At 74.4% G+C, this 56109-nt stretch carries 53 protein-coding genes, 1 tRNA gene and 2 pseudogenes (2 of these 56 only partly in view); 24 read left to right on the top strand and 32 right to left on the bottom strand.

All coding sequences use genetic code 11. The features are described from left to right. The 3 genes from BM414_RS00805 to BM414_RS00795 all read left to right on the top strand — a co-directional run. A protein-coding gene (locus tag BM414_RS00805) for a glucosyl-3-phosphoglycerate synthase (protein WP_093577557.1) crosses the window boundary here: on the top strand, positions 1 to 819 show its 3' portion. Its footprint begins 150 nt before the window's first position; only the last 819 of its 969 coding nucleotides appear in the window; its start codon lies off the left edge, out of view; it ends in the stop codon at positions 817 to 819. A 188-nt stretch (positions 820 to 1007) separates the two neighbouring features. Beyond that, the gene (locus BM414_RS00800; RefSeq protein WP_093577556.1) at positions 1008 to 1961 is read left to right on the top strand and encodes a glucosyl-3-phosphoglycerate synthase; all 954 of its coding nucleotides are present in this window, start codon (positions 1008 to 1010) and stop codon (positions 1959 to 1961) included. Next, on the top strand, positions 1961 to 3148 hold the full coding sequence (locus BM414_RS00795; RefSeq protein WP_093577555.1) for a glycosyltransferase: 1188 nt from the start codon (positions 1961 to 1963) through the stop codon (positions 3146 to 3148). The genes BM414_RS00800 and BM414_RS00795 overlap by 1 nt, the downstream gene beginning before the upstream one ends. A 7-nt stretch (positions 3149 to 3155) precedes the next feature. Here BM414_RS00795 and BM414_RS00790 read toward each other — a convergent pair whose 3' ends face one another. Both BM414_RS00790 and BM414_RS00785 read right to left on the bottom strand, forming a co-directional pair. After that, positions 3156 to 4106, bottom strand: a complete 951-nt coding sequence (locus BM414_RS00790; protein WP_093577554.1) for a Gfo/Idh/MocA family protein — start codon at positions 4104 to 4106, stop codon at positions 3156 to 3158. Between the two features lie 87 nt (positions 4107 to 4193). After that, positions 4194 to 5306, bottom strand: a complete 1113-nt coding sequence (locus BM414_RS00785) for an NDMA-dependent alcohol dehydrogenase (RefSeq protein ID WP_093577553.1) — start codon at positions 5304 to 5306, stop codon at positions 4194 to 4196. Between the two features lie 242 nt (positions 5307 to 5548). On the opposite strand from BM414_RS00785, the gene BM414_RS00780 reads away from it, so the two are divergent. After that, positions 5549 to 6235, top strand: a complete 687-nt coding sequence (locus BM414_RS00780; protein ID WP_093577552.1) for a TetR/AcrR family transcriptional regulator — start codon at positions 5549 to 5551, stop codon at positions 6233 to 6235. 53 nt (positions 6236 to 6288) lie between these two features. On the opposite strand, the gene BM414_RS00775 is transcribed toward BM414_RS00780, so the two are convergent. The 4 genes from BM414_RS00775 to BM414_RS28175 all read right to left on the bottom strand — a co-directional run bounded on the left by BM414_RS00775 (position 6289) and on the right by BM414_RS28175 (position 8852). Further along, a complete protein-coding gene (locus BM414_RS00775; RefSeq protein WP_093577551.1) occupies positions 6289 to 6885 on the bottom strand; it encodes a TetR-like C-terminal domain-containing protein in 597 nt (198 codons plus the stop codon). Positions 6886 to 7004: 119 nt separating this feature from the next. Then, a complete protein-coding gene (locus tag BM414_RS00770) occupies positions 7005 to 7337 on the bottom strand; it encodes a hypothetical protein (protein WP_093577550.1) in 333 nt (110 codons plus the stop codon). A gap of 71 nt (positions 7338 to 7408) precedes the next feature. Next, positions 7409 to 8299 carry a 1,4-dihydroxy-2-naphthoyl-CoA synthase gene (locus BM414_RS00765; RefSeq protein WP_093577549.1) on the bottom strand — a complete coding sequence of 297 codons (891 nt, stop codon included), beginning with the start codon at positions 8297 to 8299 and terminating at the stop codon, positions 7409 to 7411. Between the two features lie 43 nt (positions 8300 to 8342). Next, a complete protein-coding gene (locus BM414_RS28175; RefSeq protein ID WP_139245669.1) occupies positions 8343 to 8852 on the bottom strand; it encodes a hypothetical protein in 510 nt (169 codons plus the stop codon). A gap of 139 nt (positions 8853 to 8991) precedes the next feature. Between BM414_RS28175 and BM414_RS00755 the strand changes: the two genes are divergently transcribed. Continuing rightward, positions 8992 to 9798, top strand: a complete 807-nt coding sequence (locus tag BM414_RS00755; protein WP_281246699.1) for an endonuclease/exonuclease/phosphatase family protein — start codon at positions 8992 to 8994, stop codon at positions 9796 to 9798. On the opposite strand, the gene BM414_RS00750 is transcribed toward BM414_RS00755, so the two are convergent. After that, a complete protein-coding gene (locus BM414_RS00750) occupies positions 9795 to 10283 on the bottom strand; it encodes an NUDIX domain-containing protein (protein WP_245784365.1) in 489 nt (162 codons plus the stop codon). The genes BM414_RS00755 and BM414_RS00750 overlap by 4 nt on opposite strands. Positions 10284 to 10358: 75 nt before the next feature. On the opposite strand from BM414_RS00750, the gene BM414_RS00745 reads away from it, so the two are divergent. Continuing rightward, the gene (locus BM414_RS00745; protein ID WP_093577547.1) at positions 10359 to 10817 is read left to right on the top strand and encodes a MaoC family dehydratase; all 459 of its coding nucleotides are present in this window, start codon (positions 10359 to 10361) and stop codon (positions 10815 to 10817) included. A gap of 7 nt (positions 10818 to 10824) precedes the next feature. After that, on the top strand, positions 10825 to 11394 hold the full coding sequence (locus tag BM414_RS00740) for an LOG family protein (RefSeq protein WP_093577546.1): 570 nt from the start codon (positions 10825 to 10827) through the stop codon (positions 11392 to 11394). Positions 11395 to 11406: 12 nt separating this feature from the next. On the opposite strand, the gene BM414_RS00735 is transcribed toward BM414_RS00740, so the two are convergent. Continuing rightward, positions 11407 to 11949, bottom strand: coding sequence for a mycothiol transferase (locus BM414_RS00735; protein ID WP_217644447.1), 543 nt, complete (start codon positions 11947 to 11949; stop codon positions 11407 to 11409). Between the two features lie 68 nt (positions 11950 to 12017). Here BM414_RS00735 and BM414_RS00730 point away from each other — a divergent pair, with 68 nt between their 5' ends. From BM414_RS00730 to BM414_RS00720, 3 genes are all read left to right on the top strand, one after another. Beyond that, the gene (locus tag BM414_RS00730) at positions 12018 to 12422 is read left to right on the top strand and encodes an alpha/beta fold hydrolase (protein ID WP_093577544.1); all 405 of its coding nucleotides are present in this window, start codon (positions 12018 to 12020) and stop codon (positions 12420 to 12422) included. A gap of 10 nt (positions 12423 to 12432) precedes the next feature. Continuing rightward, the gene (locus BM414_RS00725) at positions 12433 to 13542 is read left to right on the top strand and encodes an NAD(P)/FAD-dependent oxidoreductase (RefSeq protein ID WP_093577543.1); all 1110 of its coding nucleotides are present in this window, start codon (positions 12433 to 12435) and stop codon (positions 13540 to 13542) included. A gap of 253 nt (positions 13543 to 13795) precedes the next feature. Continuing rightward, positions 13796 to 14692: an MBL fold metallo-hydrolase gene (locus BM414_RS00720; protein ID WP_093577542.1), complete on the top strand. Its 897-nt coding sequence runs from the start codon at positions 13796 to 13798 to the stop codon at positions 14690 to 14692. Positions 14693 to 14717: 25 nt separating this feature from the next. Here the strand turns inward: BM414_RS00720 and BM414_RS00715 are convergent, their stop codons facing one another. From BM414_RS00715 to BM414_RS00705, 3 genes are all read right to left on the bottom strand, one after another. After that, complete coding sequence (locus tag BM414_RS00715) at positions 14718 to 15758, bottom strand: GGDEF domain-containing protein (protein WP_245784364.1); 1041 nt, start codon at positions 15756 to 15758, stop codon at positions 14718 to 14720. Positions 15759 to 15952: 194 nt separating this feature from the next. Beyond that, positions 15953 to 16393, bottom strand: coding sequence for a heavy metal-responsive transcriptional regulator (locus BM414_RS00710; RefSeq protein ID WP_093577540.1), 441 nt, complete (start codon positions 16391 to 16393; stop codon positions 15953 to 15955). A 35-nt stretch (positions 16394 to 16428) separates the two neighbouring features. Continuing rightward, entirely contained in the window at positions 16429 to 16806 is a 378-nt protein-coding gene (locus tag BM414_RS00705) for an ArsR/SmtB family transcription factor (protein ID WP_093577539.1), read from the bottom strand. A gap of 93 nt (positions 16807 to 16899) precedes the next feature. Here BM414_RS00705 and BM414_RS00700 point away from each other — a divergent pair, with 93 nt between their 5' ends. From BM414_RS00700 to BM414_RS29975, 3 genes are all read left to right on the top strand, one after another. Then, positions 16900 to 18294 (top strand): FAD-dependent oxidoreductase, encoded by a 1395-nt coding sequence (locus tag BM414_RS00700; protein ID WP_217644446.1) that lies wholly within the window; start codon positions 16900 to 16902, stop codon positions 18292 to 18294. After that, positions 18284 to 18859 carry an MFS transporter gene (locus BM414_RS29980; RefSeq protein ID WP_245784363.1) on the top strand — a complete coding sequence of 192 codons (576 nt, stop codon included), beginning with the start codon at positions 18284 to 18286 and terminating at the stop codon, positions 18857 to 18859. The genes BM414_RS00700 and BM414_RS29980 overlap by 11 nt, the downstream gene beginning before the upstream one ends. 73 nt (positions 18860 to 18932) lie before the next feature. Then, on the top strand, positions 18933 to 19499 hold the full coding sequence (locus BM414_RS29975) for an MFS transporter (RefSeq protein ID WP_217644444.1): 567 nt from the start codon (positions 18933 to 18935) through the stop codon (positions 19497 to 19499). Here BM414_RS29975 and BM414_RS00690 read toward each other — a convergent pair. Then, a complete protein-coding gene (locus tag BM414_RS00690) occupies positions 19496 to 19921 on the bottom strand; it encodes an arsenate reductase ArsC (RefSeq protein WP_093577537.1) in 426 nt (141 codons plus the stop codon). The genes BM414_RS29975 and BM414_RS00690 overlap by 4 nt on opposite strands. A gap of 121 nt (positions 19922 to 20042) precedes the next feature. On the opposite strand from BM414_RS00690, the gene BM414_RS00685 reads away from it, so the two are divergent. Together BM414_RS00685 and BM414_RS29970 are read left to right on the top strand one after the other, a co-directional pair. Further along, a complete protein-coding gene (locus BM414_RS00685) occupies positions 20043 to 20399 on the top strand; it encodes an ArsR/SmtB family transcription factor (protein WP_245784362.1) in 357 nt (118 codons plus the stop codon). A 443-nt stretch (positions 20400 to 20842) separates the two neighbouring features. Continuing rightward, complete coding sequence (locus tag BM414_RS29970; RefSeq protein WP_217644443.1) at positions 20843 to 22648, top strand: 3-hydroxyacyl-CoA dehydrogenase NAD-binding domain-containing protein; 1806 nt, start codon at positions 20843 to 20845, stop codon at positions 22646 to 22648. A gap of 723 nt (positions 22649 to 23371) precedes the next feature. Here the strand turns inward: BM414_RS29970 and BM414_RS00670 are convergent. From BM414_RS00670 to BM414_RS00650, 6 genes and pseudogenes are all read right to left on the bottom strand, one after another. Next, entirely contained in the window at positions 23372 to 24580 is a 1209-nt protein-coding gene (locus BM414_RS00670) for a CaiB/BaiF CoA transferase family protein (protein WP_093577536.1), read from the bottom strand. Positions 24581 to 24623: 43 nt separating this feature from the next. Beyond that, a pseudogene (locus BM414_RS31690) lies at positions 24624 to 24839 on the bottom strand (hypothetical protein); the annotation flags it as partial. Between the two features lie 24 nt (positions 24840 to 24863). Then, positions 24864 to 25187 (bottom strand): annotated as a pseudogene (locus BM414_RS28975) (3-hydroxyacyl-CoA dehydrogenase NAD-binding domain-containing protein); the annotation flags it as partial. A 414-nt stretch (positions 25188 to 25601) separates the two neighbouring features. Beyond that, positions 25602 to 25934 carry a histone-like nucleoid-structuring protein Lsr2 gene (locus BM414_RS00660; protein WP_093577534.1) on the bottom strand — a complete coding sequence of 111 codons (333 nt, stop codon included), beginning with the start codon at positions 25932 to 25934 and terminating at the stop codon, positions 25602 to 25604. Between the two features lie 477 nt (positions 25935 to 26411). After that, the gene (locus BM414_RS00655) at positions 26412 to 27167 is read right to left on the bottom strand and encodes an FRG domain-containing protein (protein ID WP_093577533.1); all 756 of its coding nucleotides are present in this window, start codon (positions 27165 to 27167) and stop codon (positions 26412 to 26414) included. 10 nt (positions 27168 to 27177) lie between these two features. Then, the gene (locus BM414_RS00650; protein WP_093577532.1) at positions 27178 to 28767 is read right to left on the bottom strand and encodes a P-loop ATPase, Sll1717 family; all 1590 of its coding nucleotides are present in this window, start codon (positions 28765 to 28767) and stop codon (positions 27178 to 27180) included. Positions 28768 to 29652: 885 nt separating this feature from the next. Between BM414_RS00650 and BM414_RS00645 the strand changes: the two genes are divergently transcribed. The 6 genes from BM414_RS00645 to BM414_RS00620 all read left to right on the top strand — a co-directional run bounded on the left by BM414_RS00645 (position 29653) and on the right by BM414_RS00620 (position 37809). Continuing rightward, positions 29653 to 30174 (top strand): hypothetical protein, encoded by a 522-nt coding sequence (locus BM414_RS00645; RefSeq protein ID WP_093577531.1) that lies wholly within the window; start codon positions 29653 to 29655, stop codon positions 30172 to 30174. Positions 30175 to 30472: 298 nt separating this feature from the next. Beyond that, entirely contained in the window at positions 30473 to 31600 is a 1128-nt protein-coding gene (locus tag BM414_RS00640; RefSeq protein WP_093577530.1) for a glycosyltransferase, read from the top strand. Positions 31601 to 32188: 588 nt separating this feature from the next. Beyond that, positions 32189 to 35836, top strand: coding sequence for a MobF family relaxase (gene mobF, locus BM414_RS00635; protein ID WP_093577529.1), 3648 nt, complete (start codon positions 32189 to 32191; stop codon positions 35834 to 35836). A 163-nt stretch (positions 35837 to 35999) separates the two neighbouring features. Next, positions 36000 to 36224, top strand: a complete 225-nt coding sequence (locus BM414_RS00630; protein WP_093577528.1) for a helix-turn-helix domain-containing protein — start codon at positions 36000 to 36002, stop codon at positions 36222 to 36224. Between the two features lie 174 nt (positions 36225 to 36398). Next, complete coding sequence (locus BM414_RS00625; RefSeq protein WP_093577527.1) at positions 36399 to 36617, top strand: excisionase family DNA-binding protein; 219 nt, start codon at positions 36399 to 36401, stop codon at positions 36615 to 36617. A 97-nt stretch (positions 36618 to 36714) separates the two neighbouring features. Next, positions 36715 to 37809: a site-specific integrase gene (locus tag BM414_RS00620; RefSeq protein WP_175551355.1), complete on the top strand. Its 1095-nt coding sequence runs from the start codon at positions 36715 to 36717 to the stop codon at positions 37807 to 37809. Positions 37810 to 37887: 78 nt separating this feature from the next. Here the strand turns inward: BM414_RS00620 and BM414_RS00615 are convergent. Both BM414_RS00615 and BM414_RS00610 read right to left on the bottom strand, forming a co-directional pair. After that, positions 37888 to 37974: transfer RNA gene (locus tag BM414_RS00615), tRNA-Ser, on the bottom strand. Between the two features lie 52 nt (positions 37975 to 38026). Beyond that, a complete protein-coding gene (locus BM414_RS00610; RefSeq protein ID WP_139245665.1) occupies positions 38027 to 38629 on the bottom strand; it encodes a hypothetical protein in 603 nt (200 codons plus the stop codon). A gap of 450 nt (positions 38630 to 39079) precedes the next feature. Here BM414_RS00610 and BM414_RS00605 point away from each other — a divergent pair, with 450 nt between their 5' ends. Further along, complete coding sequence (locus BM414_RS00605) at positions 39080 to 40861, top strand: helicase-related protein (RefSeq protein ID WP_245784361.1); 1782 nt, start codon at positions 39080 to 39082, stop codon at positions 40859 to 40861. A 13-nt stretch (positions 40862 to 40874) separates the two neighbouring features. Here the strand turns inward: BM414_RS00605 and BM414_RS00600 are convergent, their stop codons facing one another. The 8 genes from BM414_RS00600 to BM414_RS00565 form a co-directional block, all read right to left on the bottom strand. Further along, positions 40875 to 41627: an MIP/aquaporin family protein gene (locus BM414_RS00600; protein ID WP_093577524.1), complete on the bottom strand. Its 753-nt coding sequence runs from the start codon at positions 41625 to 41627 to the stop codon at positions 40875 to 40877. Positions 41628 to 41720: 93 nt separating this feature from the next. After that, complete coding sequence (locus tag BM414_RS00595; RefSeq protein ID WP_175551354.1) at positions 41721 to 42818, bottom strand: ABC transporter ATP-binding protein; 1098 nt, start codon at positions 42816 to 42818, stop codon at positions 41721 to 41723. Then, on the bottom strand, positions 42815 to 43846 hold the full coding sequence (locus BM414_RS00590; protein WP_217644442.1) for an ABC transporter ATP-binding protein: 1032 nt from the start codon (positions 43844 to 43846) through the stop codon (positions 42815 to 42817). Before BM414_RS00590 ends, BM414_RS00595 begins: the two co-directional genes overlap by 4 nt. Next, positions 43843 to 44781, bottom strand: a complete 939-nt coding sequence (locus BM414_RS00585; protein ID WP_093577523.1) for an ABC transporter permease — start codon at positions 44779 to 44781, stop codon at positions 43843 to 43845. The genes BM414_RS00590 and BM414_RS00585 overlap by 4 nt, the downstream gene beginning before the upstream one ends. Then, the gene (locus tag BM414_RS00580) at positions 44778 to 45710 is read right to left on the bottom strand and encodes an ABC transporter permease (protein ID WP_281246705.1); all 933 of its coding nucleotides are present in this window, start codon (positions 45708 to 45710) and stop codon (positions 44778 to 44780) included. The genes BM414_RS00585 and BM414_RS00580 overlap by 4 nt, the downstream gene beginning before the upstream one ends. An 8-nt stretch (positions 45711 to 45718) precedes the next feature. Next, positions 45719 to 47248 carry an ABC transporter substrate-binding protein gene (locus BM414_RS00575; protein WP_093577522.1) on the bottom strand — a complete coding sequence of 510 codons (1530 nt, stop codon included), beginning with the start codon at positions 47246 to 47248 and terminating at the stop codon, positions 45719 to 45721. Between the two features lie 103 nt (positions 47249 to 47351). Beyond that, complete coding sequence (locus BM414_RS00570) at positions 47352 to 49133, bottom strand: glycoside hydrolase family 2 TIM barrel-domain containing protein (protein ID WP_093577521.1); 1782 nt, start codon at positions 49131 to 49133, stop codon at positions 47352 to 47354. Between the two features lie 141 nt (positions 49134 to 49274). After that, positions 49275 to 50351 (bottom strand): ABC transporter ATP-binding protein, encoded by a 1077-nt coding sequence (locus tag BM414_RS00565; RefSeq protein WP_093577520.1) that lies wholly within the window; start codon positions 50349 to 50351, stop codon positions 49275 to 49277. 237 nt (positions 50352 to 50588) lie between these two features. On the opposite strand from BM414_RS00565, the gene BM414_RS00560 reads away from it, so the two are divergent. Both BM414_RS00560 and nagA read left to right on the top strand, forming a co-directional pair. Further along, positions 50589 to 52049, top strand: coding sequence for a glycoside hydrolase family 3 protein (locus tag BM414_RS00560; RefSeq protein ID WP_093577519.1), 1461 nt, complete (start codon positions 50589 to 50591; stop codon positions 52047 to 52049). Next, the gene (gene nagA, locus BM414_RS00555; protein ID WP_093577518.1) at positions 52046 to 53176 is read left to right on the top strand and encodes an N-acetylglucosamine-6-phosphate deacetylase; all 1131 of its coding nucleotides are present in this window, start codon (positions 52046 to 52048) and stop codon (positions 53174 to 53176) included. Before BM414_RS00560 ends, nagA begins: the two co-directional genes overlap by 4 nt. On the opposite strand, the gene nagB is transcribed toward nagA, so the two are convergent. The 4 genes in view from nagB to BM414_RS00535 are tightly spaced (at most 35 nt apart) and all read right to left on the bottom strand, a layout consistent with a single transcriptional unit that may run on beyond the window. Then, a complete protein-coding gene (gene nagB / locus BM414_RS00550) occupies positions 53173 to 53955 on the bottom strand; it encodes a glucosamine-6-phosphate deaminase (protein WP_093577517.1) in 783 nt (260 codons plus the stop codon). The two genes, nagA and nagB, sit on opposite strands and share 4 nt — an antisense overlap. A gap of 35 nt (positions 53956 to 53990) precedes the next feature. Next, positions 53991 to 54941 carry an ROK family protein gene (locus tag BM414_RS00545; protein WP_093577516.1) on the bottom strand — a complete coding sequence of 317 codons (951 nt, stop codon included), beginning with the start codon at positions 54939 to 54941 and terminating at the stop codon, positions 53991 to 53993. Continuing rightward, complete coding sequence (locus BM414_RS00540) at positions 54938 to 55855, bottom strand: carbohydrate ABC transporter permease (protein ID WP_217644441.1); 918 nt, start codon at positions 55853 to 55855, stop codon at positions 54938 to 54940. The genes BM414_RS00545 and BM414_RS00540 overlap by 4 nt, the downstream gene beginning before the upstream one ends. Continuing rightward, a protein-coding gene (locus tag BM414_RS00535; RefSeq protein ID WP_093577515.1) for a carbohydrate ABC transporter permease crosses the window boundary here: on the bottom strand, positions 55852 to 56109 show its 3' portion. It continues 729 nt past the right edge of the window; the window shows 258 of its 987 coding nt (coding positions 730-987); its start codon lies off the right edge, out of view; its stop codon occupies positions 55852 to 55854. Before BM414_RS00535 ends, BM414_RS00540 begins: the two co-directional genes overlap by 4 nt.

The raw sequence follows: 56109 nt of genomic DNA, 5'->3' as shown, positions 1-56109 counted from the left end.
GTCGGCCGGCTGGCCCGCGAGCTGGTCGACCGGTGGGTGCGCCGGGTCCCGCTGGTCGACGAGGTGCTCGTCGTCGACTCCGACTCCGGCGACCGCACCGCCGAGGTGGCCCGCGCCGCCGGGGCCGACGTCGTCGCCGCGGCCGACGTGCTGCCCGCCCACGGCACCCGCCCCGGCAAGGGCGAGGCGCTCTGGAAGTCGCTGGCGGCCACCACCGGCGACCTGCTCGTCTTCCTCGACGCCGACCTGCTCGGCGACGTCAGGCACTACGTGCCCGGCCTGCTGGCGCCGCTGCTCACCGATCCGCAGGTCGGCTACGTCAAGGGCTGCTACACCCGGCCGCTGGAGGTCGACGGCCGCTCCGTGCCCGCCGGCGGCGGCCGGGTCACCGAGCTCACCGCCCGGCCGCTGCTCAACGCCCTGTGGCCGGAGCTGGCCGGTTTCGTCCAGCCGCTGGGTGGCGAGTACGCGGGACGTCGGGAGGCGCTCGAGCAGGTGCCCTTCGTCTCCGGCTACGGCGTGGAGGTGGGCCTGCTGGTCGACCTGCTCGGGCTGCTGGGCCTCGGCGGTCTGGCGCAGGTCGACCTCGGCGTGCGCCGGCACACCTCGCAGGACCAGGAGGCGCTCGGCCGCATGGCCGGGCAGGTGGTCTCCGCGGTGCTCGCCCGCAGCGGCTCCGCGGACGTCGGCGGGCTGCTCACCCAGTACCGCGCCGGGGACGGCGGCTTCGTCCCTGTCAGCACGCTGGTGGCGGTCGACGAGCGGCCGCCCATGGTCACCGTCCCCGAGTACCGGGCCTCCCGCGCCGGCGCGGTCTGAGCCCGGGACACCTCCGGCCGACGGTCGTGCTCTGCCCCGTACGGGGGGCAGAGCACGAGGGAGCGCGGGATCACTGCAGGTCACGACGTCGCGGCAGGCCCGGTGGAGCCCGCCGTACTGCATAGTGGCGCGACGGGGGTCCCGTGCCAGGCGGCCGAGCCGGCACCCGACCAAGGGGAGCAGAGACCATGCGCCCTGACGTCCACCGCTGGCTGCGCCGGCGCACCTACACCGCCACGTCCTGGACCGCCGCCGACCTGGCAGCGGCCAAGCGTGCGCAGGGGAGCACCGTCAGCGTCGTGCTCCCCGCGCTGGACGAGGAGGCCACCGTCGGCGCGATCGTCGGCGTCATCCGCGCCGGGCTCGTGGACCGCGACCCCCTGGTCGACGAGGTCGTCGTCGTGGACAGCGGCTCCGCCGACCGCACGGCCGCCGTCGCCGCGGCCGCCGGGGCTCGCGTCGTCGACACCGGCACCGTGCTGCCCTCCCACGGCCGCGTGCCGGGCAAGGGCGAGGCACTGTGGAAGTCGCTGGCGGCCACCAGCGGCGACCTCGTCGTCTTCGTCGACGCCGACCTGGTCGGCTTCGATCCGCAGTACGTCGTCGGCCTGCTCGGCCCGCTGCTCACCGACCCGGCCATCGGCTACGTCAAGGCGCTCTACGACCGGCCGCTCACCACGACCGAGGGCATCGTCCCCTCCGGCGGCGGGCGGGTCACCGAGCTGCTGGCCCGGCCGCTGCTCAACGCGTTCTGGCCGGAGCTGTCCGGGTTCGTCCAGCCGCTGTCGGGCGAGTACGCCGGCCGCCGCGAGCTGCTCGAGCGGGTCCCGTTCGTCTCCGGTTACGGCGTCGAGTTCGGGCTGCTGATCGACCTCGCGGGGCTGGCCGGTGTCGACGCGCTCGCCCAGGTCGACCTCGGTACCCGCCAGCACGCCCACCAGTCCGACGCCGCGCTCGGCCGCATGGCCGGGCAGATCCTGCAGACGGCGATGGCCCGCCGTCCCGGAGCCGGGGACCCCGCCTCGCAGCTGCTGCAGTTCCTCCGCACCACCGACGGCGTCGAGGCGGTGAGCTGGAACGTGGCGGTGAGCGAGCGACCACCGATGACCACGGTCCGGGCGGCGGCGTCCGGAGGCCGTTGATGCGGGTCCTCATGGACGCCGGCCCCTGGCTGCCGGTGCCGCCCGCGGGCTACGGCGGGCTGGAGAACGTCGTCGCCACGCTGACCGCCGAGCTGCGCAGGCGCGGCCACACCGTCGTCCTGGCCGCCTCCGGCGACTCCCCGCTGCCCGTCGACGGCCTCGTCAGCGCCTTCCCCACCGGCCACTTCGACGTCCTCGGCGCCCCGTACGCGCAGGTCGTCGGCATCGCGCACGCCCACGCGCAGGCCGTCGCCGTGGCCGCCACCACGGGGGCCTTCGACCTGGTGCACACCCACCTGGAGGTGGTCGGCCCGGCGGTGCTCGCCGCGCTCGGCCGGGCGGCGCCCCCGGTGCTGCACACCCTGCACTGGGACCTGCACCGCAACGCCCACTTCTACGAGTGCTTCGACGGCCGCGGCCGGGTGTTCTTCGCCGGGGTGTCCGACAACCAGGTGGCCCGCGGGCCCGAGCGGCTGCGGCGCCAGACGCTGGGCGCCGTCCCGCTGGCGGTGCCGGTCGACGGCCCTCCGCCCGTGCCGCGGGAGGACCGCGACGACGCCGTCCTCGTGCTCGCCCGGCTGTGCGAGCTCAAGGGCACCGACACCGCCGTCCGCGCCTGCCGCGCCGCCGGTGTGCCCGTGGTGCTCGCCGGCCCGGTCGGCCCGCTGACCGACCGCGCCGCGCTGGACACCGCCCTGGCCACCCCCGGGCACCCGGCGCTGTCCCACCCCGACGTCGCGTGGTTCCTCGACTGCGTCGAGCCCCTGCTCGACGGCGACCGGGCGCGCTGGGTGGGCACCGTGAGCGGCGCGGAGAAGGCCGACCTCCTGCGCCGGGCGCGGGCGCTGCTGACGCCGGTCCGCTGGGAGGAACCCGGCGGCACGGCGGCCTGCGAGGCGCTCGCGGCCGGGACGCCGGTGGTCGCCCTGGCCCGCGGCTGCCTGCCCTCGCTCGTCGACGACGGCCGCACCGGCCTGCTCGCCGACGACGAGGCGGGCCTGACCGCGGCGCTGGCGCGGATCGGGGAGATCGACCCGGAGGTGTGCGCGGCCGAGGCGCGGCGGCGGTTCGCGCCCCCGGTCATGGCCGCGGCCTACGAGCGGCTCTACGCCGAGGTGGTCCGCCGCGCGCGGGTGCGCACGACGACCGGCCCGCGCATCGTCGCGCCCCGCTCTCCCATGCCCTGAGGTCGGGCTATCCGTATCGGACGGCGGCGCCGCTGCGGGCGGACTCGGCGATCGCCACGGCCAGCCGGTGGGTCCGCAGCGCCTCGGCGTAGTCGACCAGCCCCTCGGCGCGGGTGCCGGTGGTCAGCAGCTCCACGAAGGCCCGGTCGACGGCGGTGCGCGCGTCGACGGCCGGCTCGGTGTGCGTGGTGCCCTCCGCCGTCGTCACCGCCAGCGCGGTCTCGGTGAGCTCGAGCGCGGCGCCGGCGCAGGAGACCTCCAGGCCGGCGCGGGTCTTCGCCGGCTGCGCGCAGCCCGCGGCGAGTGTGCCGACCGCGCCGGAGCCGAAGCGCAGCAGCGCCACGGTGGCGTCGTCGACGTCGCGCCCCTCGGCTGACGACGGCGCGGTCAGCGCCCGCACCTCGGTGACCTCGCCGGCCAGCACGCGGGCCAGGTCGAGCACGTGCGTGGCCTGCTCGACCACCTGACCGCCCGAGCGGTCCGCGCGCGACCACCACGCCGGCGGCGGGACCTTGTCCAACCAGGTGGCCGCGAGCAGCCGCGGCGGGGCGGCCGCGCACACCGCGCGGGCGGCGGCCACGGTGTCCAGGTGCCGCCAGTGGTAACCGGTCGCCGTCGGCACCCCGGCCGCGGCGACGGCGGCGGCGACCTCCTCGGCGACGGCGAGGTCGGTGCCCAGCGGCTTCTCCACGAACAGCGGCAGGCCGGCCCGGACCACCGCCAGCTCCAGCTCGCCGTGCGCGAACGGCGGCACGCACAGCCAGACGGCGTCGAGCCCGGAGCCCAGCAGCGCGTCGATGTCGAGGGCCGGCACGCGCAGCTCGCTGGCGAGGGCCGCGGCCGCCGGGGGGACGGCGTCGGCCACACCGACCAGCATGACGCCGTCCAGCGCGCTCAGCGTGCGGCCGTGCCGGGCGCCGACCCCGCCGGCCCCCACCAGGCCGACCCGGAGGGTCATGCCGGCGGGGTGCCGTCGACGTCGCGGACCGGGATCACGAGTGGGCTCACGCCCGGGCACTGCCCCGGTCCCGGCGCGGGCAACCGCTCAGCCGTGGACCAGCAGGCCCCGGATCGTCTCGCCGGCCGCCTGGTCGCGGTAGCCGGCGTTCACCTCGTCGAGCGAGTACCTGCGGGTGACCAGCCGGTCGAGCTCCAGCCGCCCCTCCTCGGCCATGCGCGCCAGCATCGGGATGTCGCGGAACGGGTTGCACGACCCGAACAGCGACCCCTGCACGCGGTGCTCGAACACCGTGGTCATCTGCCCGTTGAGGTCCACGTGCCCCTCGCGCGGGTGGTCGGCTAGCGCGGTGAGCACCAGCGTGCCGCCCTTGCCCAGGCACGCCGAGGCGCCGGCCATGACGCCGGCCGACATCTTGCCGACCGTCACGACCACGACGTCGGCGCCGGTGCCCCGCGACAGCTCCCGGGCCAGCTGCGCGGCCTCGCCGGCGTCGGCGACGGTGTGGGTGGCGCCCAGCGACCGGGCGAAGTCGCGCTTCATGGCCACCGGGTCGACGCCGATGACGTGCACCGCGCCGGCGTGCACCGCGCCCTGGACGGCGTTGACGCCCACGCCGCCCAGCCCCACCACGACGACGACGTCGCCCGGGCGGGTGCCGCCGGAGTAGACCGCCGACCCCCACCCGGTGGGGACGCTGCAGGCGAGCAGGGCGGCGGTGTCCAGCGGCAGGTGCGCGTCGACCTTCACGCAGGAGAACTCGCTGAGCACCGTGTGGCGGGCGAAGGCCCCGACGATGCAGAACCCGCCGAGTGGCTCCCCGTCGAGCCGGAAGGGATAGGTGCCGGTGGGCAGCTGCCCGATCGCGATCGTGGCGCCCTTGTCGCAGATGTTGGACCGGCCGCTCGCGCAGTACCGGCAGTGCCCGCACGCGGGCAGGAAGCTGGTGACGACGTGGTCGCCGGGCGCGACGGACGTGACGCCGGGGCCGCCCCCCAGGACGACGCCGGAGCCCTCGTGGCCGCCGACGATCGGGTAGCGCCCGCCGGGGTTGGAGTGCCGCAGGTGCTCGTCGGAGTGGCACAGGCCCGCGTAGGCCATCTCGACCAGGACCTCACCGGGCCCGGGGTCCACGACCTCCAGGTCGACGATCTCGTACTCGGTGCCCGCCTCGCGCAGCACCGCCCCCCTGGTCTCCACCCGTCCGGCCCTCCTCCTGGCCCGGCGCCACCCCGCGGACGCCGTCGTCTGGCGCCCAGCCAACCCCACGGCCGGGCGGCGTCCGACGCCGGGTAGCACCCGGTGCCAGACGTCTCGGCGGGTCCGTGTCGGGGACGACGGCGCTGGTCAGGGCCGGAGTGGCCGCGACCGGCATGCCCCGACCGGTTGACCTCGTTCCGTGACGAGGGCACCCGCCACGCAGCGTTGCTAGGGTTCGCACCGTGAGTGATCAGTACCGCCGGGCCGTCAAGAAGGCCCAGACCCGCGCGCACGTGCGGGACACGGCGCAGCGACTGTTCTCCGAGCGCGGCTTCGACGCCGTTCCCATCGCCGAGGTGGCGGCGGCCGCCGGCGTCGCGGTGCAGACGGTGTTCAACCACTTCGCGACCAAGGAGGAGCTCTACTGGGCCGACCGGACGCCGTGGGTGGACGGCCCGGCGGCCGCCGTGCGGGAGCGTCCCGCCGGCGTGCCCGCGCTGACCGCACTGCGCGAGCACCTGGTCGCGTCCGTGGGGCGGTTCGTCGAGCGGCTGGGCGACCCGACCGGACGCTGCACCATCGCCGACCTGGACCGCTCGCCGGCACTGCAGGCGTCCGAGCGGGAACTGCACCACACCGCGGAAGCCCGGCTGCGCGACGCGCTGGTCGAGGCCTGGACGGGTCCCGGCGCCGAGGACCGGGTGCCCGCCGACCCCCGGATTGCAGCCGCGGTCGTGGCCGCCACCTGGCTCGCGGTCAGCCGCACCCTGGTCACCCAGCCCCGCTGCCCGCTGCCCGCGCCGGGAAAGGCCGCCGGGGTCGCCGCGGCGACGCGCGCCCTCGCCGAGCGGCTGCTCACCCGCTACGAGGCCGAGCTCGTCGTCCCGGTCCTGGCGGACGACACCGTCCCGGCCCTGCGCGCCGTCTGACCGGTCGCGCGGCCGGGCACGCGGCGCCGGCTCGGTACCGGCTCGGTACCGGCTCAGCGCCGGGCGGGCTCCGCGGCCGGTGCCACGAGCGGCAGCAGGACGTCGTCGACCACCTGCTCGACGTGCTCGGCGACCATCCCGCCGTCGCCGGCAGCGGTGAGCCGCTGCCACCAGAACGCCTCGAGCACCGAGCGCAGCAGCGCCAGCCGTTCGGCCGGGACGTCGTCGCCCCGGTCGGCCCAGCGCCGCCCCAGTTCCTCGACGCTCTCGGTCAGCGGGTGCACCAGCGCGGCGTCGAGCCCGGCGCGCAGGTCCTCGTCGTGGCGGGCGGCGCCGACCAGGCTGGCCACCGCGCGCTCCTCGCGTGACAGCGGCCGGCGCCACGAGCCCACCAGCGCGACGAGGTCGGCGCGGACCGAGCCCTCGTCCTCCGGCGCGTGGACGAGCGTGAAGCGGCTGACCGCCGAGCGCGCCAGCGCGGCCATCGACGGCCACCGCCGGTAGATGCCGGCCTTGCCCGCGCGCGCCCGTGCGGCGACCCGGTCGCTGTTGAGCCGGCCCCAGCCCTCCTCGGCGAGGATGTCGACGGCGACGGCCACCAGCTGCTCGGACAGCTCCGCGCTCAGCGGCCGGCCGGGGGTCCCGCTCACGGGCGAACTCGTTCGTACGACATCAGGTTGCGCACCGCCACATACTGGCCTGTCGATGGAGTGACCACAACGACCAGCGCGGGCCGGTCACCCGACCGGACGCGCGCAACCCCCCTGTGTCAGGCCCCGGCCGCGCCCTCGACGTGGACCTGCAGGGTCGCGCCGTCCTCGCTGACCCAGCCGCGGCTGCGGGCCTCCTCCACCATGCGGTCCCAGCGCTCGGCCCAGTCGGCGACGTCGGCGTCGGGCTCGGCGGCGGCCCGTAGCGCCGCGGTGTCGAGCACACCGATGCCGTCGTCCTGCAGCCGGCCCAGACCCGCCTCGCGCAGGACCTCGTCGGCCTCCTCGTCGGTCACCTGGCCCAGGGCCAGGTGCAGCCGGGACAGGTCGTCGGTGTCGACGACCCGCACCTCGGGACGCTCCTCGGCGCCCCCCACCACCTCGACGATCACGGTTCCTCCTCGGGTAAGGACCTCCTGCCCCCACCGCTCGCGAGCTCGCGGCGGGACCCTGCAGGAGGCCGTCAGACGTGCCAGGGGAAGCGGGAGAAGTCGGGATCCCGCTTCTCCAGGAAGGCGTCGCGGCCCTCCACGGCCTCCTCGGCCATGTAGGCCAGCCGGGTCGTCTCCCCGGCGAAGAGCTGCTGACCGACGAGGCCGTCGTCGATCAAGTTGAACGAGTACTTGAGCATCCGCTGGGCGGTGGGGCTCTTGGCGACGATCCGCCGTCCCCAGTCCAGCGCGGTGCGCTCGAGCTCGGCGTGCGGGACGACCCGGTTCACCATGCCCATGCGGGAGGCGTCCTCGGCGGAGTACTCGTCGCCGAGGAAGAAGATCTCGCGGGCGTACTTCTGCCCCACCTGGCGGGCGAGGTAGGCCGAGCCGAAGCCGCCGTCGAAGCTGCCGACGTCGGCGTCGGTCTGCTTGAACCGCGCGTGCTCGGCGCTGGCCAGGGTGAGGTCGGAGACCACGTGCAGGCTGTGCCCGCCGCCGGCCGCCCACCCGGGGACGACGCAGACGACGACCTTCGGCATGAACCGGATCAGCCGCTGCGCCTCGAGCACGTGCAGCCGGCCGCTGCTGCGCCCTATGTCGTGCTCGTAGCCGTACTTCCCGCGCACCCGCTGGTCACCGCCGGAGCAGAACGCCCAGCCGCCGTCCTTCGGGCTGGGGCCGTTGCCGGTGAGGAGGACACAGCCGACGTCGGTGGACAGTCGGGCGTGCTCGAGCGCGGAGATGAGCTCGTCGACCGTCTGCGGGCGGAAGGCGTTGCGGACCTCGGGCCGGTCGAAGGCGATCCGCACGACGCCCGCGTCGACGGCGCGGTGGTAGGTGATGTCGCCGAAGTCGAACCCGTCGACGGGCTGCCACGCGGCGCTGTCGAAGATCTCCGAGACGTCGTCGCGGGCGCTCATGCCCCGAACCTATCCGTGCGCCCGCGACCGGGCAGTGGCTGCGTCAACCGCCGAGGAGTCCGCCTCCGCCGCCGGTGACGCCGCCGACCACACCGCCCACGGCGCCGCCCAGGGCGTCGGTGGTCCCGCCGACCACCTCACCGACGGCCTCGGTGGCACCGCCCACGACCCCGCTCACGGCGTCGGACAGGCCGGTCAGCCCGGTGGAGGGCGCGGAGCCGTCACCGGCGCGCTGCACCGAGGACGCGGTGGTACCCAAGCCGGGGAAGGGGAAGCCGTCGGGGGTGCCGGGGACGCCGAACGAGGGCGTCAGCCGGGCGTGGGTCGAGGGCTGCGCGACCGCGGAGTCGTCGGAGTAGACGCCCGAGCCGGGATCGGCGGCCGCGGCCTCCGGGGCGTCCGTCCGGGCCGTGGCCATGAGCAGTGCGACGACGAGGCCGGTGACGGCGAAGGACATCAGGACGCGCCAGCACAGGCGCTGCGCAGCGCTCTCCCCGGCGGGTGGCAGCTCCCCTGCCACGACGCCGTCCGTCGCACGGTGCCGCGCGACCATGGGTCAGCTCCTCCCCGTCCGACCGGTGAGACGGTGCTCAGAAGATCGGTACGACGACGTACCGGCGCAACGGATGCGCCCCGGACCAGCGCGTTCGGGCGACAGGCGGGGACCCCCGCGCCCGGCTAGCGTCAGCCGGGTGCCCGACGGCGCCGCCCTGCGCGTGGGCACCCTGAACCTGGCCTCCGGCCGCGGCCCCGACGGCCGGGTCCTGACACCGGCCGCACTGGCGGCAGCGGTCGCCGGGTTCGACGTCGACGTGCTCGCCGTCCAGGAGGTGGACGCCGGTCAGGGCCGCTCCGGCGGCACCGACCAGGCCGCGGTGCTCGCCCGGGCGCTGGGCGCCGCGGACTGGCGGCACGCGGCCACGCTCGACGGCACGCCGAGCCCGTTCCGCGAGACCTGGACGGCGGCGGAGCCGGCGCTGCGGGGACCGGACGGGGCCGTGCCCGGTCCCGCCTACGGCGTCGCGCTGCTGTCCTGCCGTCCCGTGCGCGCGTGGTCGGTGCTCGGACTGGGCTCGGGCCGCGCCCGGCTGCCGCTGCGGGCGCCGGACCCCGCCACCGGCCGGGCACGGCTGTGGTGGGTGCCCGACGAGCCGCGGGTCGCCGTCGCCGCCTGCCTGGACGGCCTGACCGTGGTGGCCACCCACCTGTCGTTCTCGCCGCCCACGGCGGTGCGCCAGCTGCGGCGGCTGCGCCGGTGGGCGGCGTCGCTGCCCGGGCCGGTGGTGGTCGCCGGCGACCTCAACCTGCCCGGGAGCGTGCCGGCGCGGCTGCTGGGCGCCACCACGCTGGTCCGGGCGGCGAGCTTCCCGGCGTCGGGACCGCGCCTGCAGCTCGACCACCTGCTGGCGCTGGGCCCGGTGACGGCCCGGGACGCCGGCGCGCGGGCACTGCCGGTGGGCGACCACCGGGCGCTGACCGTGACGGTCACCCCCGGCTAGGCCGCGGCCGCCCCCAGCAGCGGGCGCAGGCGGGCCATCGAGCCGGCCAGCCCCGGGTGCAGCGTCACCTGGTGCAGCCCGGCCAGCGGCACCCACGCCACGCCGGTGCTCTCGCCGTCGAGCCGCAGTCGGGCCGGGTCGAGGTCGCCGACCGGGCGGGCCAGCACGGTGGTGTAGGCCCAGCCGCCGTGGTCGTCGACCGAGCGGGCACCGAGCACCAGGTCGCGGGCGGGCAGCCCGAGCTCCTCCTCCACCTCGCGCAGCGCGCCCTGCTCCGGGGTCTCGTCCAGGTGCAGCGCGCCGCCGGGCGTCCCCCACGTGCCGCCGTGGTGCGACCAGAGCGCGCGGTGCTGCAGCAGCAGCTCCGGTCCGCCGTCGCCGTCGCGGTGGACCAGCAGGCCGGCGGCGCCGGCCCGGCCCCAGTGCCGGTGGCCGAGCGAGCAGGTGGTCCAGCCGTCGGTCACGGTCAGCCCGATGGTCGCCACGGGTCCAGTGAACCGCACTGGCAGGATCCGGCGGGACCACGGCGGCGAGGCCGACCCCGACGACGGGAGCACCCCATGACGACCACGACGACGATGGCCGAACTGCCCGGACTGGCCGGGCGCGAGCTCGGCAGCAGCGAGTGGTTCGAGGTGACGCAGCAGCACGTCGACACGTTCGCCGATGCCACCGGTGACCACCAGTGGATCCACGTCGACGTCGAGCGGGCCAAGGCCGAGAGCCCGTTCGGCGGGCCGATCGCCCACGGCTACCTGACCCTGTCCCTGCTGGCCTCGCTGTCCGGGCAGGTGCTGGCGGTGACCGACACCGCGATGGGCGTCAACTACGGCCTGAACAAGGTCCGGTTCCCCTCGCCGGTGCCGGTCGGCTCGCGCGTCCGGCTGACCGCCACGCTGAAGGACGTCCAGCAGGTCGCCGGCGGGCTGCAGCTGACCCTCGCCGCGGTCGTCGAGCGCGAGGGTGGCGACAAGCCCGTGTGCATCGCCGAGCCGGTCTTCCGCTACTACGGCGGCTAGGCCGAGGGTGCGCGTCGCGGTCTTCACCGGCAGCCGGCCGGGGCTGGGGTCGCACCGCCGGGCGGCGGCGGACCTGGCCACCCGGCTGGCGGAGGCCGGCGTCGGGGTCGTCTACGGCGGCGGGCACGTCGGGCTGATGGGCGTCGTCGCCGACGCCGCCCTGGCCGCCGGCGGCGAGGTGGTCGGGGTGATCCCGCAGCACCTCGTGGACGACGAGCTCGCCCATCCCCGGCTGCCACGGCTCGACGTCGTCGGCTCGATGCACGAGCGCAAGGCGCGGATGGCCGAGCTCGCCGACGCCTTCGTGGCGCTGCCGGGCGCCGCCGGCACCCTCGAGGAGCTCTTCGAGGCCTGGACCTGGGGGATGCTCGGCCTGCACGCCAAGCCGGTGGTGCTGCTCGACGTCGACGGGTTCCGGGAACCGCTGCTGGCCCAGCTGCAGCGCATGGCCGACGACGGCTACCTCGAGCAGCGCCGACTCGACGCGCTCGGCGTGGTCACCGACGCCGCCGGGCTGCTGGCCTTCGTCGAGGGCTACGAGCACCCGCCGCGCACGTGGGCCACGACTCCCCGCTGACTACCTCCGGCTTCAGGTCGGGGCGGCGATGCCCTGCGCCTCGGCCTCCAGCTGCCAGGCGCCCTTGCCGTCGATCGACTCGCGGATGACGTCGGCATGGCCGGCGTGCCGGGCCTGCTCCTCCACCTGGTGCAGCAGCAGCCACCGCACGGTGAACACGGTGCCGGGCGGCAGCCACTGCGCCACACCGTCGGGGACGTCGACCACGCGGTCGAGGTCGCGCTCGGCGCGGACGACCTCCTCGGTCTCGCGGGCCACCGCCGCCTGCCGGTCGAGCAGCACCTCGACGGTCTCGCCGGCGGCGACGGTGAACCCGGCCATCCACTCCGTCTGCGGATCGGACTCCAGCGCGTGCGGACGGCGGCCGATGCGCCCGGCGACGTTGGCCCGCTCGCCCTGGGTCACGTGCTGGACCAGCGCCGACAGCGACAGCTCGCTGGCACTCGGCGTGGCCCGCGCCTGTTCCTCGGTCAGGCCGAGCAGGGCGTTGCGCAGCGCGGTGCGCTGGCCGGCGAGCAGGCGCAGCAGCAGGTCGCGTTCGTCGGGTACGGACACGGGAGCCATCCTGCGCCCGTTCACCGGGACGGAACAGGCCCGGAACGGCGCGGTGGTGTGGTGGTGCGATGGCCACCCCCGTCGTCCGCGAGACCCGCGTGGTCCACGGGCAGCGCCGGTCGTTCCTCGTGGGCGGGGAGGGCCCGCCGCTGCTGCTGGTGCACGGCCTCGGCACCACCTCGTCCACCCGGGACGGTGTCCTGGAGCGGCCGGCCGCCGCCGGGCACACGGTCATCGCGCCGGACCTGCTCGGCCACCCCGACGCCGTCCGTGCGCGGGTGCCCGGCGCGCGGATCGAGGTCTTCGAGGGTGCCGGGCACCGGCCGCACCTCGACGACCCGGACCGGTTCGTCACGACCCTGCTGGACCTCCTCGCCACCACCGAGCCGTGGCGCACGACCGCGAGTCCTGGCGGGCCCTGCTCGCCCGGCCCGACCCGGCTCCGGCTGGCCGCTGACCGCGGCGCTGCCTAGCGTCGCTGCCGTGGAGCGCTGGGACGTCGTCGTGGTCGGGGGCGGCCCGGCGGGCGCGGCGGCGGCGGTGGCCGCGCGGCGCACCGGCGCCGCGGTGCTCGTGCTCGACCGTGCCGACTTCCCGCGGGACAAGGTCTGCGGCGACGGCATCGCCCCCGAGGCGCTCGACGTCCTGGCCGGGCTCGGCGTCGACGTCGCCGCGCTGACCGCCGGGTACGCCCCCGCCCCGCGGCTGTCGCTGCGCTCGCCCGGCGGCGCCACGGTGGAGCGGGCCACGCACCGGCCGTCGTCGGTGGTGCCCCGCGAGGTGTTCGACGCCCGCGTGCTGGCCGCGGCGCTGGACGCCGGGGCGGAGTTCCGCCGGCACGCCGTCCGGACGGTGGCGCCGGGTCCCGACGGGGTCGACGTCGACGGGGTCGCGCGGGCCGGGGTGCTCGTCGGCGCCGACGGCGCGGAGTCCGTCGTCCGGCGGGCCCTGGGCCTGGCGCGCAACCCCGACGACCGGATGGCTGTGGCGCTGCGCGGCTACGCCCCCGAGCTGCCCGGGCAGGCCGGCACCCAGGTGCTGGTCACCACCGAGCAGCGCTGGCCGGCCTACGCGTGGTCGTTCCCGCTCGGCGACGGGCGGGCCAACGTGGGCTACGGCGAGCTGGTCTCGGGCGGGGCGAACCGGGCCGCGCTGGTCGAGGGCCTGCACCGGCTGCTGCCCGGGATCGAGCCGGAGGGGCTGAAGGCGCACCGGCTGCCCCTGTCGACCGGCCGGCCGCGCCAGCCGGACGGCCGGGTGCTGCTCGCCGGCGATGCCGCGTCCCTGATCAACCCGATGACCGGCGAGGGCATCTTCTACGCGGTGCTGTCCGGGGCGCTCGCCGGGCACGCGGCGGCGGCCGGGACGGGGGCGGGCGCGGTGCACCGCCGGGCGCTGCGGCGGCGACTGGGCGGGCACCACCGGTCGGCGTCGGCGGCGTCGTGGATCAGCCGCTGGCCGGGAGTCATGGACGCGGCCTTCCGCGCGGCGGCGGCCGACCAGCGGGTGTTCGACGACGTCGTGGCGCTCGGCCTGGCCGACGGCCGGCTCACCGCCCGCGCCCTCGTGGCCGCGGCCCGCCACCTGCGCTGAGCGGCGCCCCGGCCGCGGGCCCGTCGTGTCGCGGCCGCCCGGTCAGATGAGCCGCGGGTCGCCCACCTCGGTCCGCAGCCGGTTGATCACCGCCTCGGTCCGCTTGGGGTCTCCAACGGCCCGAACAGGACGTCCCGGGTCAGGGTGGACAGCACGTCCCGCATCCCGCCTCCGTCCTCCGCCGCCGTGACGAGCGGGACCCCACGAGGAACACGCGGACGGCCCGGCCGGGCCGCGTGCCAGGGTCGTACCCGTGCCCGCGCGCTCCGACGACGTCCGCTACGGGGGCGTCACGCTCCTGTCCTCCCCCGAGAACGGCCGCTACCCGTGCGGCAACTCGCTGCTCGTCTCCGGCAGTGAGGCGACGGCCCTGGTCGACCCGTCGATCGAGGTGGGCCGGCGCGGCAGGGAGGTGGGACCGGTCGACCTCGCCGTCGTCAGCCACGCACACGAGGACCACGTCGCCGGCCTGCACGGCTTCCCCGAGGTGCCGGCGCACGTGCACCCGGCCGAGGCCGCGGCGGTCCGCGACCCGGAGGTCCTGGTGGCCGGCTTCGGGATGGACGAGGCCGCCGCCGGCGCCTTCGGCGTGGAGCTGCGCACCGCCTTCGGCGTCACCGGGCACGAGGCCGTGCGGCCGATGGAGGACGGCGACGTCCTGGACCTCGGCGGCAGGACGATGACCGTCGTCCACCTGCCCGGCCACACCGCCGGCCACTGTGGCCTGCTGGTCGAGCCCGACGGGTTCCTGTTCGTCGGCGACATCGACCTCACCGGCTTCGGCCCCTACTACGGCGACGTCGGCAGCGATCTCGACGCCCTCGAGGCCTCGTTCGGGCGGCTGCGGGACGTCGAGGCCCGCTGGTACGGCACCGCGCACCACCGCGGTGTGGTGGAGGGGCGCGCGGCGTTCCTGGCCGCCCTCGACACCTTCGCCGCCGTCGTCACCCGACGCGACGAGACGCTGCTGGGCCTCCTGGAGAGACCGCGCACGCTCGCCGAGATCGTCGACCACCGGCTGGTGTACCGGCCGCACGTCGCCCTGCCCTTCGTGGCGGCGGTCGAGCGCCGCACCGCCGAGCAGCACCTCGCCCGGCTGCAGCGCGCCGGCGCGGTCCGGGCGGAGGGGGACACCTGGTTGCGCGCGTGAGACGGGCAGGCCCGGGGGCGGCGCCTCAGGCGGGGGCGACCTCGACGCGGCCGCGACCGGCGCGCTTGGCGCGGTAGAGGGCACGGTCGGCCGCGGCGTAGAACTCGCGCATCCCGAGCGCGCCGGCGGTGCGGTGGGCCACGCCGACGCTGACCGACATCGCCAGCAGGCTGCCGTCGGGGAGCGACAGCGGCGTCGACAGCACGGTCTCGAGCACCGACTCGGCGCGGGCGACGGCGACGTCGGCGGTGCAGCCGGGCAGCAGCACGGCGAGCTCGTCGCCGCCGAGCCGGGACAGGACGGCGTCACCGGCGCGGATCTGCCGCCGGATGATGCCGGCGAGGTGGACGAGGGCGTCGTCGCCGACGGGGTGGCCGTGCTGGTCGTTGATCTGCTTGAACGAGTCGACGTCGAGCAGGAGCAGGGCGGTGCCGTCGTCGGCGGCCGGCCCGGCGAGCGCGACGGCGAGCGCGTCGTCGAAGACGCGGCGGTTGACCAGCCCGGTGAGGGTGTCCACGGTGGCCTGCTGCTCGAGCGCCTCGACCAGCCGCTCCTGGATGCCCCCGGCCCGCTCGAGCATCGCGGCGACGACGGTGAGCACGACCCCGGTCAGGAGGACGTCGCTGATGCCGACGTCGAGCGGCACCAGCATCGGCACCACGATCGCGTTGGCGACGACCGCCGTGGCGGTGACGACGACGACCGCGGTGCGGCGCAGGTGCGAGGCCGCCCACAGCACCGGGAAGGCGAGGAACGCCTGGGCGCCGGCCGAGGAGTCCTGGGTGACCAGGTTGAGCCCGCACGCGATCAGCGCCCCGAGCGCCCCCACCGCGACGTAGACGCCGGCCCGGTCGAGCCGGTCGGGGTCGGCGACGTGGATGACCAGCGCGAGGGAGGCGAGGAAGGCGACGACGATCCAGGTGGCCGTCACGGTGACCGTGGTCGCGGCATTGGTGCCGAAGAAGCTGACCCCGGCCAGGACGACGGCGGAGACGCCGATCATCAGGACGAGGGACCGCGCCGCGGCAGAGGGCTGCCGGGCTCTCAGTCCCCGGGGGATGGCCACGCCTCATCTTCGGCGGTCGGCGGCCTCCGGATGAGCCGACCCACCCGTCGGGGTGAGGCCGGTCCCGCGTGTCGGCGGGGACACGCGGCCGCGCGGACGACGCCCCCGGTCCCGGGCCCGGGGCGTCAGGTCAGCGGCGCGCCGCGGTCAGCAGCAGCCGCAGTCGCACGTCTCGTCGCACTCGCAGTCGCAGGTCAGCTCGCACACGTCGGATCACCTCCCCCCGTCGGTGGGCACCAGGTGCCGGGGCTCGGGGGCGGGCAGGCCGCCGCGGGCAGCGCGTCGGCCATGGCCGCCATCTCGGTGCGCAGCGCGACCAGCCGGGCGATCTCGGCGTCGACCTCCGTCAGCCGCCGGCGCAGCAGCTGCTCGGCGGGCTCGCACGGGCAGGTGCCGGTGTCGCGGACCGACAGGAGATCGCGGATGTCGGACAGCCGCAGGCCCAGCCGCTGGGCGCCCCGGATGAAGCGCAGGCGGTCGACCGCTCCGGCGTCGTAGCTGCGGTAGCCGCCCGCGGTGCGCGCGGGCGGCGGGAGCAGGCCGGCGCGCTCGTAGTACCGGACGGTGTCCGACGGCACGCCGACGGCGGCCGCCAGCTCCGCCACGCGCAGGCCGCGGGACGTCGTCGTGGTCACGCCGGAGATGCTGGACCCTGGACCCCGGTCCGGGGTCAAGACCCGATCGGCCGGTCGGAGCAGCAGGCGTCGGCGCCCTCGGGGGTGAGCGACGCGAGGGTGGCCAGCAGCCGCACCGGGCCGGCGAGGGCCTCGCAGCACAGCGCGTGGACGTTGCTGCGCCCCCGGGGCGTGACCGTGACCAGCCCCTGCTCGCGCAGCGGCGCGAGGTGGTGGCTGACGAGGGTCTGGCTCATGCCGCTGAGCTCGGTCAGCTCCCGCACCGACCGCGGCCCGTCGGCGAGGAGCAGCAGCAGGTGCAGGCGGTTGGGGTCGGACAGCGCCTTGAGCTGCGGTGCGAGCAGCTGCGCCTGCCCCGCGGCCGAGGCGAGCCCGTCGGGGTCGAGCAGCCGCACGCCGAGGTCCTGGCTCATGCTCCCAGTATGACAGGCGTCGGTTGTCATCAACAGCATTCACTGTTACGTTGCGGCATCGATGTCCGTCGATGGGATGAGGAGCTGGTCGGGGTGGACGGGACGACGTCACAGCTGCCGGTGGTGGTGATCGGGGCGGGGCCGGTCGGCCTGGCCGCGGCCGCGCAGCTGCTCGAGCGGGGTCTCGAGCCGCTGGTGCTGGAGGCCGGCGGGGAGGTCGGCACAGCGGTCCGCGCGTGGGGACACGTCAGGCTGTTCTCGCCGTGGGAGTACGACGTCGACGCCGCCGCCGTCCGCCTGCTCGACGCGCAGGGCTGGGAGTCACCCGACCGCGACGCGCTGCCCACGGGCGCCGACCTGGTCGACGCCTACCTCGCTCCCCTGGCGGCCACGCCGCAGCTGGCCGGACGCATCCGCACCGGCACGCGGGTGCAGGCCGTGAGCCGCCAGGGCGTCGACAAGACACGGACCGTCGGCCGGGAGGGACGTCCCTACCTCGTGCGGACGGTCCGGGAGGGACGCGTCGAGGACGTCCTCGCCCGCGCGGTGCTCGACGCCTCGGGTACGTGGGGCCGGCCCAACCCGCTCGGCGCGGCGGGACTCCCGGCGGTCGGCGAGGAGCAGGCCAGGGCGTGGCTGACGGGGCCACTGCCCGACGTCCTGGGCGGCGACCGCGCGCGCTTCGCCGGCCGGCACACCCTGGTGGTGGGCACGGGCCACTCGGCGGCCACCACGCTGCTCGCGCTCGTCCGGCTGCGCGAGGAGGAGCCGGGCACCGAGGTCACCTGGGTGATCCGCGGCCGCTCGCCGGCCCGCCTCTACGGCGCCGGGGACGCCGACGGCCTGCCGGCGCGTGGACTGCTCGGCTCGTCGCTGAGGGCGGCGGTGGCCGACGGAGCGGTCACCCTCCTCCGCGAGGTCACGATCAGCGCGCTGACCCCGGCGCCGGGCGGCCGGCTCGCGGTGGCCGGCACCGGCCGCGACAGCGCCGCCGTGCACCTCCTGGTCGACTCCGTCGTCGGCGCCACGGGCTTCCGTCCCGACCTGGACGTGCTGCGCGAGGTCCGCCTGGACCTCGACCCGGGCCTCGAGGCGCCCGCGGCGCTGGCGCCGCTGATCGACCCCGACTTCCACTTGTGCGGCACGGTCCCCCCGCACGGCGCGGACCTGCTGGCGCACCCCGACGAGGGCCTCTACGTCGTCGGCACGAAGTCCTACGGCCGCGCGCCGACCTTCCTGCTGGCCACCGGCTACGAGCAGGTCCGCTCCGTCGCCGCCGCGCTCGCCGGTGACACCGCGGCCGCGGCCCGCGTGGAGCTGGCCCTGCCCGGGACCGGCGTCTGCTCCACCGACCTCGGCGACCGCGAGGCGGCCGAGGTGGCCGGCTGCGGCACCGGCGTGGGCTTCGCGACCGGCTCGGAGCACGGCCGGTCGGCGGAGGGGCCCGCACCGGCTCTGGTCGCCTCCTCGTCATCCAGTGGCGGCTGACGAGGAGGCGACGACGACAGCGCCCGCCGGCACGGGGACCTCCCGGCACCACGCGCGGCGGGCGCTGGTCGGCCTGTGCGTCACCCAGGTCACCAGCTGGGGCGTCCTCTACTACGCCTTCCCCGTGGCCCTGGTGGCGATCACCGCCGACACCGGCTGGTCGGCTCCCGCGGCCACGGCGGCGTTCTCGGCGGGCCTGGTCGTCTCCGCCGTGGCCGGGATCCCGGTCGGGCGCTGGCTGGACCGCCACGGCCCACGGCGGGTCATGACGGCGGGCTCGGTGCTGGCGGTCCCCGCGACCGTGGCGATCGCGCTGGCACCCGACTACGCCGCCTTCCTGGCGGCCTGGCTGGTCGCGGGTGCAGCCATGTCCGCCGTCTTCTACCAGGCCGCCTTCGCGGCCCTCATCGGCTGGTACGGCGACCGCCGGGTCCGCGCGCTGACCACGCTGACCCTCGTGGCGGGGCTGGCCAGCACCCTCTTCGCACCGCTGACCAGCGTCCTCGTGACCGAGCTCGGCTGGCGCGGCCCTACCTCGTGCTCGCCGGGGTGCTGGCGGTGGTGACCGTCCCGCTGCACGCGCTCACGCTCACCGCCCCTGGCCGCGGACCGACCGGAAGGAGGTCCACCGCGGGCGGATGCCGCCGGAGGCGCGCAGCCGGGAGTTCCTGGCCCTGTCCGCGGCGCTCACCCTGACCGCGCTCGGCCTGTACGCCACGAGCCTGACGCTGATCCCGCTGCTCACCGGTCGCGGCTTCTCCCCCGCCCTCGCGGCGACCACCTTCGGCCTGCTCGGCGCCGGCCAGCTGCTCGGCCGTGTCGTCTACGGCCCGCTCAGCGCACACACCAGCCCGACCGGCCGGACCGTCGCGCTCATCGGCGCCTCGGCGCTGGCGCTCGGCGTCCTCGCCGTCCTGACCGGCCCGCCCGCGGCGCTCGTCGCAGCCGCCGTCGCCCTGGGCGCCGTCCGCGGCGCGTGCACCCTGCTGCAGGCGACCGCGGTCGCCGACCGGTGGGGCACGGCTCACTACGGGACGCTCTCCGGACTCTTCGCCGCGCCGATCACCGCGGCGACCGCGCTCGCCCCCTGGGCCGGCACGGCGCTGGCCGAGGCGGTCGGCAGCTACGCGGCCGCCGCGGCGGTGCTCGCCGCGCTCGTCCTCACCGCCGTGGGTCTCGCGTGGTCGGCACGCGGGAACGGCTAGGGACGGGCGAGGGGGTCGACCTGCAGCTCGGAGAGCAGCCCGCGGATCCGGCGCTCGATCTCGTCGCGGATCGGCCGCACGGACTCGACGCCCTTGCCGGCCGGGTCCTCGAGCGCCCAGTCCAGGTACCGCTTGCCGGGGAAGACCGGGCAGGCGTCGCCGCAGCCCATCGTGATGACGACGTCGGAGGCCTCGACCGCCTCGGTGGTCAGCACCTTCGGCCGCTGGTCGGTGATGTCGATGCCGACCTCGGCCATCGCCTCGACGGCGGCCGGGTTGACCCGGTCGCCGGGCAGGGAGCCCGCCGAGCGGACCTCGACGGCGTCCCCGGCGAGGGAACGCAGCCAGCCGGCGGCCATCTGGGACCGGCCGGCGTTGTGGACGCAGACGAACAGGACGCTGGGCGCGGACGTGCTGGTCATCGGGTGCTCTCGCTCATCGTCAGGCGGTCCTCGCGGTCAGGGGTCCCCGTCCATCGACCCGCGTCGATGCCAGCCTGCACAACGCATCGACGGGAGTCAATCTCTGCGCCATGCTGGCCCCGTGAGCGTCGACGTCGCGTCCTGCACCCCGCTGGTCCGGAAGGCGCTGACCGCCGAGCAGGCCGCCGACCTGTCCCGCGTCCTCAAGGCGGTCGCCGATCCCGCCCGCCTGCGCCTGCTGTCCCTGGTCGCCGCGCACGAGGGCGGGGAGGCGTGCGTCTGCGACCTGACCGAGCCCCTCGGGCTGTCCCAGCCGACGGTGTCGCACCACCTCAAGGTGCTCGTCGACGCCGGGCTGCTGACGCGCGACAAGCGTGGCGTCTGGGCCTGGTTCCGGCTCGTCCCCGGCGCGCTCGACGCGCTGGCGGCCGCGCTGAGCACCGCCGGTTCCCGGGACGCGGCGCCGTCGTCGGGCTGACCGCGAGCGGAGGGCGTGGGATTCGAACCCACGATGGGTTTGACCCCATAGCGGTTTTCAAGCTAGGTACCGAGGCTCCCCGAACCAACAGCGATCAATCGTTTTCGCAGGTCAAGGGCGGATTTGCTGAGACCACTGGCTACCGCCGATAGCCGCTGCATGCCCGTACTACGGGCACGCAGCGGGCACGGCCGTTGGTCTCCGGGCGCGAGGAGGCTGCTCGCTTCTGATCGAGGCAGGCCGGCACTACAGATCTGCTCATCTCGCAGGTGATGATGTACGGCGACCGCAGGCCCTACGGGGTCGCGCTCATCACTCTTGACGCCGAGCACGTCGTTCCTTGCGCCACGGCGCAAGGCCTCCCGACCGACATCCCGGTTCATCAGCGCCAAGTACGCCCAGTTGATCGAACCCATCTACGCCGGCTGACAAAGGAGGAACCGATGTTCAAGGCGCTCGTGGTGCTGGCGGTCCGGTCCCGCACCATCTACCGGATCAGCCTCCCGGACGGCCGGGTCGAGACCCTCCACGACGCAGCAGGCCCGGCACCGGACGGTGTCGCCGTCGACGAAGCCGGCGGCCGCGTCTACTGGACGACGATGGGCGCCGGGCGCCGGATGCCCACCGCCGACGACGGGTTCGACTTCTCCAGCCGCAACGGCGGAGTGCACTCCGTCTCGCTGGACGGCACCGACGCCACGGACGTCCTGACCGCCGGTGAAATCACCACCGGGAAACAGCTGACGCTCGCCGACGGCGTCCTGTACTGGAGCGACCGGGAAGGATGCCGGGTCAGCTGCGTGCGCGTCGACGGCACGGACCGGGCCGACCTCGTCGTGAACACCCCCGACGACGAGTCGCTACACGCGTGCGTCGGCGTCGCCGTCGACACCGCGCGCGGCCACCTCTACTGGTCACAGAAGGGCCCCGCGGACGGTGGGAGGGGACGCATTCTGCGCGCCGGGCTCCGGATCCCGGAGCGCGAGACGGCCGACGCCCGCTCCGACATCGAGGTGCTCTGGGACGGCCTCCCGGAGCCGATCGACCTGGAGATCGTCGGCAACACACTCTACTGGACCGACCGCGGCGCCCCGCCGGAAGGCAACACCCTGAACCGGGCACCGCTCCCCCCGGCCGGCGCCGAGGGCGAGCCGCCACAGATCCTCGCGAGCGGGTTCCACGAGGCCATCGGTCTCGCTGTCGACCAGGACGCGGGGATCACCTACGTGACCGACCTCGGCGGGCGCATCTCCGCCGTGCCGATCCCCGGCGACGACGCGACGCCGGATCCCGCGCCGCCCCGGGTGATCGCCCACCTCGCCGAGCCGCTGACGGGCGTCGCCGGGATCGAGTCGGAAGCTCTCCTGGAGGCCGTGCGGTACACCTACACCTTCGAGGACATCCGACAGCGCCCCGTCGCCGTGATCGGAGCCGGGACGCTCGGCCGCCGCATCGCCCTGATGTTCGCCTCCCGAGGCGGCACCGTGGCCATCCACGACCCGAGCACCGAACAGGCGACCGCCGCGGTCGAGTTCGTGGCCACACAGCTACCCGATCTCCTGGACAGCCGTGGAGCAGCTGACACCGAGGCCGGTGTCGCGAAGGTCGCACCATCGCTCACCGAGGCCCTGGACAACGCGTGGCTGGTCGTCGAGGCCGTCCCGGAACGCCTGGAGATCAAGATCCCGCTCTGGGGCGAGATCGACGCCGCCGCCCCGGAGGGCACGATCTTCGCGACGAACTCGTCGTCGTACGCCTCCCGACTGATGTCGGAGCGGGTGAGGGACAAGTCCCGTCTGTGCAACATGCACTTCTACATGCCGCCGCGCTCGAACGCGGTCGACCTGATGTCGGACGGCGAGACCGACCGCGGCCTGCTCGACTCCCTGCACAGGATCCTGCCCGAGTTCGGCATCCACCCGTTCGAGGCCCGCAAGGAGAGCACCGGCTTCATCTTCAACCGCATCTGGGCAGCCATCAAACGCGAGTCCCTCCAGGTCGTCGCGGAGGGAGTAGCGACGCACGAGGACGTCGACGGCATGTTCAAGGTCAACTGGCGGATGCCACGCGGTCCCTTCCAGATGATGGACGCCGTCGGGCTCGACGTCGTCCTGGACATCGAGAACCATTACGCCGCGGAGAACCCGCACCTGCCAGAAGGTCCGCGCGAGCTCCTCCGCGCCTACGTCGAGGCGGGCAAGCTGGGGGTGAAGACCGGAGAGGGCTTCTACAAGTACTCCGGTGACTGACCCGCGAGCCACCCGGCCACCCGGCCGCTCGGGCGTGTCCGGCGACGGCCTCGACGATCGGGCACCACAGCTGCCGGGGTGGGAGGGACCCGGTGCCGGGAGACGCGAGCAGCCCGGTGCCAGCGACGGCGGGGCCGTGGCCTTATACCGGTCGACGCCGACCAGCAGTCCGTCTCAATCGACATCGGGCCGTCCAACTCGCACACGGTCAACCCGATGTGCGCCGCGGTGACGTTCGCTGCCGCCCAGCCGTGCAGGCTTAACGGCGGTCACGGCTCCTCGCGTCGAAGGGCGCCGCTGAGCACGCTCGAAGGCGGGGCCCCTGACCGGCCCGAGCTCGAACCCCACCCAGCACGGAGCGGCGGTCGCAGCTGGCGTGGATGAGCAGGCCAGCCGGCGGACTAGTACGCACGACGACGCGGCCGGCGGCTCCCCGTCCAGGTCGTGGACCGCCGCCAGGTCCCGGTCAATCACGGACGCGGCCCGCGGTCGTCCTGCCACCCCGATGAACCGCGGGTGGCTCGCGCGGTCGGGATGATCCTCAGCCAGCCCGCGCTCGACACCGCCGCCACCATCCCGGCGAAGCCACCCAGTGCATGCCGCCCTGAATGATGGGGTGCTCGACGCCAAATAGGTAAGTGATTGTTGTCTTCGTGCTGTTCTCCCTTGATGTTTGCTCAGGGAGTCACGCGACCCGATCGCCCCGGGGTCGGGCTCGATGCCTCACGCGACGGTGCCGGCTGCCCGCAGCGCGGCGGTCCGCTCGGCGTCGTAGCCGAGCTCGGCGAGGACCTCGTCGGTGTGCTGGCCGATCGAGGGCGGCAGCCGTGGGGGCACGGTCCGGAGGTTCGCGAGCCGGAACGGGACGGCGACGGTGCTGACGCGTTCGTCCTCGGGGAAAGAGACGGCCAACCCGTTCGCGTGCAACTGCTGGTCGTGCGGGATGTCGGCCGGCGTCGCGACGATGTCGAAGACGATGTTGTTCTCGCCGAGCACCCTCTCCCAGTGCGCCCGCTCGTGCCTGCCGAACACCTCGTCCAGCGTGACGATCAGCGCGTGGGCGTTGCGCAGCCGGTCGGGCTTGGTGGCGAAGCGCTCATCGGTGAGCAGGTCCGCCCGTCCCACGCACCGCGCCAGCACCGGCCAGTACCGGTCCTCGTTGAGGATCGTCAGCAGTAACCACTTGCCGTCGGCGGCCTGGTAGTGGCAGCTGAGCGCGTTGAAGAGGTTCTCCCGCCGCGGCCGCGGGATGAACTCGGCGCGGCACAGGGCCGCGGTGGCGAGGTAGCTGTTCGCCCAGAGCCCGTTGGCCAGCAGCGAGGAGGACACCTTGGTGCCCTTGCCGGTGCGCTCGCGCTGGAAGAGCGCGGTCACCAGGCCGGCGTACAGGCTCATCGCGGAAGGGTGGTCGCCCTGGCCGATGACGGCGCGTGCCGGGGTCGCCTCGGAAGAGTTGCGGACTTGGTCCATCATCCCGGAGCGAGCCCAGTACGACGTGGCGTCGAAGCCCGGCTTGGCGACCTCGGGGCCGGTCTCGCCGTAGCCGGTGAAGGAGCCGTAGACGAGCCGGTCGTTGAGGGCGGACAGGGTTTCGTAGTCGATGTGCAGCTTGTCCCGGACCCGCAGGGGGTAGTTGGTGACGAAGACGTCAGCGTCCGCGACCAGGCGGTGCAGTACCTCCTGGCCCTCGGGGGAGGCTAGGTCCAGGGCGAGGCCGCGCTTGCTGTGCGAATCCAGTAGCCAGGCGTAGTCGTGCTCGCAGATCGGGTTGCCGGGGATCTTCGGCAGTTGGCGGTAAGGGTCGCCGGCGCCGGGCGGCTCGATCTTGACCACGTCTGCGCCGAGGTCGGCGAGGATCGTCGTGGCCGCCGGGGCGGCGATGTAGCTGCCGCAGTCGATGACCTTCAGGCCGCTGAAGAGCGACTCGCTCATGATGCGCCTCCCGGCGTCTCGTAGTCGTCGTGGAGCCGCGGCCAGACTCGATGCCGAGCCGACCTTCGGCAAGTGCTGACGCACCAGCTCGCGGGGTCTCAAAGGGACCAGTCCGGTGCGCGGTGTAGTTCCCCTCGATGTCGACTACGACGTCCAGACCGATCCGGTCCATTCTGCAGAAAGGCCCGCTCTTCGAGCTAGTGACATGCACGTAGAGCTCGACCTCGGCCGACGAGGCGACGCCCTCCGCCACGACCATGCGCGCCTCGCACTTGATTGCGGCTCAAATCTGGTTGTGGATGAGGCTCCGCGACTCAGCGTGTGCGCGAAACGGCGCCGGGCCGTGGCGCGAAAGCGTCGCCTTGAGGCGCTCGAAGGCCACCGCCTCCGTGTGACCGCAGGACATCAGCTCACAGGCACGCGACCCGGGCGGTGTGAGGAAGTGCATGTTGAGCACCCGCTCGCGGTGCTCGACCTCGTCGATCACCTCACTCGAGGGGTACGACGACGAATTGGTCGCCATAATCGCGTCAAGCGGGGCGAGCCGGTCGAGCTCGCCGAAGATCGGGACCTTGGTCTTCGGCCGCTCCGGAAGGGACTCGACGACGAACCACGCTTCATCCCGGACATGATTTGGACCGCACTGCCGACCTGCGCAGGATCACGGCACTGAGGCGTTGACCTGCGCAATCAGCGCTTGTCGCGGTTGGGCATGATCGGCCTCGAACGGACGGCTTGCGGACCCCCTGCGGACCGAGTGCGGACCGGAGCCCTCGCGAATCCGGCCGAGGTCGCGAGGAGGCTCGGCCACCGGGCACGCGAGTGGCACCTGCGGCTACTCCCGTCAGTGGACAAGGACGGTCGTCCACATGAACTGCACCGGCAGCCCTCAAGTTGGGGGCGGTGGGCTGGACGGCCACGCATCGCCGAGGCCGTCGGCCGGCTCCCCTCCGGGACCCAACAGCAGGAGGCGCCGGACCCCTGGGTCGGGATCCGGCGCCTCCTGGTCACTGGGGTCCGGTCAATGACCCGCGGCCCGGTACGCCTCGATCACGTCCGCCTTGATGCGGCCGCGCGGCGAGACGTCAATACCCTTGCCCTTTGCCCAGGCCCGCACCGCCGCTGGGTCAACCGCAGCGAAGGCCGGCTTGGCCGGAGCTGCGGACTTGCGCCGGCGACCGGACACCTTACGGGCTGCCGAGATGTAGCGACCGAACAGCTCGCGCAGTTCCTGAGCGTTTGCATCCGTCAAGTCCAACTCGTACTCGCGGGCGTCCAGACCGAAACGCAGCGTCGTGTCGGCGGGCTGGCCGTTCAGGTCGTCTACCAGAACAATCGTCGTCTTCGTTGCCATACCAACAATAGTGCGGACATTCCCCGTTTCGAGTCAACCAGTCCACTCCGATAACCCAACCAAATCGGGTTAGTCAACGAGCGCAGGGTTGCGCCTATCACATCGTCGCATCGCAAATCATGGAAGCGTCATGACTCAGTCCGCGGGGTAGAGGATCCAAAACTAGCCATGCGGGGATCCCATCGCACGCTTCTGGGAACTGCGGCTCGCTGGACGTTGGGCGGCGTTGGTTGTCGTCGGTGGTTTGCGGACGTTCCGCGGACTGCCTGCGAACCAGCGAGCGCAGGTAGGCAGCCGGATTCAGCGGCTAAGGGACACCGGCGACCGCGATGGTCGCGTTGGCGCCCGAGACCGCCGGTTAGACCCCTGTGGGTTACTTTCGGTGGGGGTACTGCTCGCTGCAACGCATCCGCCAACGGGAAGCGGTTCAATCAGGCTCCCGGGCTGACGCGTCCGGTCCGCCCGAGGCTCCCGCGCTCACCGTGGTCTCACGCGGTCGCGGAAGAGTTCGACGAGCACATGCAGAGCTGCCGCCTCGGTGACGCCGGTGAGGTCGGGAAAGAGGGCCTGGGCGTTGATGCCCATGGCGTCCAGATCGGCGAGCGCCGCAGCGGCCTCGTGGACGGCGACGGTGAACTTCCACAACACCGGCTGCGCCGGTTGCATGGTGTCGACGTAGTCCTCGAGGGTGGTGTGTGTCGTCCGGGAGTGGGTGAACGTGCCGCCCTGCCGCCGCAGCCGCTCATTCTGGCCGGCGTCCTCGGGTTTGTAGAGCTCCACCCCGTAGGCCCGCGACCAGATCGGCGCGCTGGTATCGAGTGCCCAGACGGCGACTCGCCCTGGCTCGGCCACCAGTTCGGTGAGAGCCCGCCGGAAGGCGAAGAACGAGGCGACGTAGGGGCTCTCGGTCCAGTCCAGGAGCCGAGTCGGCAAGCCGTAGTGCTGGCCGAGGGCCAGCAGCCGGGGTTCGTCCTGCAGAGTCGAGCCGTCCACCCCCGCCCTCCTGGCGAGGTCGCTGAAGGAATGCACCATCCGCTCCCACAGTTGCACGCGCTGCAGTGCGGGCAGCTTGTCGAACTGGCGGTCGAAGGACGTGACCAGCGGCCAGTTGTCGCTGCCCATCCCGCGGAAGACGAAGCGCCCGGGGCGAAAGATGTCGTCCTCGAAGAGGTCCTGGATGACCGAGGCCTTAAACTCCTGCCAGGACCCGTACGGAACGTGCTCGATGCCCATGTCCTTTTCCTCAGCCGAAGGGCACGACGGGGTGTTTGCCCACCGAGTCCAGCCCAGGCACCGCGTCGATCAGGCAGGGGTGCAGGACGTACTCCGCGGCGTCGCGGGGGATATCGAACTCGTCCATCCGGCTCAGACTGTAGAAGTGCGTCAGCTGTCCCTCTCGGTAGCCGAGTAACCCGTTCTGCCACAGGACGGTGGCCAGATGGCACTCTCCCTGCAGAGTGGCGTCCGTGGCGCTCTCAAGTTGCGCGAGCTCCGCAGCCGAGAAGAGGTCCTTGCCGTGGATGCCCAAGAGGTCGCGGACGTCCCCCTTCAGGCCGCTGGCGTACTCCTCGCTGCCGATGTAGGTGTCTCCGTAGCCGCGGATCGCCGCCTTCCGCGGCATCAAGTCAGAGGCCAGCTGGTTGGCGACGACGGACAGCTGCGAGTTGCCGAACCGGCGGGCGCACCGGCTGACCACGTCCCTGAGCACCTGTGGCGGGAATTCCGCGGTGCCCGCCGCACGCTGGCGGGTGACCTCGTGACAGAGGGCGTTGCCGAGGGCGACGAGGTCGCGCGGGATGAGCCGGGTGTGCCTGAGCAGGTAGGTCGAGAGGTTTTCGTCGACGCCTCGCCGCTCGTTGTGGATCCACTCCGCCCCGAGCCAGCTGGCCACGGTCTCGCCGTCTCGGTCCTCCGTCATCCGGTAGTCGCTCGGGAGCATGCGGATCTTGGCCCGCAGCAGGTACTCGAGTGCCTCTCCTGACCAGTCCAGAACCCGGATGTGTGGCTCGCCGATGTACTTGGGAGCGTGCTCGTCTCGGTAGACCGAGGACAGCACGATGTCCCGGATGGAGATCACGATGTGCAGGCGGCCGCCGAGCCGGGCGTCCCGGAGCAGCCGCATGGTCATGTAGAAGAGGCCGAGCTGACAGCGCAGCCAGTACATCGGGGCGTAGTGGAACGCGTCGTCGATCGCGTCGAGGTAGAAGAAGACGGGCGGGCAGCCGCGGACGGCGTCCGCCAGGTCGTACTCGAGGTCGTCCCAGCGGTCGTCGTCCAGGTACTTGGTCAGGCTGTGGGCGCTGTGCGCCTCGTTGATGATCGTCGCCAGCTGGCTGTAGATGGACCGCGGGCGCCGGGCTTCTCCAAGCAGGCCGCGGTAGTCGCGGGGGATGGACTCGCGCAGATCGCCCGGGAGGTGAGCGGACAGGTCCCGGTGGTACAGCAGGTGCGTCGCCAGGCTGCGGAAAATCGCGCGGTGCCACATGCGGATCCATTTCTCGGTGAGCAGGTGCTCGGGAAACCACTGGCACGCCCGGACAATGAGCTCGGTCGACGGGAGGCTCTGCTGAGGGTGGTCGGCGTAGACGCTGTCCTGGCGGGCCTGAAAGTCTTGCAGCCGCCGCAGGTAGACGGTCTTCCCGGCGCCGAGTTTGCCGACGATGACGCGGGCCGAGGCGTCCCCGGCCCTCGTGGCGAGGTCCCCGAACGCCGGCGCTCCGGAGAAGTCGACGAAACTGCTGAGCAGATCCTCGATCTGGGCGCGGGCGCCGTCGGGATTGCCGAAAGGCCCGACTTCCTCCGTGCTTTCCTTAACGGGATTGCGCGTCGGCATGGCTGCCTCCCCCGGACGATGCGCAACCAGTGCAGCAGTAGCTGCGTCGGAGCGTCAATCCGGTCGCGTTCCTCCGAGGGCGGCATGGCGACGGATCCGCTGGACGGGACAGGGTTGCACGCCCCGGTGCGGTATGCAGCCACAGCCGGGCGGCTCTCTGACCGCTGGCTCCCGCGCGGCCCCGTGACGAGCTGGGGCCGCCGCGCTCACCACGGTCGCCGGAGGCGGGTCCCGGGCCAGGCCGCTCGCGGATGCCGAGCTGGCCGTGGAGGGAGAGGAGTTGACGGTCCGGCCCTCGGTGTCCTTGCCGGTGACGCCGTCGAGCTGCGCGCGACTGAGGCCGTCGCCCTGCGACACCGCCACCAGCCCCAGCACTGGCCGCACCTCGTCGCGCCAAAGCTTGCGGTTAAGGCCGATGCGGCGGTTGAGGAACCCTCGCCGAGGTCGCCGAGGTCGGCGGGCAGCGGTAGTGCGGTGTTGGGCTGCGGAGGGCCACGCCGGCGATGATCAGCGCGACACCGAGGACCTTCAGCGCCGTGGGCATCCGGGTCAAGAGCACGACCCCGCTGATCAGGACATCGGCTGTCGAACGAGGTTCATCCCCGACATCGATTACGTGAGCCCGTGACGTGCTCGGACCGACTCAACCGCTCGGCCGGCCACTCCATCCGCCCTTGCTGATCAAGGCGTCCCGCTGATCCTGATCCCTTCGCCACTCGACCCCCTTTAGTGACCAGGCGTAGCCACGTAATCGAGGACTGGTGAGGACGCTTCGGCCATCCCCAGGCCTGCGACTGAACGACGCGAGAACCACTAGCGGCTGACGATCCTGTTCCGCAATGTGCCCCTGCGTGACGGTCCCGTCACCATTCTCAAGGGGGAGCCATGAAGACGACGCGCACGTCCTTGGTCATCGCCGCTGCCGCCGCCGGGCTGCTAGCCGCGACTGGGCCCGCGCAAGCCGATCCGCTACCGACGGAGCCCCAGACCATCCAGTTGCCGGGTACGGACACCGCTGGCGACGCGGGCTACTGCCCATTCCCGGTGACTATCCAGTACTTCAGCAACCAGCAGGTCACAGAGACAACGCTGCCCAACGGCGCCACGGAGTTCCGCTTCACCGGGCATGCGGAAGCGATCGTGACCAACGACGACACCGGCGAATCGATCACCTACAACGTCAGCGGCCCAGGAACGCAAACCGTCTTCCCCGATGGCTCCTTCACCATCGACGCAGCGGGCCCCAACCTGCTCTGGACATCCGTGGAGAACACCGAGCCCGCCGGGGTGCTACCGCTCGCCTACACCACCGGCCGCGTGCGGTTGGCCGTCGATGGAAATGGCCAGACGACCAGCTACCGGCTGAACGGCCGCTCCACGGACGTCTGCGCGGAGTTGGCGGCCTAACGTCGAACGGCACCGCCGTCAGGCCCAGCCCTTCCCGAGCTGGCCATCGCACGGCTCGGCGGACGTAGGCAATCCGCTGTTCTTCTAGACGCGACCGAACCCCGCCGTCCTGGTGGCGGCGGGGCTCAGCGCGTTCCGAGAGCCGGAAAGTCGCCGAAAGCAACGGGCAACTGCCTCAAGGTGTCCAAGTTGGCACGGTTGCGGTTTCAGCCCCGCCATCGAGCGCTTCATCAACGCCTGGAACGATTGCGGAAAGGCTGCGTCGACCGCAGGCGGCCAACCTGGCACGCTGACCGGCATGGCACGGGTGCTTTTCACCTCGTGCCCGGCGTACGGTCACGTCCTGCCGATGCTGCCTCTGGTGCGGGCGGCTGAGCGCGCCGGCCACGACGTGCGGGTGGCCACCGGCCCGGACCTGGTCGGTCCGCTGGCCACCCGAGGGCTCGACGTCCACGCCGTCGGACCGGCCTGGGCGACATCGTGGTCGGCACACGAGGTGGTCTGGGCCGACCCGCGCCTGCCCGAGGAGCAGAAGATGATGGATGGGCTGGTGGTGCTGTTCGGCACCCCGGCCCTCGCCCGACTCGCCGACCTGATCGTCATGGCGCAAAGGTGGCGCCCCGACCTCGTCGTCCATGAAGTCCTCGAGATGGCGGGGCCTCTGCTGGGCCGACGGCTCGAAGTGCCGAGCGTCGTGCACAGCATCGGGCCGGTGTTCCCGTTTTACGCCCACCTCATCGGCCTCGCGGGAGCCGCGATCGGCGAGCCCGAGCTGTGGGCGCAGGTCTCGGCCGAGCATGCCCTCGACCTCTGCCCGCCCTCGCTGCAGCCCGACGGCCCGCCGCCGTGGCCTGCGGCGATCCCGCTGCGGCCGAGCGCCGGCGAGCCCGGCCCGGTGCCGCCCGAGGTGGCCGACGTCCTCGCGGGCGACCGGCCCATCGCCTACTTCACCCTCGGCACGGTCAAGAACACCGACACCGCCGACCTCGCTGCCGGGCTCACGGCCCTGGAGGGGTATGACGGCGTCGTGGTCGCCACGACCGGGCGCCGGCTCGACCCCCATGAGCTCGGCCCAGTGCCGGCCAACGCCGTAGTCGCGGAGTTCGTTCCACAGGCCGCCCTGCTCGAGCGGGCCGACCTGCTGGTCTCCCACAGCGGATCGGGCACGATGCTCGGCGGCCTCGTGCACGGCGTGCCCCAGGTCGCCCTGCCACGCGGGACCGATCAGCCCCACAACGCCGCCCTGCTGGCCCGGGCCGGCGCGGGGGTGGTCGTCGCCCCGCAGGACTACGCCGTCACCACGATCCGGACCGCGGTCGCAGAGGTGACCGGCGACCCGGCGTTCCGAGCGGCGGCCGAGCGCATCCGCGACGAGATCGCCGCGATGCCGGACGCCGACGCAGTATGGGCCGGCCTCAGCGCCTGACCTACGCCGCGGCCTCGAGGCGGAACAGCAGGCTCATCGTGGTCGCGGCGGCAGGAACGGAACCAGCATCGCGCCGCTGGCCGTCATCGACGCCCGCGTACACGGACGCAACCGGCGACAAGTCCCGCATGCCCTGCTACACCACCTCGACCACCGACCACTCCATCCCCAGCGGCCAGCGCAGCGACCCCTACAGGCTCAACGAGCCCCCCGCTCCGCTCCGCGCACCCGCAGTCATCTCTCGGGCGACAGATCGCGTTGACAGTCGGCTGCTCGACACCCATCTCATCGTCTCTCGGGATGCTCGCTGCGTGACTGCTATGCGCCGCCACCGACACATCCAATGTCGCGTCTTTAACGACTGAGCAGTCGACCTACTACTAGTAATCAATCACTGCAGTGAACAACCAATGAGCCGACCTTGCGCCGACTGCGGGCCAGCGACGCTCAAACTTTATCGCCAACGCCTAAGCCTTTACTTAAGAACGGCACGCATGCTACCCATAGCGGTAGTCCGGGTCCCGCTTCGCGGGGCCCACTGCCGTTTTTGGAGGTGGCGTGTTGGTCATTGTCGGGTGGCGTTGGCAAATGCACGGTGGCCTGAAGATCTACGCCGGTGCGCCTGCGGCCGCCCGGCACTACGTGGAGGCCGGCCGTGGCCGGGCCGATGACTACTACCTGACCGAGGGGACCGGGATCGCGTGCCGCTACACCGCCGGCGGCGGGCGGGTGCGGGAGCTCGCCGCGCTGGCCGGGGACGGTTACGAGGCGTGGGTGGCTGGCGTCGACCCGGGCACCGGGGCGGCGCGGGGGCGGCTCCGCACCGACGACCGCGCCGTGCGGTTCGTCGAGGTGGTGGTCAACGGCCCGAAGTCCTGGTCGCTGGCCGCCGCGCTGCATCCGGACGTCGCCGCCGCCTACGACGCCGCGCAGGACCGCGCCGCGGCTCAGGTCATCGGCTGGCTGGCCGAGCACGCCAATACCCGGGTGGGACCGCGCGGTGGGCAGGTGCAGATGCCGGTCGAAACAGTTGAGGCGGTGACGGTGCGGCACCACACCTCCCGGGCCGGGGATCCGCACCGGCATCTGCACCTGCAGATCAACGCCCGCGTCTTCGCCGCCGGGAGATGGCGGGGGCTGCACACCGTGGGCGTGCGCGACTTCCTCGCCGCGATCAACGGAATCGGGCACGCGGCGGTCGTCACCGATCCGCAGTTCCGGAGCGCGCTGGCCGCGCACGGACACACCCTCGACGCGGCTGGAGAAGTGCAGGAGCTGGGCGCGTACGTGGGTGCGTCCAGCGCCCGGGCGGCGCAGATCGGCCGCCACCGGGACCGCTACGAACGAGAGTGGACGGCCGCACACCCCGGTCAGATCCCGGGGCCGGCGCTGCGGCGGGCGTGGGATGCGCGGGCGTGGGCCGAGGGCCGCCCGGACAAGGTCACCCCGCAACCCGGTGCGGACCTCACCGCCCAGTGGGTCGGCGAGCTGGCCGCCCTGGGCTATCGCGACCCCAAGCGCCCCGCGCACCTGGCACCGACACCGGTCGGCAGCATCGACCGGGACGACGCCGTGAGGACGGTGCTGACCCGGCTGGCCGCCGGCCGCTCGGCGTGGAACGCCGCCGACGCCCGCGGCGAGGTCGAGCAGCTGATCGCCACCGCCGGCATCGTCGTCGACGCCGGCGTGCGGATGGAGCTGGCCGAGGACCTCACCGCCCGCACGATGGCGCGATGTGTGCCGCTACTGGACGGGGAGGGAGTGCCCGAGAACATCCGGGCGTGGACCTCCCAGCCGGTGCTCGACGTCGAGGACGACCTCACGGCCCGGTTCGCCGCCCGCAGCGCTCCATCGGGGACCAATCCGCGGCGAGAGCCGGAGCCGACACTGCCGCCGTCCGCGCTGGCGCGGCTGGACGCCGGGCAGGCTGCGGCGGCCGTCGCACTGGCCGGCGACCGGCCGCTGCTCGTGATCGAGGGCGCGGCCGGTGCGGGCAAGACCACTCTGCTGGTCGCCGCCCGGGACCTGCTCAAGGGGCAGGGGCGCCGGCTGACGGTGGTGACCCCGACGCTGAAGGCGGCCAAGGTCGCCGCCGCCGAGGTCGGTACCGCCACCGGTTCGGCGGCGTGGCTGGCCTTCCAGCACGGCTGGCGGTGGAGCACCCACGGCGCCTGGACCCGGCTGGCCGCCGGCGCCACCGACCCGCTAACCGAGGCCGTCTATGCCGGGCCGGCGCCGGCAGCCCGGCTGCGCGCGGGGGATCTGCTGGTCGTCGACGAGGCCGGCATGCTCGATCAGGACACCGCCCGCGCCCTGCTCACCATCGCCGACGAGGCCGGGATCCGACTGGCGCTGCTGGGCGACCGTCACCAGCTGGCCGCGGTCGGCCGCGGCGGCGTGCTGGACCTCGCCGTCCGTGCAGTCGACCCGCCCGCGCACCTGACACTCGACGAGGTGCACCGGTTTGTCCGTGCCAACCAAGCCGAGCTGACGGTTCCGGACGTCAAGTACGCCGAGCTGACCTTGGCCATGCGCACCGGGGACGACCCGAGCGCGGTGTTCGATACGCTGGCCGGCCGCGGCCAGGTCCGCCTGCACGCCGATTCTGCGCAGCTTCAGGAGGCGCTGGCCGCCCTCACCGCCGCCCATCACCGCGCCGGCGAGCGCGTGGCGGTGGTGGTGGACACCCGCGAGCAGGCCGCCGAGCTGGGCGCCGCCGTCCGGGAGCGGCTGGTCGCTGACGGCTGGGTCGACGACCGCGCCACGGTCACGACCCGCGCCGGGCAGCGGATCGGCGCCGGGGACCGTATCGCCACCCGCCGCAACGACCGCGACCTGGGCGTGGCCAACCGCGACATCTGGACCGTCACCACCGTCAGTCGCCACGGCGAACTGATCGTCACCCCGGCCAACGCCGCTCCCGGTGACGTCACCCCCCACGCCCTCGCCCCGACGGAGGCAGGGCAGCGGCTGCTGCCCGCCGGCTACGTCACCTCACACGTCGAGCTGGCCTACGCCAGCACCGCGCACGGGGTGCAGGGCGACACCGTGCCGACGACACACGTGGTGATCGGCGAGCACACCGGCGCCGCGGCCGCTTACGTCGGGATGACCCGCGGCCGCACCGCCAACACCGCCCACCTCGTCGCGGCCAACCTGGCCGAGGCGCGACAGCAGTGGGTCGCCGTGTTCGGCCGCGACCGGGCCGACCTCGGCCCCGGCCACGCCGCGCAGCTCGCCGCCGCCGAGGCCGCCCACTACGCCGCGCCTCGCCCGCTCAAGGAGGTCCTGGCAGAGCTGCACGAGGCGTGGACAGCCGAGCAGCGCTGCCTGACCCGTTTGGCTCTGCTGCAGCCGCTGCGCGACCGACTGGCCGAGGTCGTCCCGATCCACACCGGCCACGCCGACCAGATTGCAGCCCTCGAAACCCGGTGCCGAGCGGCGGGCTTCGCCGCGAACCGAGCCACGCAGCAGGTCGAGGTCAGTGGCCAAGCGGTCATGGCGCACGCGGAGCGGATCCGCGAGGACCTGTTCGGTCGCTGGGACAGCGAACGGGACGCGGCTCGCGCCGTGGCTCGGGTGGTGCTGGACGGCCCGGGCCGGCTCCGGCTGCGACGGGCCGCTGTCACCCACGCCAGAGGGCAGCTCGCCGACTGGGCCGACCGGTGGCGCCCACACCTACCGCAGCTGCCCGCCGACCCCGGCCCGCTCGCGCAATTCGCTGACACGTCCGACGACCGGCCGGCGCTGGCCACTGCGTTCGGCGCCGCCGCACGCCGCGCCGCCGAATACACCCATCCCGAGCACGCGGTCCTGCGCGCGGCCGCCGACACCGCCCGCCACGAGCACGAGCAGGCGCGACACGCGCTGGCCGAGGCCGAGCGCCAACGCAATGACGAGATGGGCCGGTTTGGCGCGCGCGGCCGCACCCCGGACCCGGCGGGCAGGCTGGCCGACCTCGACCGCGACATCGCCGCCGACCAGCGTGGGCTGGCCACAGCACGGGCGCGCATCGCCCAACTGCAGGACATACCGGCTCTCGCCGAGCAGGCGGCCGACCGGCTGGCCCGAGAGCGCGACGCCTGGCGCGTCGCCCAAGACGCCGAGCGCCACCGCGTCCGGTCGAGCTCCCGGCGACCGGTGCCTGTGGCGACCGGGGTCGGTGGCCCGCAGCTGTGGCACCACCATGGGCTGTCCGCCGGGAGTCGGGATGCTGGCCCGTCCCTCGGGCGCTGACCGCGAGGTTCTCCAGCGAACGGGCCGCAGGCTCGGCGGGAGAAGTGCTGGAGGAGAACTGGAGACGGCCAGAGAAACGTGCCGGTGAGCTGCCACCAAACGGCCCGAAACAACGCCTTCCACAGGCAAGAGGCCCCCACCAGCATCAGATCCGGAGCCCGCCATGACCCAGCCCGCCACCGGCCGCGAGCCCGACCTGCTCACCATCACCGAAGCCGCCGACCTCCTGCGCGCCCCCGTCGCCACCCTGCGCTACTGGCGACACCTGGGCACCGGCCCGCACAGCTTCCGCCTCGGCCGCCGCGTCCTCTACCGCCGCGACGACCTGCACGCCTGGATCGACGCCCAGCACGGCCAGGTCCTCGCCAGCCCGGAGAACCGGAGGTGAACCCACGCCACCACCGGCACACCCGCCGGGATAGAGGAGGCACTACCCGCCGGGCGAGTGCACCCTCAGCGACACGCTCGGACCTTGCCGGAGGACCTCGCAAGGCAACAACCGGGCCACCCTCACGGCAGGCGGCCGCTGATGGTGGCCCGGACAACCCCACGGAGGAACGCGATGCCACCGGCGTCCACCCACGGGCACAAGCCCCTCGGCGACTCCGGTCAGCTGCTCACCATCGGCCAGGCGGCCGAGTACCTGGGCACCGGGCAGCGCTTCGCCCGCCGCCTCATCAGCGAGCGGCGGATCCTCTACGTCAAGCTCGGCAAGCACGTGCGCCTCGAGCGTTGCGCGCTGGACGCCTTCGTGGCGGCCGGCCGGGTGCCCTGCCGGTAGGGCGTCGACCAGCGTCCACAGACGAGTTCCCTGCAAAGCCGAAGGCGGCCAAGGTCGGAGCATGCCAGCAAGCAGCACCAGAAGGCGCTTCGGTCGCGTGCGCAAGCTGCCCTCCGGCCGGTGGCAGGCCCGCTACCCGGGCCCGGACGGCCGGGACCGGTCAGCACCGAGCACGTTCGCCACCAAGACCGACGCGGCACGCTTCCTGGCCGCGGTGGAGGTGGACATGGGTCGCGGCGTGTGGCTCGACCCCTTGCGCAGTGGCGTCACGCTCCGCGAGTACAGCCAGGCGTGGCTGGCCGAGCGGACCGTTCGAGGTCGTCCCCTCGCCGTGCGAACCCGCGAGACCTACCAGCACTCCCTCGACCGCTGGGTGCTCCCTGCGCTCGGCGGCCTGCCGCTCGACCGGATCACACCGGCCGCTGTGCGGCGGTGGCACGCCGAGACGAGCGCAGCCACCGGCCCGACGGCGACCAGGCAGGCCTACGCCCTCCTCCACGCCATCCTGGCCACGGCTGTTGCAGACGACGCGCTCCCCCGAAATCCCTGCCGGATCACGGGTGCGGGCCAGGCCCGCAGTGACGAGCGCCCGCTGCTGGACGTCGACCAGGTACAGCACCTCTCCGCGCACATGCCCGAGAACCTCCGGGGCCTCGTCGACCTGGCCTTCTGGGCGCACCTGCGCCTCGGCGAGCTGCTGGCCCTCCGCATCGGTGACGTCGACATGGACACCAGCACTGTGGCCGTGCAGCGACAGGTCGTGGAGACGGACGTGGGCCCCGTGGAGGGCGCACCGAAGGCAGGCAGCCAGCGCGTCGTCCACCTCCCCCCGCAGGGCGTCTCAGCACTGGCCGAGCACCTGAGGACCCGCTCCCCGGCACTGCCGACCGCTCGGCTGTTCGTGCGAAGGGACGGGAGAGTTCTCCGCGCCCATCACGTCCACGCCGCCTGGAGCACGGCCCGTCGAGCAGCCGACCTACCCGGCGTCCATCTGCACGACCTGCGGCATGCGGGACTCACCCTGGCGGCGCAGAGCGGGGCGACCCTGGCCGAGGTCATGCGACGTGCCGGCCACTCGTCGTCCCGCGCGGCGATGATCTACCAGCACGCGGCCGAGCGGCGCGACGCCGAGGTCGCGGCCCGCCTCGGGCGCCTCGCAGCGGGCACGACCCCGAACCGTACGGGCACGTAGCGGGCACGCGAGCGATCAAAGGCGCCGGGCGGCCCTTCACTGGAGCCTTGCGGGCAGCGCGAAACCGCTGGTCAAGAGCGGAGGGCGTGGGATTCGAACCCACGATGGGTGTGACCCCATAGCGGTTTTCAAGACCGCCGCCATCGGCCTCTAGGCGAGCCCTCCTGACGGCCCGATGTTACGGACCACTCCGGGCCCCCGCCGGGAGTGCGCCGGTTCAGCCGGACCGGCGGACGAGGTGGGCGCCGCCGACCGGGTCCACGGCGAAGCCCCGCGCTGCCAGGACGCCGGCCAGCGTCCGGTTCATCACCAGCTGGCCCAGGGCGTCCGCGTCGGCACCGTGGACCTGGTCGAGGCTCACGCGGTCGTGCTGCCGCCAGCTGACGACGGCGCCGCCGAGGCCGGGCTCGGGGAGGAGGCAGACACCGCCGGTCCCGGAGGCGTCGTCCAGGGCCAGCCCGGCCTCGCACAGCGCCGCCGTCACCTCGACCACCAGCGTGCCCAGGGCGTCGTCCTCGTCGGAGAGCACGGTGTCCCAGTCCGCGGGCAGCAGGTCGAGCTGCCGGCCGAGATGCGCCAGCCACGCCCCGTCCTCGGGCGAGGGGCGCCGGGCGAGGACGCCGTCCGCCCGGCGGAACCCGTGCACCAGGGCGGCGCCCGGCTCCAGGGCGGCGGGCGCCCAGCCGGCCTCGGCCCGCTCGGCGAACGGGCCGGCGACGACCTCCTCGGCCCCGTCCTCCGCGTCGACGACGAGCCACCAGCCCTGCCGACGGCCGCCGGCGAGCACCTCACCACCGGAACGTGCGCTGACGCCACTCACGATGACCACCCCGGGATCCCGCGGAGGCCGGCGGGAACGCGCCGGCCACTGCCGCCGTCCGGAGGCAGTGGGGGAACGGTAGGAGCGCGCGCCCTCCCCGCCGCCCGGCCGGGACGGGCCCGGACTGCCGCGTACACGGATCGTTGCCGGAGCGCCGATCCGGACCGGTGACCCGCCTCCCGCGGCCACCACTTGTCGACCGTCCCGGCCCTCGCCGAGCGTGGCCGGGCACCGGACCCGGGGCGGTGACCCCGTCCGCGCCGGGATGCCCCCGGCGTGTCGCCCGCCCGGGCGCGGGAGCGGCCGGATCGGAGGCGGGCATGATCCGGGGGTCCCCGGTGTTGCACCGCGGTCAGGCTGCGCGTCCCGCGCTCGGCCTCCCCCCGTACGCCGATCCGAGGACCCCTCCTGCCCGAGACCGCTCCCCAGCCCTCCGTCTCCCGCCGCCGCGTGCGCCCGCCCACCGGGCAGCGCGCACCGCTGCGGACGACGGCCGATCCCACCGATCCCATCGACACCGCCCGCGACGAGGCCCGCGAGGCCGCCCGGACGGCCGCCCGCGAGGAGCGCCGCGCCCAGCAGGCCTGGGTCGAGGGCGCCGCGCCGGAGCTGCCCGTCCGCACCGCGCCGCCGCAGCACGTCGTCTTCCACCTCGGCCCCACCAACTCCGGCAAGACGTATGAGTCGCTGCAGGCCCTGGCCGCCACCGGCTCCGGCGTCTACGCCGCGCCGCTGCGCCAGCTCGCGCAGGAGGCCTACCTCAAGCTGGCCGCGCAGCTGCCCCCCGGCGCCGTCGGCCTGTCCACCGGCGAGGAGGAGGTCGACCCCTTCGCACCGATCGTCTGCTGCACGGTGGAGAAGGCGCCGATGCGCGGCGAGCTGCTCGTCCTCGACGAGTCGCACTGGGTCGCCGACCCCGACCGCGGCCACCACTGGGCCAAGCTGCTGCTCACCGGCGAGTACCGCGAGATGCACGTCATCTCCGCGGCCGAGGCGCACCCGACGCTGTCCCCGCTGGTCGCCGACGCCGGGCGGGTCGACGTCGTCCACCACCGGCGGCTGTCCCGGCTCGACGTGCTGGCCGCGCCCGTCCGCGCCCGCAGCGTCCGCCCGCAGACGCTGGTCGTCGCGTTCTCCCGCAAGGCCGTCTACGCCGTCGCCGCCGAGCTCGACAGGCACCGTCCCGGGAAGGTCGGCGTCCTCTACGGCGCGCTGCCCCCGGCCACCCGGCGCGAGGTCATCGACCGGTTCTCCACCGGTGAGCTCGACGTCCTCGTCACCACCGACGTCATCGGCCACGGCATCAACGTCCCGGCCGGCACCGTGCTGTTCGCCGAGACCATGAAGTACGACGGCACCCGGATGCGGCCGCTGCGCAGCTGGGAGGCCGCCCAGATCGCCGGGCGGGCCGGCCGCTACGGCCTGACCGGGCACGGGACGGCCGGCGTCCTCGCCGGTGTCGCGGGCTTGTCGCCGTCGCTCGCGCTGGTGTCCGTCGGGGCCGAGGTGGCCCGTGGCGACCGCCCCAGCGACCTGCCCGACCGCCTGCCGCGGCTGCGCCCGGAGCTCGAGGACCTCGGCGCCGTCGAGGCGGCCGAGCTGCCCGAGGCGCTGGTGCGCTGGCAGGCGTGGGCCCGCACGGCCACCCGCGGGCAGGCGGTGACCCCGGACGACGTGGGCGAGCTGGTGCTGCGGGTCCAGGCACTGCTGCCGCTGCTGCGCGGACCGCTGGGCGCCGTCGGCGACCTGCAGACCGTCTGGCGGCTGGTCAGCCTGCCGATCGACTACGACCCGCCGCGGCGCACCCGCTGGCTGGTGCTCGCCCGCGCGGCGCTCCAGCACGCCGCAGGCCTGCCGGTCCGCCCGGAGCTGGTGCTGCCCGACGTGCCGGTCGACGGCGGCGTCGAGGACTTCGAGCAGGCGGCCGCGGCCGCGCGCGACGCCCAGGCGCTGCTGCGGCAGTTCCCCGGCGTCGCGGACCTCGACGGCGACGACGCGGCCTGGGTCGAGGAGGAGTGCGCCGAGGCGATCAGCGAGCTGCTCCCCGACGCCATCGCGCTCAGCGGGTCGGGCTCGTGCTCCTCCTGCGGCACCGCGGTCGCGCCCTGGGTCAGCACCTGCCGCCCCTGCAGCGCGCCCCGCGGCCGTGGTCCCGGCAGGGACGGCGGACGCCGGGGCGCGCGCTCGGGATCCCGGCAGGGCCGGCGCCCGACCCGCAGCGGCCGGGGCTGACCCGGGGGGCGGGTCAGGCCTCCGGGGGCTCGCCCGAGGAGAGCAGCCGGTCGTACACGAGCGCCGCGAGGACGCCGCCGACGACCGGGGCCAGGAGGTAGATCCACAGCGACGACAGCTCTCCCGCCAGCAGGTTCGGGCCGAAGGCGCGCGCCGGGTTGACCGCGCCGCCGGTCAGCGGGCCTGCGGCGAAGATGGCGGCGGCCAGCGCGAAGCCCACGGCGACCGGCGCGATCGCCGATTCGGCGCGGTCGTCGGTGGCGACGGACACCACGACCAGGACCAGGATGAACGTGACCAGCGCCTCGACGAGGAACGCCTGGCCCACCGAGACGCCCTCCTGCGGCGTGGTGGCGCCGAGCACCGCCTCGTCCCGGGCGGCCGAGCCGTAGGCCGCCCACGTCGCGGCCGCGCCGGCGATCCCGCCGAGGAGCTGGGCGACGACGTAGGCACCGGCGGCCGGCCACGGGAAGCGCCGCGTCACGGCCAGGCCCAGCGTGACCGCGGGGTTGAGGTGGCACCCCGAGACGTGGCCGAGGGCGGCGGCGAGCGCCACCAGCGTGAGCCCGAAGGCCAGCACCACACCCAGCAGCTCGTAGAGCGTCTTGCCGGTGGCGGGCCCGGCCACCACCGTGCTGGTGCCGACGAACACCAGGATCGCCGTCCCGACGAACTCGGTGAGCGCCGCGCGCCCCGCGTTCTGTCCGATCCGGCTGCCGTAGAGGCCGGTGGTCGGCGCCTCCCGGCTGGTCCTGCTCGTTGCCATGAGACGTCCCCGTTCCGGCGGCGCACCCTGCGCCGGCCACCGGGGGCCGGTGCCCTCCCCCGGCGGGGGCAAACGGCCGGTCGGGTATCGGGATCAGCCGGTCCCGCGGACCCCGCTCGCCGTCGCGCCGGGCGGGCCGCTCGCGGCGGGGGTGCTCCCGGACCCGTCGACGGGCGTCCCGACGACGCCGTGCAGGTGGCAGGCGGCGACGTGCCCGGGTGCCGACCCGACCGGCTGCAGCGCCGGGTCGACGTCGGGACACGGCTCGAAGACGTCGGGACAGCGGGTGCGGAACCGGCAGCCGCTGGGGACCCGCGACGGCGAGGGGACGTCGCCGCGCAGCACGATCCGCTGCCGGGACCGCTCGAGCTCCGGGTGCGGCAGGGGCACCGCCGACAGCAGCGCCCGCGTGTACGGCATCTGTGGCGCGGCAGCGACGGCCGCCGCGGGTCCCACCTCGACCACCCGGCCCAGGTACATGACCGCGATCCGGTCCGAGACGTGCCGCACCGCGGACAGGTCGTGGGAGATGAACAGCAGCGTGAGCCCCAGCTGCCGCTGCAGCCGGCGCAGCAGGTTGAGCACCTGGGCCTGCACGCTGACGTCGAGGGAGGCGATCGCCTCGTCGCAGACCAGGAAGTCCGGCTCGCCGGCGAGCGCGCGGGCGATGCCCACCCGCTGCCGCTGACCGCCGGAGAACTCGTGCGGGTAGCGGGCGGCGACGGCCGGGTCGAGTCCGACCAGCTCCAGCAGCTCGCGCACGCGGGCCACGCGGGCCTGCCGGCCCGGGTGCAGGCCGTGCACCTCCAGCGGCTCGGACACCGTCTGCGCCACGGTGCGCCGCGGGTCCAGCGAGGCGAAGGGGTCCTGGAACACCATCCCGGCCCGACGGCGCAGCTCCCGCAGCTGCCTGCGTCCCATGCCGGTGACGTCGAGGCCGTCGAACGTCACCGTGCCACCGGTCGGCGGGACCAGCCGGAGCAGCGCGTTGCCCAGCGTGGACTTGCCGCAGCCGGACTCACCCACCAGCCCCAGCGTCTCACCGCGGTAGACGTCGAGGTCCACGCCGTCGACGGCGCGCAGCGCACCGGTCGTGCGGCGCAGCGCCCCGCCCGAGCGGATCGGGAAGTGCACCTCCAGCCCGCGCGCGGACACCAGGACGTCCGGAGCCCCCTCCCCCGGCGCCGTCACGATGCCTCCCGCTCCGCGCACCAGGTGGCCGCCCGGTGCGGCAGCCCGGCACCGCCCCGGCCGACGACGGCCAGGGGCGGCTGCTCGGTCTCGCAGCGGGCGTCCCCGCGTACGGGGCAGCGCGGCCAGAAGACGCAACCGGCGGGCAGGTCGGTGGGCGCCGGCGGTGTCCCGGCGATGGTCGCCAGGTCCTCGTCGGGGTCGGCGGCCAGGTCGGGCAGCGCGCCGAGGAGCCCACGCGTGTAGGGGTGCACCGGCCGCTCCAGGACGTCGTCGACCGTGCCGTCCTCCACGCAGCGTCCGCCGTACATGACCAGCACCCGGTCGGCGATGCCGGCGACGACGCCGAGGTCGTGGGTGATCCAGATGACGCCGGTGCCGTGCTCGCTCTGCAGCCGCTCGACCAGGTCGAGGATCTGCGCCTGCACCGTCACGTCCAGCGCCGTCGTCGCCTCGTCGGCGATGAGCAGCGCCGGCGAGTTGGCCAGCGCCATCGCGATGACCACCCGCTGGCGCATCCCGCCCGACAGCTCGTGCGGATAGCGGCCGACCGCGCGCCCGGGGTCGGGCAGGCCCACCTCGCCGAGCAGCTCGACCGCCCGCGCCCGGGCCGCGGCCTTGGACACCGGCCCGTGCGCCCGGAGGCCCTCGGTCAGCTGCCGCCCCACGGTCAGCACCGGGTTCAGCGAGGTCATCGGGTCCTGGAACACCATCCCGGCGCCGGGGCCGCGCACCTGCCGCAGCCGCTCGGGCGCCATGGTCAGCAGGTCCTCGCCCTGCAGCAGCGCGCGGCCGGTCACCGTCGCCGTGCGGGCCGGCAGCAGGCCGAGCAGCGCGAGCACCGAGACGCTCTTGCCGCTGCCGGACTCCCCCACGACCGCGACGGTCTCGCCCGGGCCGACGGTGTAGCTGAGCCCGTTGACCACGTGCGCGGTGCCGCGCGGGGTGCGCAGGTCCACCCGCAGGTCCTCGACCTCCAGCACCGGCGCGGCCGCCGTCGCGGGCTTCTCGAACGACGGGGCGCTCACCTGCCGCTCCCGGCCATGAGCGTGCGCTGCCGCGGGTCGAGGACGTCGCGCAGCCCGTCGCCGAGCAGGTTGAAGCAGAGCACCGTGACGACGATCGCCAGGCCCGGGAAGACCGCGTACCACCAGGCCTGCTCGATGAAGCCGCGGCCGTCGGCGAGCATCAGCCCCCATGACGGGTCGGGCCGGCGCGGGCCCAGGCCGAGGAAGGACAGCGCCGCCTCGGCCAGCACCGCGAACGCCAGGCTGACCGAGGTCTGCACGATGATCGGCGGCGCGGCGTTGGGCAGCACGTGCCGGGTGATCAGCCGCCAGTCCGAGGCGCCGACCGACCGCGAGGCCCGCACGTACACCTCCTCGCGGACGCCGAGCACGCTGGCGCGGGTGACCCGGGCGAAGATCGGCACGTAGACGATGCCGATCGCGAGGATCGCGTTGGCCGGCCCGGCGCCGCGGATGGCCACGATGGCGATGGCCAGCAGCACCGCGGGGAAGGCGAACAGCACGTCCATCAGCCGCATGAGGACGTCGTCGACCCACGTGCCGTAGAAGCCGGCGAGCAGGCCGATGAGCGTGCCGACCACCAGGGCGAACGCGACGGAGAGGAAGCCGACCCGCAGCGACGTCGCCGCCCCCAGGATCACCCGGCTGAACACGTCGCGGCCGAACTCGTCGGTGCCGAACGGGTGGGCCCAGCTCGGCGGCTGGAGCTGCAGCGACGGGTCCTGCTCGTTGGGGCCGTCGGGCGCGAGCGTCTCGTCGAACACCGCGACCAGCACGATCAGGACCAGCACGACGGCGGAGACGGCCGCCGTCGGGTTGCGGGCGAGCAGCCCGAGCGTCTCCCGCCACCGCGGGCGTACCGGGGCAGCCGTCGGCAGGGGCTCGGCGGGCGGCGGTGCCGCCGGGGTCGCGCCCGGCGTCGGCAGCTGCGTCATCGGCGGGCGATCCTCGGGTCGATGCGGCTGTAGAGCAGGTCCACCAGCAGGTTGATGACGAGGAAGACCAGGGCGAACAGCAGGACGGCGCCCTGCAGCACCGGGAAGTCGCGGTCGCGCACCGCCTGGTAGGCCAGCTGCCCCAGCCCGGGCCAGGAGAAGACGATCTCCACGACGACGACGCCGGACAGCAGGTAGGCCAGCTGCACGCCGGTGACGGTGACCAGCGGCAGGAGCGCGTTGCGCAGCACGTGCCAGGTCAGCACCTGCCGGGTCGGGACGCCCTTGGCCTGCGCCGTGCGCACGTGGTCCTGGCCCAGCGCCTCGAGCATGCTCGACCGGACGAACCGGGTGATCACCGAGCCGGAGACGACGCCGGTGGCCACCGCGGGCAGGACCAGCCGCTGCAGCCACCCCAGCGGGTCCTCGGTGAGCGGGACGTAACCGCCCGAGGGCAGCCAGCCCAGCAGCCCGGCGAAGACCAGGATGAGCATGATCGACAGCCAGAAGTCGGGCACCGAGATGCCGAACTGGCTGACCACGGTGGCCACCCGGTCGATCAGCGACCGCGGGTGCAGCGCCGAGAGCATCCCCAGCGGCAGCGCGATGACCAGCGCGACGACCAGCGCGGCGAGCGCCAGCGTGAGGGTGGCCGGCAGCCGCTCGCCGATCAGCGAGGTGACGGTGTCCCCGCTGCGGAAGCTGACCCCGAGGTCGCCGGTGAGCGCCCGTCCGGCCCAGGTGAAGTACTGCTGGACCAGGGGCAGGTCCAGCCCGCTGCGCTCCCGCAGGGCGTCGTAGGTCTCCTGGGAGAACCGCGTGCCGAGGGCCAGGCGGATCGGGTCGCCCCGCACGAGGTGGATCAGGGAGAAGACCAGGACGCTCACGCCGGCCAGGACGACGACGGCCTGGCCGGCCCGCCGGAGCAGGTAACCGGTCAGGGCAGCTCCACGTTCGCGAAGTCGATCGCGGAGTCCGCCCGCACCTGGTAGCCGGTCAGCCCGGGTGCCCAGGCCTGCACCTCGTCGGGGTTGTAGAGGTACAGGTAGCTGACGTCGTCGACGATGAGCTGCGCGGCCTGGTCGTAGAGGGCCTTGCGGGCGGCCTGGTCGGGCTCGGTGGCGGCACGGGTGAGCAGGTCGTCGACCTGCGGGTTGCTGTAGCCCTGGTAGTTGCTGCCGCCGGTGGACAGGTGCTGGTTCTCGTAGAAGTCGGCCGGGTCGATGTTGCCGATCCAGCTGAGCATGAAGGCGTCGAAGTCGCCCTCGGACTGCCGGTCGAGCCAGGTGGCGAAGTCCTCCTCCTGGATCTCCACGTCGATCCCGACCGGCTCGAGCTGGCTGGCGATGACCTGCGCCGCGGCCACGGTCTCCGGGTACTCGTCGGTGACCATCAGGCCCATCGTGATCGGCGTCTGCACGCCGGCCTGCTCGAGCAGCTGGCGGGCGGCGTCCTGGTCGGGCGTGAACGGGGCGTACTCGAGGAAGAACGGGCTGCCCTCGGGGATCGCCGTCTGGTTGGGCTGCGCGGCGCCGAAGCGGGCGGCCTGGGTGACCTCGTCGCGGTCGATCGCGGTGGCGATGGCGCGGCGCACGTCGCGGTTGTCGAACGGCGGGACCGCGTAGTTCATCGACATGTAGAAGTACTCGACGCTGGTGACCGAGCCGAGCTCGACCTCCTCGTCGCCCTCGAGGTCGGCCACGTTCTGCGGCGGGACGTTGTCGGTCCACTGGATCTCGCCGTTGCGCAGCGCGGTCAGCGCCGCTGTGGGCTCGGTGATGTAGCGGAACTCGACGCCGTCGATGCTCGGCGCCCCGCCCCAGTGGTCGTCGAAGGTGGTGAGCACGGTGGCGTTGGCGTCGGAGCTCTCCAGCTGGAACGGGCCGGTGCCGTTGGCCTCGCTCTGCAGGTCCAACTCGTCGGCGGCGTTCTCGGAGACGATCGCCATGCCCTTGAACGAGCCGATCAGCTCGAGCAGGTTCGGCGTGGGCCGGGTCAGCGTGACGACGACGGTCCGCGGGTCGGGCGCGGTCACGTCGGAGACCGTGGCGAACCGGTAGGCGTTCGACAGCTCCTCGTCGATGATCCGCTTGAAGCTGTAGACGACGTCGGCGGAGTCGAACTCGCTGCCGTCGTGGAACGTGACGCCGTCGCGGAGGGTGAACGTCCAGCTCAGGCCGTCGTCGCTGGTCGTCCACGACTCGGCCAGGCTCGGCTGCATCGTGAGGTCCTCGGCGCTGGGGACGACGAGGGTGTCGTAGACGTTCTCCAGCACCTGGAAGCTCGCGTAGGCGTTGGTGACGTGCGGGTCGAACTGGTCGGGCTCGGCGCTGACCGCCGCGACGAGCACGTTGTCACCACCTCCGCCGCCGCCTCCCCCGGTGTCGACGCTCTCCCCGCCGCCACCGCAGGCGGTGACGAGCAGGGCCGCGGCCGCGGCGAGGGGCAGGAGCCGGTTCGTGCGCACGCGGACCTCCGGAGCTCGACGGCGTCTTCGGTCCCGACCCTGGCCCGGCCCGGGACCTCCCGCAGGTCGAGGCGGTGATCGTTGCGCACCCGTGATCACCCCGTCACGTCTCGCCGAGGGTGGCCCGCCGGAGCGCGTCGACGTCGCACTTGGGCACCCGGTCGGCGGTCAGCAGCCCGTTGACCTCCTGGTAGGTGTCGGTGAGCTGCGTCCAGCAGGCGCCGGCCAGCGCGCTGCTCGCGTGCACGGCCGCCCACTGCCCGCGGTAGCGCTCGAGCAGGTCCTCCGGCGAGCGCGCGTCGGCGTAGCCCCACGGCTCGGTGCGGTCGGGGTCGGACTCCCGGTCAGGCCGTGCGTCCAGCGAGATGCCGCCGAACTCCGACAGGACGACGGCGCGCCCGGCGACGCCCGCCCGGTCGAGGTCGGCGAGGTGGCCGTCCCGGCGCCGTCCGGTGGCCAGCCGCTCCAGGTCCGCGCCGGTGGCGTACCGGGTGGCCAGCACGGCCGGGTCCTGCTCGTAGTCGTGGACGCCGAGCACCTGCCCGCCGAGGGCCTCCCAGCCGTCGTTCGCCGAGACGGGGCGGGTTCCGTCGAGCGCGTCGGCGGTGGCGGCCAGCGCGGTGACCAGGCCGCGCTGGGCGCGGTCGGTGGCCGCCTCCTGCACGCCCCAGGACTCGTTGAGCGGCACCCAGGCGACCACGCTGGGGTGCCCGCGGTGGGCGGCGACGACGTCGGCCCACTCCCGCAGCAGCCGGGCGCCCGCCGTGGGGCCGGGCCGGTAGGCCGAGGGCATCTCCGCCCAGACGAGCACGCCCATGCGGTCGGCGAGGGCGAGGTAGCGCGGGTCCTCGGTCTTCTGGTGCTTGCGGACGCCGGTGAAGCCCAGCGCGCGGGTCAGCTCCAGGTCCCGGCGCAGCGCGGCGACGTCGGGCGGGGTGGCGCCGGTGGCGGGCCAGTAGCCCTGGTCGAGCACCAGGCGCAGCGGCACCGGCCGGCCGTTGACCAGCAGGTGCCCGTCGTCGACCTCGACCGAGCGCAGCGCGGTGTAGCTCGCCACCTCGTCGAGCACCTCACCGTCCTCGCGAACCAGCGCCACCTCGGCGTCGAGCAGCACCGGGTGCGGGCCCGGCTCCCAGGTCAGGTGCCAGCGGTCGTCGGTGCCGCCGTCGCCGACCTGCAGGGTCCGCTCGACCACCGCGCCGTCGACCCGGACGGAGTCGTCGGCGAGGAGCCGGTCGCCGTGCCGGAGGCGCAGGTGCAGCCGGGCGCCGGTGACCGGGACCGACAGCTCCACGCGGACGTCGACGCGCATCGTGCGGGGGTCGCCGCGCCAGACGACGTCGGTGACGTGCTCGCGCGCCACGGACTCCAGCCACGTCGTCCGCCAGATGCCGGTGGTGCGCGGGTAGAAGATCTCGTGCGGCTCGTCGCGCCAGTCCTGCTTGCCGCGCGGCGCCTCGAGGTCGCGGGGGTCGTCGTCGGCACGGACGAGGAGGTCGGCGCCGTCGCCGAGGTGGTCGGTGACGTCGACGCGGAACGGCGTGTAGCCACCCTCGTGGGAGGCGACGTGCGCGCCGCCCACCCAGACGTCGCGCACCCGGTCGACGGCGCCGAGGTGCAGCACGGTGCGGCGGTCGCCCCGCCGGCCGGGTAACGGGCGGCGGTACCAGGCGCGGTGCAGCGGGCCGGTCCAGTGCACGCCGCTGGCCGGGGTCTCCGGGGCATAGGGGACGCGGATGGTGCGGTCGAACCGCACGGCGCCGGGCCTGCCGGCGAGGTCGGGGTCCGCGGCGAACTGCCACTCGCCGTCGAGGCAACGCCAGGGCCGGCGCAGCAGCGGGCGAGGGTGGGCGGTCGGGTCCATGGCATCGGAGCGGCGGTCCACGTCCCCACCTCACCGGAACCCGGGCCGCACAGCACGGCGGCCGCCGCCCACCCCACGCCGGGACCGTCGCCGGGTGTCGACCTGCGGCTGCCTCACCGAGCCGGGGACGACCGCAGGTCGACGACCGGCGCGCGCCGCGGTTCAGGCCTCGATGCGCTCGCCGTCGCCTGCGCGGAACAGGTGGACCGAGCCCGGCCGCGGGGCGACCCGGACGACGTCGCCCTTGGCCGGCGGACGGCGGCCGTCGACGCGGGCGGTGACCACGTGGGTCCGGTCACCGAGCTCCGTGCGGCCGTAGACGTAGGCGTCGGCGCCGAGCTCCTCGACGACGTCGACCTCCAGCGGCAGCCCCGCGCCGCCGACCTCGAGGTCCTCCGGCCGCACGCCCAGCACGACCTCCGCGGCGCCGGCGCGGCCCAACGCCTCGCGGGCCAGCGGCACCACCTGCTCGCCCAGGCGCACGCCGCCGTCGGTGACCGGGAGGGTGAACAGGTTCATCGCCGGCGAGCCGATGAAGCCCGCGACGAAGAGGTTGCGCGGCCGGTCGTAGAGCTCGCGCGGGCGCCCCACCTGCATCAGCAGGCCGTCCTTGAGCACCGCGACCCGGTCGCCCATGGTCATGGCCTCGGTCTGGTCGTGGGTGACGTAGACGGTGGTCACGCCGAGCCGCCGCTGCAGCTGGGCGATCTGCGTGCGGGTCTGCACCCGCAGCTTGACGTCGAGGTTGGACAGCGGCTCGTCCATGAGGAAGGCCCGGGGCTTGCGCACGCTGGCGCGGCCCATGGCCACCCGCTGCCGCTGGCCGCCCGACAGCGCCCTGGGCTTGCGGTCGAGGTGGTCGCCGAGGTCGAGCATGCGGGCGGCCTCGGCCACCCGCTCCCGGATCTCCGCCTTGCCCACCCCGGCGACCTCGAGCGCGAAGCCCATGTTGTCGCCGACGGTCATGTGCGGGTACAGCGCGTAGTTCTGGAAGACCATCGCGATGTCGCGGTCCTTGGGCGGGGCGCCGGTGACGTCGCGGCCGCCGATGAGGATGCGCCCGTCGTCGACCCGCTCCAGGCCGGCGAGCATCCGCAGCGACGTGGACTTGCCGCAGCCGGACGGGCCGACGAGGACGAGGAACTCGCCGTCGGCGACCTCCAGGTCCAGCGCGTCGACGGCGAGGCGGTCTGCCCCGTCGTAGACGCACGTCGCGGAGTCGTAGGTGACGGTCGCCATCGCGGGTCCTCCGAGCGGTGTGGAACGGGCGGGGAGAACGGGAGCAGAGCCATTTCCCGCGCCGACCGGAGCGGCGCCCGGCGCGCTCGCGCCAGTAGTGCAGACGGCGGGTCGGGAAAAGGGCTGGCGCACCATTCTCCGGCCCGCACGGCGTCCCGTGCCGATATGCTCGCCGCGCGCCATTCCCGGACCGCTCCGCGGCCCATTCCCGGGCGCCCGAGACGAACGGCGGAGCCGATGTCGGAACTGGACGACCTGGTCGACTCCTGCCTGGTCCCCGGGTTCACCGGTCCGGAGGTCCCCGGCTGGGTCAGCGCCGCGCTCGGGCGCGGGATGGCCGGCGTGTGCGTCTACGGGCACAACCTCACCGCCGGGTCCGCGCAGCCCGCGCCGGAGCGGGTGCGGGCGATCAGCGACGCCGTGCACACCGCCTCCCCCGACGCCCTGGTGACCCTCGACGAGGAGGGCGGCGACGTCACCCGCCTCGACTACCTGGTCGGCAGCGGGTACCCGGGCAACCTCGCCCTGGGGGTCGTCGACGACGTCGAGCTCACCCGGGCGGTGGCCGCCGCCGTCGGCACCGACCTGCGCCGGGCCGGGGCCGACGTCGACCTCGCGCCGTCGGTCGACGTCAACAGCGACCCCCGCAACCCGGTGATCGGCGTGCGGTCCTTCGGCGCGGACCCGGCCCTGGTCGCCCGGCACGGCGCGGCCTTCGTGGCCGGCCTGCAGGCCGCCGGGGTGGCCGCCTGCGCCAAGCACTTCCCCGGTCACGGCGCCACCACCGTGGACTCGCACCTCGGCCTGCCGGTGGTCGACGTCGGCCCGGACACCGCCCGCACCCGCGAGCTGCCGCCCTTCGCCGCGGCCGTCGCCGCCGGAGCGGAGCTGGTGATGACCTCGCACGTCGTCTTCCCCGCCGTCGACGCCGAGCCCGCCACGCTCAGCCGGCGCTGGCTGGTCGACGTCCTGCGCGGCGAGCTGGGGTTCGGGGGCGTCGTGGTCACCGACGCCCTCGACATGGCCGGGGTGCGGGCCGCGCACGGCATCGCCGGCGCGGGCGCGCTCTCGCTGGCGGCCGGGGCGGACCTGCTGCTGGTCGGGGCCGAGGACGGCGAGGAGCACTGCGCCGCGATCCGGCAGGCCGTCGCCGCGGCCGTGCGCGAGGGCCGGCTGCCCGAGGCGCGGCTGCGCGAGGCGGCGGGGCGGGTGCGCGCGCTGCGGGAGCGGCAGGCCGCCCGGAGGGCCGGCGCGGTGCCGGAGGGCGACCCCGGGGCCGTGGCCGCCCGGCGGGCGCTGCGGCTGCGCGACGTCGCCCCGCTGGCCGCCCCGGCGGTGGTCGTGGAGCTGCGGGGCGAGGCCAACACGGCCGTCGGGGACGCCCGGTGGAGCCTGGCCGGCCCGCTGGCCGACCTCGGCCTGCTCGCCGAGGCGGTGACCGTGCGCGGGAGCGACCCGTCGCCGGCCGAGGTGGCCGCCCGCGCCGGGGAGCGGCCCCTGGTGCTCGCCGTCCGGGACGCCTACCGGCACCCCGACCAGCGCGGATGGCTGCAGGCACTGCTCGCCGCCCGGCCCGGGGCCGTCGTCGTCGCCCTCGGCATGCCCGACGACGCCGACCTGACCGCCGGCCCCGCACTGGTCACGCACGGCGCCGCCCGGGTGCTCACCCGCGCCGCCGCCGAGGCGCTGCGCGGATGAGCACGCTGCTGACCGGTGCCCGCCTGGTCGACGCCGGCGGGGCCACCGGGCCCGGCTGGGTGCTGCTCGAGGGCGACGCGATCACCGCCACCGGCACCGGCCGTCCGCCGGCCGCGGACGGGACCGTCGACCTGGCCGGCGCCGAACTCGTCCCGGGCTTCGTCGACCTGCACGCCCACGGCGGCGGCGGCGCGGCCTTCGACGACGGTCCCGGCGCGATCCGCACCGCCCTCGCCGTGCACCGCGCGGCGGGCACCACCCGCTCGGTGCTCAGCCTGGTGGCCGCCCCGCTCGCGGAGCTGGAGGCGTCGCTGGCGGGCATCGCCGAGGTGGCCGCCGGCGACCCGACCGTGCTCGGCGCCCACCTCGAGGGCCCGTTCCTGGCCCCGGCCCGCTGCGGCGCGCACGACCCTCAGCACCTGCGCGCACCCACCGCCGACGTCGTCGACCGGCTCCTGGTGGCGGCCCGCGGCAGGCTGCGCCAGGTCACCGTGGCGCCCGAGCTGCCCGGCGCCCTGGAGGCGATCCGGGACCTCACCGCCGCGGGGGTCGTCGTCGCCGTCGGCCACACCGAGGCCGACGCCGCGCTCACCGCGGCGGCCTTCGACGCCGGTGCCCGCCTGCTCACCCACGCGCTCAACGCCATGCCGGGCCTGCACCACCGCGAGCCCGGGCCGGTCGGCGCCGCGCTGGCCGACCCCCGGGTCGTCCTCGAGCTCGTCCTCGACGGCGTGCACGTGCACCCCGTCGTCGCGCGGCTGCTGCTCGCCGGCGCCCCGGGACGGGTCGCGCTGGTCACCGACGCGATGGCCGCCACCGGCGCCGGGGACGGCGACCACCGGCTCGGGAGCCTGGAGGTCCGCGTCCGCGGCGGGCGGGCGGTCGTCGCCGGCACCGACACCATCGCGGGGTCGACGCTCACCCAGGACGCCGCGCTGCGCACCGCGCTCGCCGCGGGCGTCGACCAGGTCGCCGCCGTCACCGCGCTGACCGCCACCCCCGCCCGCGCCCTCGGCCTGGCCGGCGCCTTCGGGCGACTGGCCCCCGGCTACGCCGCCGACGTCGTGGCACTCGGACCGGACCGGTCCGTCACGGCCGTCTGGGCGGCCGGCCACCGCGTGCGCTAGGGCCGCTGCCAGGCCGGCTTCCGGGCGTACACCTGCCGGTAGTGGTCCAGGAGGGTCAGCCGGGCGGCGGCCGCCTCGTCGACGACGACGGTGGCCCGCGGGTGCAGCTGCAGCGCCGAGGCCGGGCACATGCTGGTCAGCGGCCCCTCGACGGCGGCCGCGACCGCCTCGGCCTTGGCGCTCCCCTGCGCCACCAGCAGCAGGCGCCGCGCCCCGAGGATGGTGCCCAGCCCCTGGGTGAGGCAGTGCATCGGCACCTCGTCGGGCGAGTCGAAGAAGCGCGCGTTGTCCGCGCGGGTGCGCGGCGCCAGCGTCTTCAGCCGGGTGCGCGACCCGAACGACGACGTCGGCTCGTTGAACCCGATGTGCCCGTTGGCGCCGATGCCGAGCAGCTGGACGTCGACCCCGCCGGCCGCGGCGATGGCCTGCTCGTAGTCCTCCGCGGCCGCCTCGAGGTCCGCGGCACGGCCGTCGGGGACGTGCACGCGGGCCGGGTCGAGGCCGAGCCGGCCGGTGACGTCCCGCCCGATGACCGCCGCGTAGCTCTCCGGGTGACCGGCCGGCAGGCCCACGTACTCGTCGAGGGCGAAGCCGCGGACGCCGGACAGGTCCAGCTCGCCGGCCGCGACCCGGCGGGCCAGCTCGGCGTAGACGCCCACCGGGGAGGACCCGGTGGCCAGCCCGAGCACCGCGCCGGGCCGGCGCCGCACGACGCCGGCGACCACGTCGGCGGCGACCCGGGCGACGTCGTCCGGGCCGGGCAGGACGATCACCTCCACACCGTCACCTCCACACCGTCACCTCCACCCGCCACTCACAGTGCGACGGGCAGCGCGGGGACCGCCTCGCGAGCGATGAGCGCGGCCCCGACCGGGGCCACCGGCACGCCGGCCGGCACGACCGTCACCCGCGCGGCGATGCCGAGGCTGTGTAGGAACGGCGACCCGGCCGCCTGCCGCTCCAGCTGCTCGCGGACGGCGGTGACCAGCGGCTGGCCGACCTCCGCGACCCCGCCGCCGAGCACCACGTGCTCGACGTCGCAGGTCAGCACCAGCAGCCGGACGGCCGCGGCCACCGCGCCGGCGAACCGGTCCCGGACCCGCACCGCCGCGGGGTCACCGAGCGCCGCGGCGGCGAAGACCGCGGCCGCCGCCGGCACCCCGGGCGGCGTCGGCCAGGCCGCGTCCAGCGCCGAGCCGGACGCGTAGAGCTCGAGGCAGCCGCACTGCCCGCACGGGCAGCGCGGGCCGGCCGGGTCCAGCGGCACGTGCCCGATCTCCCCCGCTCCCCCGCCGTGCCCGCGCCGCAGGGCGCCACCGAGGAGCAGGCCGGCGGCCACCCCGGTGCCCAGGCCCAGCAGCGCCAGGTCGCCGTGCAGGCCGAGCACGCGGGCCGCGCCGACGGCGGCGACGTTGAGGTCGTTCTCCACCGTCACCGGGACGCCGCCGAGGCGGGCCGAGAGCAGTGGGGCCAGCGCCACGCCGCGGTCGTCGATGCCGAGGTTCACCGCGTGCGAGACCGCCCCGGTGGCGGGGTCGACCAGCCCCGGCACGCCCGCGCCGACCCCGGCGAGGTCGTCGCCGGTCAGGCCCGCGTCGGCGCACAGCCGCCCGACCACCTCGGCGGCCGCCGCGACCACCCCCTCGGTGCCCCGCCGGGTCGGTACGCGCACGCTGCCGTGCACGGTCCCGGCGTCGTCGAGGAGGACGCCGAGGACCTTCGTGCCCCCGATGTCGAGGCCGACCGACCAGCCCGGCGCGCTCACCCCTTCACCGCCCCGGCCACCAGACCGGCGCTCATCCGCTTCTGCACCATCAGGAAGAAGGCGATGACCGGCACCGCGATGAGGGTCGCGCCGGCCATCACCACGCCCCAGTCGGTGGCCCGGTTGGCCTCGACCAGGCCCTGCAGCCACAGCGGCAGGGTCCGCTCGCCGGGGTCGGTCATCACGACCAGGGCGAGGGTGTACTCGTTCCACGCCTGCAGGAACCCGTAGACGCCCGAGGCCACCAGGCCCGGCGCCAGCAGCGGGAAGGTGATGCGGAAGAAGGCGCGGGTGCGGGAGAGCCCGTCGACCATCGCGGCCTCCTCCAGTTCGATCGGGACGCCGGTCACGAAACCACGCAGCATCCAGATCGTGAAAGGCAGGATCGCCGCCACGTAGACGATGGTGAGACCGAGGACGGAATTGACCAGACCCCAGTCGTCGAGAACGGCGTACTGCGAGATGAACAATCCCTCCGCCGGGATCATCTGCACCACGAGGACGGTGACGATGAACGCCTTTCTCCCGCGGAACCAGAAACGGCTGATCGCCAGTGCCGCGACGAATGCGAACAGCACCGCGCACACCAGCGTCAGTCCGGTGACGGCCAGCGAGACCCGGAAGGAGCCGTAGAACGACCCGTCGGTCAGCACCTGCCGGAAGTTGGCGAGGGTGCCGTCGAACGGGAAGAACGTCGGCTCGGGCGTCTGCAGCCGCGCGGTGGGCAGGAAGGCGCTGCTGACCATCCAGTAGATGGGGAAGGCCCACACCAGGGCGACCACGACGGCCAGCGTGCCGAGCAGCCAGCGGACGGCCCGGGTGCGCGGCCGGACACGGCGTCGCGAGCGGCGGGCGGGCAGCGCGGGGCTCGCCGCCGTCGGCACCGCGGCGGTCGGCGGGACGGCGGCGCTCACAGGTCCTCCTCCCGCAGCATGCGGCGGATGTAGAAGCCGGTCAGGCACAGCGTGATCACGAGCATGACCGTGGCCATGGCGCCGGCCAGGGAGAACTCCCGGGACAGCGAGTAGACGTAGGTGCCGAGCAGGTGGGTCTCCCGGGTCGGGGCGCCGGCCTTCTGCAGGACGTGGATCTGGGTGAACACCCGCAGGTCCCAGATGACCTGCAGCAGCCCGGCGATCAGCAGCACCGGCTTGATCAGCGGCAGCGA

Origin of the sequence: Geodermatophilus amargosae (assembly GCF_900116515.1) — a bacterium.
In the GTDB taxonomy this organism is placed as follows: domain Bacteria; phylum Actinomycetota; class Actinomycetes; order Mycobacteriales; family Geodermatophilaceae; genus Geodermatophilus; species Geodermatophilus amargosae.
This window is presented reverse-complemented; position numbering and strand designations above follow the sequence as displayed.

Coding starts and splice junctions, on each gene's coding strand:
- BM414_RS00745 (WP_093577547.1), top strand. CDS start 10,359: ATGACGACCACGACGACGATGGCCGAACTGCCCGGACTGGCCGGGCGC.
- BM414_RS00630 (WP_093577528.1), top strand. CDS start 36,000: ATGACCCAGCCCGCCACCGGCCGCGAGCCCGACCTGCTCACCATCACC.
- BM414_RS00730 (WP_093577544.1), top strand. CDS start 12,018: ATGGCCACCCCCGTCGTCCGCGAGACCCGCGTGGTCCACGGGCAGCGC.
- BM414_RS29975 (WP_217644444.1), top strand. CDS start 18,933: ATGCCGCCGGAGGCGCGCAGCCGGGAGTTCCTGGCCCTGTCCGCGGCG.
- BM414_RS00625 (WP_093577527.1), top strand. CDS start 36,399: ATGCCACCGGCGTCCACCCACGGGCACAAGCCCCTCGGCGACTCCGGT.
- BM414_RS00560 (WP_093577519.1), top strand. CDS start 50,589: ATGTCGGAACTGGACGACCTGGTCGACTCCTGCCTGGTCCCCGGGTTC.
- BM414_RS00790 (WP_093577554.1), bottom strand. CDS start 4,106: ATGACCCTCCGGGTCGGCCTGGTGGGGGCCGGCGGGGTCGGCGCCCGG.
- BM414_RS29970 (WP_217644443.1), top strand. CDS start 20,843: ATGTTCAAGGCGCTCGTGGTGCTGGCGGTCCGGTCCCGCACCATCTAC.
- BM414_RS00600 (WP_093577524.1), bottom strand. CDS start 41,627: ATGGCAACGAGCAGGACCAGCCGGGAGGCGCCGACCACCGGCCTCTAC.
- BM414_RS00645 (WP_093577531.1), top strand. CDS start 29,653: ATGAAGACGACGCGCACGTCCTTGGTCATCGCCGCTGCCGCCGCCGGG.
- BM414_RS00655 (WP_093577533.1), bottom strand. CDS start 27,167: ATGGGCATCGAGCACGTTCCGTACGGGTCCTGGCAGGAGTTTAAGGCC.
- BM414_RS00585 (WP_093577523.1), bottom strand. CDS start 44,781: ATGACGCAGCTGCCGACGCCGGGCGCGACCCCGGCGGCACCGCCGCCC.
- BM414_RS00705 (WP_093577539.1), bottom strand. CDS start 16,806: ATGAGCCAGGACCTCGGCGTGCGGCTGCTCGACCCCGACGGGCTCGCC.
- BM414_RS00660 (WP_093577534.1), bottom strand. CDS start 25,934: ATGGCAACGAAGACGACGATTGTTCTGGTAGACGACCTGAACGGCCAG.
- BM414_RS00650 (WP_093577532.1), bottom strand. CDS start 28,767: ATGCCGACGCGCAATCCCGTTAAGGAAAGCACGGAGGAAGTCGGGCCT.
- BM414_RS00670 (WP_093577536.1), bottom strand. CDS start 24,580: ATGAGCGAGTCGCTCTTCAGCGGCCTGAAGGTCATCGACTGCGGCAGC.
- nagA (WP_093577518.1), top strand. CDS start 52,046: ATGAGCACGCTGCTGACCGGTGCCCGCCTGGTCGACGCCGGCGGGGCC.
- BM414_RS00795 (WP_093577555.1), top strand. CDS start 1,961: ATGCGGGTCCTCATGGACGCCGGCCCCTGGCTGCCGGTGCCGCCCGCG.
- BM414_RS00690 (WP_093577537.1), bottom strand. CDS start 19,921: ATGACCAGCACGTCCGCGCCCAGCGTCCTGTTCGTCTGCGTCCACAAC.
- mobF (WP_093577529.1), top strand. CDS start 32,189: ATGCACGGTGGCCTGAAGATCTACGCCGGTGCGCCTGCGGCCGCCCGG.
- BM414_RS00565 (WP_093577520.1), bottom strand. CDS start 50,351: ATGGCGACCGTCACCTACGACTCCGCGACGTGCGTCTACGACGGGGCA.
- BM414_RS00765 (WP_093577549.1), bottom strand. CDS start 8,299: ATGAGCGCCCGCGACGACGTCTCGGAGATCTTCGACAGCGCCGCGTGG.
- BM414_RS00800 (WP_093577556.1), top strand. CDS start 1,008: ATGCGCCCTGACGTCCACCGCTGGCTGCGCCGGCGCACCTACACCGCC.
- BM414_RS28175 (WP_139245669.1), bottom strand. CDS start 8,852: ATGGTCGCGCGGCACCGTGCGACGGACGGCGTCGTGGCAGGGGAGCTG.
- BM414_RS00640 (WP_093577530.1), top strand. CDS start 30,473: ATGGCACGGGTGCTTTTCACCTCGTGCCCGGCGTACGGTCACGTCCTG.